Annotated in this window: 50 protein-coding genes (2 of these 50 running past the window's edge); 22 read left to right on the top strand and 28 right to left on the bottom strand. The window is 62.5% G+C overall.

Annotated features, from left to right (window positions below; all coding sequences use genetic code 11):
• Positions 1–818: the 3' portion of a hypothetical protein gene (locus J4G38_RS01505; protein WP_210514499.1), read on the top strand. Its footprint begins 640 nt before the window's first position; only the last 818 of its 1,458 coding nucleotides appear in the window; its start codon lies off the left edge, out of view; it ends in the stop codon at positions 816–818.
• A gap of 31 nt (positions 819–849) precedes the next feature.
• Here the strand turns inward: J4G38_RS01505 and J4G38_RS01500 are convergent, their stop codons facing one another.
• Positions 850–1,827, bottom strand: a complete 978-nt coding sequence (locus J4G38_RS01500; protein ID WP_210514497.1) for a YpdA family putative bacillithiol disulfide reductase — start codon at positions 1,825–1,827, stop codon at positions 850–852.
• Positions 1,828–1,974: 147 nt separating this feature from the next.
• Here J4G38_RS01500 and J4G38_RS01495 point away from each other — a divergent pair, with 147 nt between their 5' ends.
• On the top strand, positions 1,975–2,889 hold the full coding sequence (locus tag J4G38_RS01495) for a class I SAM-dependent methyltransferase (protein WP_210514495.1): 915 nt from the start codon (positions 1,975–1,977) through the stop codon (positions 2,887–2,889).
• Between the two features lie 146 nt (positions 2,890–3,035).
• On the opposite strand, the gene J4G38_RS28845 is transcribed toward J4G38_RS01495, so the two are convergent.
• Positions 3,036–5,153, bottom strand: a complete 2,118-nt coding sequence (locus tag J4G38_RS28845) for an alkaline phosphatase (RefSeq protein WP_210514493.1) — start codon at positions 5,151–5,153, stop codon at positions 3,036–3,038.
• 194 nt (positions 5,154–5,347) lie between these two features.
• Here J4G38_RS28845 and J4G38_RS01480 point away from each other — a divergent pair, with 194 nt between their 5' ends.
• Positions 5,348–6,415 (top strand): hypothetical protein, encoded by a 1,068-nt coding sequence (locus J4G38_RS01480; protein WP_210514491.1) that lies wholly within the window; start codon positions 5,348–5,350, stop codon positions 6,413–6,415.
• A gap of 53 nt (positions 6,416–6,468) precedes the next feature.
• Here the strand turns inward: J4G38_RS01480 and J4G38_RS01475 are convergent, their stop codons facing one another.
• The 3 genes from J4G38_RS01475 to J4G38_RS01465 form a co-directional block, all read right to left on the bottom strand.
• The gene (locus J4G38_RS01475; protein ID WP_210514489.1) at positions 6,469–8,103 is read right to left on the bottom strand and encodes a carboxylesterase/lipase family protein; all 1,635 of its coding nucleotides are present in this window, start codon (positions 8,101–8,103) and stop codon (positions 6,469–6,471) included.
• Positions 8,104–8,172: 69 nt separating this feature from the next.
• Positions 8,173–9,990: a molecular chaperone HtpG gene (gene htpG, locus J4G38_RS01470; RefSeq protein WP_210514487.1), complete on the bottom strand. Its 1,818-nt coding sequence runs from the start codon at positions 9,988–9,990 to the stop codon at positions 8,173–8,175.
• A gap of 141 nt (positions 9,991–10,131) precedes the next feature.
• Positions 10,132–10,641 carry a hypothetical protein gene (locus tag J4G38_RS01465; protein ID WP_210514485.1) on the bottom strand — a complete coding sequence of 170 codons (510 nt, stop codon included), beginning with the start codon at positions 10,639–10,641 and terminating at the stop codon, positions 10,132–10,134.
• Positions 10,642–10,779: 138 nt separating this feature from the next.
• Here J4G38_RS01465 and J4G38_RS01460 point away from each other — a divergent pair, with 138 nt between their 5' ends.
• The 12 genes from J4G38_RS01460 (at position 10,780) to J4G38_RS01405 (ending at position 21,409) form a co-directional block, all read left to right on the top strand.
• Positions 10,780–11,130, top strand: a complete 351-nt coding sequence (locus tag J4G38_RS01460) for a hypothetical protein (protein ID WP_210514484.1) — start codon at positions 10,780–10,782, stop codon at positions 11,128–11,130.
• Between the two features lie 97 nt (positions 11,131–11,227).
• Positions 11,228–13,687 (top strand): TonB-dependent receptor, encoded by a 2,460-nt coding sequence (locus J4G38_RS01455; RefSeq protein WP_226163055.1) that lies wholly within the window; start codon positions 11,228–11,230, stop codon positions 13,685–13,687.
• A gap of 122 nt (positions 13,688–13,809) precedes the next feature.
• The gene (locus J4G38_RS01450) at positions 13,810–14,388 is read left to right on the top strand and encodes an RNA polymerase sigma factor (RefSeq protein WP_210514482.1); all 579 of its coding nucleotides are present in this window, start codon (positions 13,810–13,812) and stop codon (positions 14,386–14,388) included.
• A gap of 3 nt (positions 14,389–14,391) precedes the next feature.
• Complete coding sequence (locus J4G38_RS01445) at positions 14,392–14,646, top strand: hypothetical protein (protein ID WP_210514480.1); 255 nt, start codon at positions 14,392–14,394, stop codon at positions 14,644–14,646.
• A gap of 102 nt (positions 14,647–14,748) precedes the next feature.
• Complete coding sequence (locus J4G38_RS01440) at positions 14,749–15,447, top strand: ClpP family protease (protein ID WP_210514478.1); 699 nt, start codon at positions 14,749–14,751, stop codon at positions 15,445–15,447.
• 74 nt (positions 15,448–15,521) lie between these two features.
• Positions 15,522–16,979: a T9SS type A sorting domain-containing protein gene (locus J4G38_RS01435; RefSeq protein ID WP_210514476.1), complete on the top strand. Its 1,458-nt coding sequence runs from the start codon at positions 15,522–15,524 to the stop codon at positions 16,977–16,979.
• A 39-nt stretch (positions 16,980–17,018) separates the two neighbouring features.
• Positions 17,019–17,990, top strand: coding sequence for a cation diffusion facilitator family transporter (locus J4G38_RS01430; RefSeq protein ID WP_210514474.1), 972 nt, complete (start codon positions 17,019–17,021; stop codon positions 17,988–17,990).
• 46 nt (positions 17,991–18,036) lie between these two features.
• Positions 18,037–19,278, top strand: coding sequence for an MFS transporter (locus J4G38_RS01425; protein WP_210514472.1), 1,242 nt, complete (start codon positions 18,037–18,039; stop codon positions 19,276–19,278).
• A gap of 105 nt (positions 19,279–19,383) precedes the next feature.
• Positions 19,384–19,782 (top strand): hypothetical protein, encoded by a 399-nt coding sequence (locus J4G38_RS01420; RefSeq protein ID WP_210514470.1) that lies wholly within the window; start codon positions 19,384–19,386, stop codon positions 19,780–19,782.
• Between the two features lie 108 nt (positions 19,783–19,890).
• The gene (locus tag J4G38_RS01415) at positions 19,891–20,337 is read left to right on the top strand and encodes a DUF6526 family protein (protein WP_210514467.1); all 447 of its coding nucleotides are present in this window, start codon (positions 19,891–19,893) and stop codon (positions 20,335–20,337) included.
• Positions 20,338–20,445: 108 nt separating this feature from the next.
• Positions 20,446–20,748: a DUF4286 family protein gene (locus J4G38_RS01410; RefSeq protein ID WP_210514466.1), complete on the top strand. Its 303-nt coding sequence runs from the start codon at positions 20,446–20,448 to the stop codon at positions 20,746–20,748.
• A 52-nt stretch (positions 20,749–20,800) separates the two neighbouring features.
• Positions 20,801–21,409 carry an arylesterase gene (locus J4G38_RS01405; protein WP_210514464.1) on the top strand — a complete coding sequence of 203 codons (609 nt, stop codon included), beginning with the start codon at positions 20,801–20,803 and terminating at the stop codon, positions 21,407–21,409.
• On the opposite strand, the gene J4G38_RS01400 is transcribed toward J4G38_RS01405, so the two are convergent.
• Together J4G38_RS01400 and J4G38_RS01395 are read right to left on the bottom strand one after the other, a co-directional pair.
• Positions 21,372–22,295 (bottom strand): DUF72 domain-containing protein, encoded by a 924-nt coding sequence (locus tag J4G38_RS01400; RefSeq protein WP_210514463.1) that lies wholly within the window; start codon positions 22,293–22,295, stop codon positions 21,372–21,374. The two genes, J4G38_RS01405 and J4G38_RS01400, sit on opposite strands and share 38 nt — an antisense overlap.
• A gap of 32 nt (positions 22,296–22,327) precedes the next feature.
• Positions 22,328–22,915: a phospholipid scramblase-related protein gene (locus J4G38_RS01395; RefSeq protein WP_210514461.1), complete on the bottom strand. Its 588-nt coding sequence runs from the start codon at positions 22,913–22,915 to the stop codon at positions 22,328–22,330.
• Positions 22,916–23,440: 525 nt separating this feature from the next.
• Here J4G38_RS01395 and J4G38_RS01390 point away from each other — a divergent pair.
• The gene (locus J4G38_RS01390) at positions 23,441–24,271 is read left to right on the top strand and encodes a septal ring lytic transglycosylase RlpA family protein (protein ID WP_210514460.1); all 831 of its coding nucleotides are present in this window, start codon (positions 23,441–23,443) and stop codon (positions 24,269–24,271) included.
• Positions 24,272–24,436: 165 nt separating this feature from the next.
• Here J4G38_RS01390 and J4G38_RS01385 read toward each other — a convergent pair whose 3' ends face one another.
• On the bottom strand, positions 24,437–25,651 hold the full coding sequence (locus J4G38_RS01385) for a hypothetical protein (RefSeq protein WP_210514458.1): 1,215 nt from the start codon (positions 25,649–25,651) through the stop codon (positions 24,437–24,439).
• 438 nt (positions 25,652–26,089) lie between these two features.
• The gene (locus J4G38_RS01380; protein ID WP_210514457.1) at positions 26,090–28,408 is read right to left on the bottom strand and encodes a bacterial transcriptional activator domain-containing protein; all 2,319 of its coding nucleotides are present in this window, start codon (positions 28,406–28,408) and stop codon (positions 26,090–26,092) included.
• Between the two features lie 307 nt (positions 28,409–28,715).
• Between J4G38_RS01380 and J4G38_RS01375 the strand changes: the two genes are divergently transcribed.
• The 3 genes from J4G38_RS01375 to J4G38_RS01365 all read left to right on the top strand — a co-directional run bounded on the left by J4G38_RS01375 (position 28,716) and on the right by J4G38_RS01365 (position 32,954).
• Positions 28,716–31,178: a penicillin acylase family protein gene (locus tag J4G38_RS01375; RefSeq protein ID WP_210514455.1), complete on the top strand. Its 2,463-nt coding sequence runs from the start codon at positions 28,716–28,718 to the stop codon at positions 31,176–31,178.
• A gap of 157 nt (positions 31,179–31,335) precedes the next feature.
• Entirely contained in the window at positions 31,336–31,761 is a 426-nt protein-coding gene (locus tag J4G38_RS01370; RefSeq protein ID WP_210514454.1) for an energy transducer TonB, read from the top strand.
• A 146-nt stretch (positions 31,762–31,907) separates the two neighbouring features.
• Positions 31,908–32,954, top strand: coding sequence for an energy transducer TonB (locus tag J4G38_RS01365; protein ID WP_210514452.1), 1,047 nt, complete (start codon positions 31,908–31,910; stop codon positions 32,952–32,954).
• Positions 32,955–33,104: 150 nt separating this feature from the next.
• On the opposite strand, the gene J4G38_RS01360 is transcribed toward J4G38_RS01365, so the two are convergent.
• The 4 genes from J4G38_RS01360 to J4G38_RS01345 form a co-directional block, all read right to left on the bottom strand.
• Positions 33,105–33,419, bottom strand: a complete 315-nt coding sequence (locus J4G38_RS01360; protein ID WP_210514451.1) for a hypothetical protein — start codon at positions 33,417–33,419, stop codon at positions 33,105–33,107.
• Positions 33,420–33,614: 195 nt separating this feature from the next.
• Entirely contained in the window at positions 33,615–35,192 is a 1,578-nt protein-coding gene (locus tag J4G38_RS01355; protein WP_210514450.1) for a DUF1501 domain-containing protein, read from the bottom strand.
• A gap of 19 nt (positions 35,193–35,211) precedes the next feature.
• Positions 35,212–36,957 carry a DUF1800 domain-containing protein gene (locus tag J4G38_RS01350; RefSeq protein ID WP_210514448.1) on the bottom strand — a complete coding sequence of 582 codons (1,746 nt, stop codon included), beginning with the start codon at positions 36,955–36,957 and terminating at the stop codon, positions 35,212–35,214.
• A gap of 259 nt (positions 36,958–37,216) precedes the next feature.
• A complete protein-coding gene (locus J4G38_RS01345) occupies positions 37,217–37,927 on the bottom strand; it encodes a C40 family peptidase (RefSeq protein ID WP_210514447.1) in 711 nt (236 codons plus the stop codon).
• Between the two features lie 333 nt (positions 37,928–38,260).
• Between J4G38_RS01345 and J4G38_RS01340 the strand changes: the two genes are divergently transcribed.
• Positions 38,261–38,608, top strand: coding sequence for a hypothetical protein (locus J4G38_RS01340; RefSeq protein WP_210514445.1), 348 nt, complete (start codon positions 38,261–38,263; stop codon positions 38,606–38,608).
• Positions 38,609–38,798: 190 nt separating this feature from the next.
• Positions 38,799–39,605, top strand: coding sequence for a hypothetical protein (locus J4G38_RS01335; RefSeq protein ID WP_210514444.1), 807 nt, complete (start codon positions 38,799–38,801; stop codon positions 39,603–39,605).
• 105 nt (positions 39,606–39,710) lie between these two features.
• Here the strand turns inward: J4G38_RS01335 and J4G38_RS01330 are convergent, their stop codons facing one another.
• Both J4G38_RS01330 and J4G38_RS01325 read right to left on the bottom strand, forming a co-directional pair.
• Positions 39,711–40,637: a helix-turn-helix domain-containing protein gene (locus tag J4G38_RS01330; protein ID WP_210514443.1), complete on the bottom strand. Its 927-nt coding sequence runs from the start codon at positions 40,635–40,637 to the stop codon at positions 39,711–39,713.
• Positions 40,638–40,796: 159 nt separating this feature from the next.
• Complete coding sequence (locus J4G38_RS01325) at positions 40,797–41,957, bottom strand: acyl-CoA dehydrogenase (protein ID WP_210514441.1); 1,161 nt, start codon at positions 41,955–41,957, stop codon at positions 40,797–40,799.
• Positions 41,958–42,146: 189 nt separating this feature from the next.
• Here J4G38_RS01325 and J4G38_RS01320 point away from each other — a divergent pair, with 189 nt between their 5' ends.
• Entirely contained in the window at positions 42,147–42,530 is a 384-nt protein-coding gene (locus J4G38_RS01320) for a DoxX family protein (protein WP_210514440.1), read from the top strand.
• Here the strand turns inward: J4G38_RS01320 and J4G38_RS01315 are convergent.
• The 13 genes from J4G38_RS01315 to pdhA all read right to left on the bottom strand — a co-directional run.
• Positions 42,527–43,078 (bottom strand): helix-turn-helix domain-containing protein, encoded by a 552-nt coding sequence (locus J4G38_RS01315; protein ID WP_210514439.1) that lies wholly within the window; start codon positions 43,076–43,078, stop codon positions 42,527–42,529. The genes J4G38_RS01320 and J4G38_RS01315 overlap by 4 nt on opposite strands.
• A 199-nt stretch (positions 43,079–43,277) precedes the next feature.
• A complete protein-coding gene (recJ, locus tag J4G38_RS01310) occupies positions 43,278–45,020 on the bottom strand; it encodes a single-stranded-DNA-specific exonuclease RecJ (RefSeq protein WP_210514437.1) in 1,743 nt (580 codons plus the stop codon).
• 345 nt (positions 45,021–45,365) lie between these two features.
• Entirely contained in the window at positions 45,366–47,195 is a 1,830-nt protein-coding gene (locus J4G38_RS01305) for a tetratricopeptide repeat protein (protein ID WP_210514435.1), read from the bottom strand.
• Between the two features lie 170 nt (positions 47,196–47,365).
• Positions 47,366–49,489 carry a peptidylprolyl isomerase gene (locus J4G38_RS28530; protein WP_210514433.1) on the bottom strand — a complete coding sequence of 708 codons (2,124 nt, stop codon included), beginning with the start codon at positions 49,487–49,489 and terminating at the stop codon, positions 47,366–47,368.
• Between the two features lie 242 nt (positions 49,490–49,731).
• The gene (locus J4G38_RS01295) at positions 49,732–49,995 is read right to left on the bottom strand and encodes a hypothetical protein (protein ID WP_210514431.1); all 264 of its coding nucleotides are present in this window, start codon (positions 49,993–49,995) and stop codon (positions 49,732–49,734) included.
• Positions 49,996–50,057: 62 nt separating this feature from the next.
• Entirely contained in the window at positions 50,058–50,636 is a 579-nt protein-coding gene (lptC, locus tag J4G38_RS01290; RefSeq protein ID WP_210514429.1) for an LPS export ABC transporter periplasmic protein LptC, read from the bottom strand.
• Positions 50,637–50,665: 29 nt separating this feature from the next.
• Positions 50,666–51,997 carry a hypothetical protein gene (locus J4G38_RS01285; RefSeq protein WP_210514427.1) on the bottom strand — a complete coding sequence of 444 codons (1,332 nt, stop codon included), beginning with the start codon at positions 51,995–51,997 and terminating at the stop codon, positions 50,666–50,668.
• The gene (locus J4G38_RS01280; protein ID WP_210514425.1) at positions 51,984–52,730 is read right to left on the bottom strand and encodes a type III pantothenate kinase; all 747 of its coding nucleotides are present in this window, start codon (positions 52,728–52,730) and stop codon (positions 51,984–51,986) included. The genes J4G38_RS01285 and J4G38_RS01280 overlap by 14 nt, the downstream gene beginning before the upstream one ends.
• Positions 52,731–52,820: 90 nt before the next feature.
• Positions 52,821–54,833, bottom strand: a complete 2,013-nt coding sequence (locus J4G38_RS01275) for a pseudouridine synthase (RefSeq protein ID WP_210514423.1) — start codon at positions 54,831–54,833, stop codon at positions 52,821–52,823.
• Between the two features lie 159 nt (positions 54,834–54,992).
• Positions 54,993–55,376: a TraR/DksA family transcriptional regulator gene (locus J4G38_RS01270; protein ID WP_198069582.1), complete on the bottom strand. Its 384-nt coding sequence runs from the start codon at positions 55,374–55,376 to the stop codon at positions 54,993–54,995.
• Positions 55,377–55,563: 187 nt separating this feature from the next.
• A complete protein-coding gene (ribH, locus tag J4G38_RS01265; protein WP_210514421.1) occupies positions 55,564–56,040 on the bottom strand; it encodes a 6,7-dimethyl-8-ribityllumazine synthase in 477 nt (158 codons plus the stop codon).
• Positions 56,041–56,227: 187 nt separating this feature from the next.
• A complete protein-coding gene (locus tag J4G38_RS01260; protein WP_210514419.1) occupies positions 56,228–56,998 on the bottom strand; it encodes a tetratricopeptide repeat protein in 771 nt (256 codons plus the stop codon).
• A gap of 63 nt (positions 56,999–57,061) precedes the next feature.
• Positions 57,062–57,336 carry the final stretch of a pyruvate dehydrogenase (acetyl-transferring) E1 component subunit alpha gene (gene pdhA / locus J4G38_RS01255; protein WP_226163095.1) on the bottom strand. Its footprint extends 730 nt past the window's final position, so the window shows 275 of its 1,005 coding nt (coding positions 731–1,005); the start codon falls outside the window, past its right edge — the gene reads right to left on this strand; its stop codon occupies positions 57,062–57,064.

Here is a 57,336-nt window from a genome sequence, read left to right as displayed (position 1 = left end):
TTGCCATGGCCGGCGGGGCTTCTGCCACCGCTCCACTGACGCGCACGGACACATTTACGCTCAAAACCACCCGCCTGCTGGATGCGCTGATGGCTGGCGGCGCCAAAGGGCTTATCAGCACCATTCCCGAGGTCACCAGCCTCCCGTACTTCACCGCCGTGGGCCCCAGCTTTAAGGCCATCCTCACGGCCCGCAGCATATCGAGCCTGGTGGTGATGACCGGGGCCGTAGCGGGCGGCGCCACCTCGGGCAACCGCAAGGTGATTACGACCGCCGACATCCGCGACGCCAGCGGCGGCCGGCAACTGCTCACCCTGCCGTCGGCAGCCTTTCTGGGGTATCTCAACCAGGCCACCGACGCGCCCTGGCGGTACGTGTACGCGCAAAGCGGGCAGCCCGCCGCCGGCTTCGCCGCTTTCCTGACGGCCAATGGCGTTGATACCACGCGGCCGTTCGGCACCGACGCCCTCAACCCCATTCCCAGCGCCTTTGTGCTCGACGACGTGGAGCAGGCGCAGGTAGCGGCCGCCACCACGGCATTCAACCTGGTTCTGGTGAACGCGGCCACGGCCCGCAAGCTGGCCTTGTTCGATGCCAATGCCTTCTTCCGCACCGTGGCCAGCGGCGGCTTTGCCACCAGCGCCGCTACTAGCACGGGCACCTACCTGGCCGGCAACATCTTCAGTCTCGATGGCGTGTACCTCACCCCGCGCGGCTACGCCACCCTCGCCAACGAAATTTTTACGGCCGTTAGCACCAAATACGGTGGAAATTTCCGGACCGTCGACGTCAGCACTTACCGCGGCAGCCCACGCTAAGCGCAGTAGTTAGCCTTTCGCCACCAGCACGTCAGGCGAGCTGTGGCGCGAGCTGGCCGGCAATATGCGCGGCAATGAGCTGCGCGTGGTGCCGGCCGTTCTCAATAAACCAGCGGCTGGTGGCCCGGCCGCCGCACACGGTGCCGGCCACGAACACGCCGGGCTGGGTGGTTTCGTGCGTGGCGGGGTCGAAGAGCGGAGCGCGGGCTTCGTCGGCCGGGTCGGGCTCCACGCCGAGGCGGCCGAGCAGGGCCTCGTCGGGGTGGTAGCCGGTGAGGGCATACACGAAATCGGTGGCGATGCGGAGCGGCCCCTCGGGCGTGAGGACTTCCACCGCCTCGGGCGTAATGGCCGTGATGGTGGTGTTGAAATGCGCCGTGATGCGGCCCTCGGCAATGCGATTGACGAGGTCGGGGCGAATCCAGTATTTCACGGAGTTGCTGACCTCAGGGCCGCGCACGATGAGCGTGACCCTGGCCCCGGCGCGGGTCATTTGCAGCGCGGCTTTGGCCGAGGAATTCTTCGCGCCGATGACGACGACGTGTTGCAGGACGTGCTGGTACGGCTCTTTGTAGTAGTGGCTGACGTGGGGCAAGTCCTCGCCGGGCACGTTGAGCGGGTTGGGCAGGTCGTAGAAGCCGGTGGCCACGATGACGTTGCGGGTCCGGATTTTGCCCTGGCTGGTTTCGACCAGAAAATCGCCCTGCTCACCGCTCATGCTCAGCACTTTCTCGTGCAGGCGGATGGTCAGCTTTTCGTCGCGGGCCACGCGCTGGTAGTAGTCGAGGGCATCTTCGCGCAGGGGCTTGTAGTGCGCGGTGGGAAACGGGTAACCGCCGATTTCGAGCAGCTCGGGCGTGGAGAAAAACTCCATGTTGGTGGGGTAGCCCACCAGGGAATTGACCAGCGCGCCCTTTTCCACGATGGCTGCTTTGAGGCCTTTGCGCTGGGTTTCGAGGGCGCAGGCGAGGCCCACGGGGCCGGCGCCGATGATGAGAACGTCGAGCATACGATTAATTGATTGACTGTCGGCACACGCCACGGCGCGTTCGGCCATTGAACAGCCGTGGTTTGAAATTTTACTGCCGCTGGCACGCACTTGTGTTCCGGCAGTGCAACGAGTGAACGCACCGTGGTGCGTTCCTACCTTTGCACCATGCGTACCTGCGACCTGTGCGGCAGCACCGATTTTAAGAAGCTGCCCTTTTACTACGAATTTGAAGGCCAACGGCTGCAAGGTACCCAGTGCCGCAGTTGCGACCTGATGTTTCTCGACCCCCAGCCCACACCCGCGCAGCTGGAGCGGCTCTACGGCAAGGACTATTTCACCGAGCGCCCCAACTACGACCGGACCCAGCAGGACGTCGTTTTCATCGAAGAAGGCCAGAAGCAGAGTGCTTTAAACCACGTCCGGCCCGACAAGTTCACGAACTATATTCTGGCGAAGTACCCCGGCCGCAAGTTCCGCTACCTCGACGTGGGCTGCGGCCCCGGCTACACCCTCAAAAGCCTCGAAGCCCTGGGCTGGGAGGCCCACGGCCTGGAAATATCCGAGCACGCGGCCGATTTTGCCCGCCGCGAGCTGCACCTGCCGGTGGTGACGGGCAACATCGAAACCACCGAGGACTTCCGCGAAAACCAGTTCGACCTCGCCTACATGGGCGACGTGCTGGAGCACCTGCTCTCGCCCAGCGCCACGCTGGCCAAGTTCCACCGCATTCTGGAGCCGGGTGGGCTGCTGGTGCTGGCCCTGCCCGCCACCCTCAACCTGCCCACCGTGCGCCTGGGCTTTGCGGCATATGGGGCGCTGGGCAAGGAGCGCAAGATGGATATTCCGCCCTATCACCTCTTCGAATTCACGCCCGCTACCATCACCAAAATGCTCAAAAAGCAGGGTTTTGAAGTGGCAGAATTGCTGAACCCGGTGAAGCCGCCAAAGAATATCCGCCTGGGCGGCAGCGTGGTGGAGAAGGTGAGCAAGCTGGCTGGCCAATACCCCACGTATTACCTGAACAAGCTGACGGGCCGGTTTGGCGACCGGATGTTTGTGGTGGCGCGGAACGTGAAGTAGAACGATAAAAAAGAACGTCATGCTGAGCGAAGCCGAAGCATCTCTACCACATTAGTAAGTTAATTACTATTGCGGTAGAGATGCTTCGGCTTCGCTCAGCATGACGTTCTTGGTAGCTGGCGGTTCATTCGCGGACTGAAAGTCCGCTACAGCTTAATCGTGCGCTTGCTCACAATCTGCCCGTTCACCGTGACAGCGGCGATGTAGAGACCGGCGCTCAGGCGGGTACCATCGACGGCGACGGAGTGGGCGCCGGTGCTGAAGGTCTGGTTGGTGACCACGCTTTGCACGCGGCGGCCCATTTCGTCGAACAGCTCGACCGTGACGGCACCGGGCGCGGGCAGCGTGAAGGCCACGTCGAACCGGGTGCTGAACGGCACGGGGCTGAGCTGCAAGCCCGTAGCGTTATCGGGCTTGCCGGGCAGGGTGCGCAGGGTGATGGTGGTGAAGAAGTTCGTCAGGCCCAGGAAGCGGGCCATGATGGGCGTGATGGACGTGTTGTCGAGCAGGCCCTGACCGGTGATGGCCGCCGCGTCGGTGGGCAGGTTGGTGTTGTCTTCGGCCCCGACCCAGATGTCCTGGGGCGTGTGGTTGCCGGGCGTGGCGCCCTGGTTGGTGCCCACGCCGGTGCTGGCGCGGGTGCCGTTGCCGTTGGTGAGCGGGTTCGAGCCATAAGCCACCACGATGCGCTTGCCCGTGGCCGAAGCCGGCTGCGGGTAGTCCTTACCCTGGAAGGTATTCATCACGTAATCAGGGAACCAGCCGCCCGCGCCGCCATCGCCGCGCACGAGGTTGGTGGGGGTGGCATAGCCCGCCTCGGCCGCTACCGACTTGCCAATCTGGCCCGAATACGTCCGGATTTTGGTGCCGTTCTGCTGGGCGTCGGCCTCGTCGTGCAGGCCCGTCACGGCGAAGCCGCCGCACTCGTGGTCGGAAGTGCTAAAAATCAGGGTTTTGCCGGTGGTAGTGGGCGTGGCGAGCAGCGCACGGCCCTCGGCCACGGCGTAGTCGAAGGCCATCACCTCCTTAATCATGTAGTCCGAAGCGTACACGTTGGCGGTGCGCACCGTGGTGGGCGTGGCGATGTAGTTGGCCTCGCCGCCGCCGGGGGCATAGGTCGGCTTGTCGGCATCGACGGTGTACTGGTTGCCGCCGGCGGGGTTGGCCACCACCGAGATGCCGCCGGTATTGGCGTGCTCCAGGTGGTCGATGCGGCCGGCTTCCACCATCAGGAAGAAGCCCTTGCCGTTGCTCTTGGCTTTAAGGACTTCGATGGCCATGTGGGTCATCTCGGCCAGCGAGGGCTCCCAGGCGGCGCTGGTCTGGCGGTCCTGCTCGTAGTTGACGTGCGAGGCGTTGAACAGGCCCAGCAGCTTCTTGCCGCCGGGGCCGTACTGGCTGAGGTTGATGTTGTTGAGGGCGTCGCGGCTGTTCACGTAGCCGTAGTTGCGCTGGGTCACGGCGTAGCTCACCAGGTCCACGTCATCGGCGCGGTTACCCTTGAGGGTGGCGGCCACGCCGGTAGCGGGGTCGATGATAGCCGCACCGTTGCGGTCCACAATGGTTTCGTAGGTGCTGGCCGCCGTGCGGGTGCGGGGCATGAAATGCCGGGCCCCGCCGCCGAGCAATACGTCCAGTTCTACGCCTACTTTGGGGGCGGGCAGCACCCAGTCGCGGGCCGCTGTGTAGCGGTACGAGGCCGTGGGGCTGCTGTTGAAAATGGCTTCGTACTGCGTCTCCGTCGAGGCAATGTACTGGGCCGAAATGTAATCCTCCAGGTCGCGGAACCAGATGTGGCTGGCGAAAGCGGCCGGCGTGGCGTGCGTGATGCGGGCCGTGCTCACCAGGCCCACGGCATAGCCCTGCTTCTTGGCGGCTTCGAGAATGGTTTCGATGGCCGCGCCCGTGCCGGGGTTCAGGGCGATGACTTCGTTGTCCTGCTTGCCGGGCTTGCCGCAGGCATACACCGACGCGCCGGGGGCCGAATCCGTAATCCAGGAGTTCAGCGAGTGGGTGGTGACGGTGGCGTTGTATTTCAGCTTATCCAGGTTCAGCACCTGAAAGCCGGCATCGGAGGGGAAGCGCTTGCCCGTGGTGCCCTGGCCCATGGCCATGCGCGCGGCCGTTTTGGGAGCCAGCCCGAAACCGTCGCCGATGTAGATGATGACGTTGTTATTAGCCCCCGAAGCCTGGGCCCGGGCTTCCTGCCGGGCCGCCAGGGCGGACAGTAGCAGCCCGCCGGCGAGTAAAATTTTCGCTTTCATAAAACCCTGTAAAAAACGTGAGGTGATTAGTATGCGGCCGCAAAATTGGGCAAATGATATGAGGCGGCGATTACGCTCTCATCAATCCTTCATTATTAATTAAACCCTATTTACCATATTTGATAACGATTACATAAACAGTAGTTTATGAGCATTTTATACCTTTGCAGCGCCCATTACAGTGCCGCAATCCCATGCATTATTCTCGTAAAATACCGCTATTCAATCGTCTCCGCCCGGCGCTGCTGAGCCTATTGCTGCTGGTAAGCTTCGGTGGCGCGGCGCTGGCCACGCCCCGGCCCCACTACGCGGTGGCCGGCCACGAAAAACCGGTAGCCCTGCTGCACGCCGGCAAGACGACCTACCTCGTCACGGAGCACAGCGTGTTCCGGCTCGAAGGCGGGGAATTTGTGCGCAAAACGCAGTCTGTCAGCGCAATTCAGTGCGCCACCCTGGCCGATACCGCCCTCTGGCTGGGCACCCACGCGGGCGTGCTGCGGCTGAACACGGCCACCTTCCGGCCGCGCCCTGTGGCCTTGCCCGGCACCGACGCGGCGGCCAATATCACGGCGCTGTTCCGCGATGCGCGGGGCGCGGTGTGGGTGGGCGCCAACGGCTCCGGCGTGTTTCGCTGGACCAACGATGCTTTCACCCAGGAATTGAAAACGCCCGCCATCAACGGCGGGGTGGCCACGGCCGATAGCTCTGTCTGGATTGCCACCAGCATTGGCCTGAACCACAAGCAGCACGGCGACTGGACGCGCTACAACGAGGAAGGCGTGGCCAACCACGAAATCCCCGACAACATCGTGGAAAAGCTGCTCCCCGACAACGCCGGCAACCTCTGGGTGGTGATGTCGGACGCCATCTGCGTGTTTGAAGGCGGCGGCCGGCGTGCCGAAGCCGAGGCGGAACTGCCCACCGTGAAATTCCTGGGCCGTCCCGGCAACGAGCTATCCAGCGTGGCCTACCTACCCGGCGCGGGCCGCCTCTTCGCCACTACCAACGGCCTCCTGCTATTGCCCAACGAGCCGGCCAGCTTTGCCAGTTTCACCCCCGCTACCGACAAGATTGAGCCAAAACGCCTGTTATTACCGCTGCCCAAACTACCTAGCGCAGGCATCCCCGTTTTACTGGAAGTCGACCAGCAGCAACGTCTGTGGATGGTGGGCACCGAGGGCGTTACGGTGCTGACGGCGAAGGAATTTCAGCGGTTTGTGCAGGCGCAAGCGGCGAATAAGAACGAATTCGCACGCAAATAGCCAACTACAAAACCCCTCATGCCTCGGCTGCGCTCGGCATGAGGGGCTGTTTGCTACTTCTGCTCCAGAAAGAGGTAACGGGCGCGGGTCTGGTCCGGCTCTACGCGGGTTTTCACGTCGAGGTGCAGCACCTGGCCCGCGGTACCGACGCTGGCGGCCGGCCAGGTAGGCAGGCCCGCGCCGTTGGGGTTGCCGGTTTTGATGAAGTTGGCGAAGTAGCTCTGCATGGTTTTCGACACTTGATAATCATCAGGTGTCCAGGCGAATACTTTATTGCTGGCCAGGTTACCCAGCGCGTATTCTATCTCGGCCGAATGCACGGCGCCGCGCGCGGGCGGGGCGGGCGGAGCGGTGGCATTACCCTTTACCACGCCGCCGGCCAGGCCGCTGGTGGCATTGCCCATTGCGGGCGTCATGGCCGGGCGGGGGCGGGCGTAGAGGTAGCGGTACACGGGCTGGCCGCCGGTCTGGGCCTGCACATCGGCCCATTTCCAGGTGCTGTAGGCGATGAACCGGTCGCTGGCCAGGTCCGTGGCCGACTGCTCGGCTTCGGCCTCATTCGTGGCGGGATAAAGCCGCAGCATCTCAGTCGTGCGGTCGCCGTAGAGCTTTTGCACGGCGGCGCGGAAGTTCTCAGCCGTGGGCGGGGCCGGGCCCAGCAGGAACGGCGCACTCATTTCCTGCGAGTTCCAGCCCACCAGCAGCGGCACTTTCGCCTGCTGGCCCGCCGCGTAAATCTCACTGGGCTGGCGGGGCAGAAAGTAGCCATCCACCACCGCGGAAAAGCGCGGCGTGCCGGGCTTGCCCGTGGCCTCCAGCAGCAGCTGGGCCGGCAGCGCCCGCAAAGCCGCCAGCGAGTTGGCCCCCATAGCCGTAGCGAAAGCCGCCCCGGTCTGCTCCGCCTCGGCCAGTGTGGGCAGCGGCTGCAGGCCCAGCAAGGAACCGCTTTCGCCAATGGCCGCCACTACCAGATTCTTAGCCAGCGGCGAAGCCATTTGGGCACTCACCGAAAACGACCCGGCCGACTCGCCGCCAATCGTGACGTGTTTGGGGTCGCCCCCAAAAGCGGCGATATTTTGCTGCACCCAGCGCAGCGCCGCCGCCTGGTCGAGCAACCCGTAGTTGCCCGACGCGTGGTTCGGCGATTCCTTGGTCAGCTCGGGGTGCGCCAGGAAGCCGAATACGCCCAGCCGGTAATTGACCGTGACGGCCACAATGCCTTGGCGGGCCATGCTTTCGCCATCGTAGCGCGGCTCCGAGCCGTCGCCGGCCACGAAGCCGCCGCCGTAGAAATACACCAGCACCGGCCGCCGCTCCTGGGCCGTTTTCGCGGGCGTCCACACGTTGAGGTACAGGCAGTCCTCACTCACGCCGTTGGACCGGAAATTCATGTCGCCAAACAAGGGCAGCTGCATGGCGCGGGGGCCAAACTGCGTGGCCGGCCGCACGTCTTTCCACGGCTGCACCGGCTGCGGGGCCTGCCAGCGGCGCTCGCCCACCGGCGGCGCCGCAAACGCAACGCCTTTGAACACGCGAATGCCGCCGGCTAATGCCGTTCCAGCCAGCCGGCCATTAGCAGTTTGCACCTCGGCGGTGGGCGCAGTGGAAGCAGCTTTTTTCATCAATTGGGCCGCGGCCGGCACCGCCAGCAGGCAGGCGAAGAGCAGAATAGCCAGGAATACTTTCATGCCGGCAAGCTACAAAAAAGCCCCGTCACCAGGCAGGCGACGGGACTTTTGCATCACTTCAGTGATGCCTTACAGCAGTTCAGTGCTGCGCTTCACGAAGGCCGTGAGGGCCTCGCCTTTCAGCATGCCCTGGGCCAGCAGCGCGAGGTCGAAGGCCTGCTTGGCCAGCTTGTCGCCGCCGTCGGCCAACACCTTCTGGATGAGCGGGTGGTTGGCATTCACGGTCACGTCGTAGGAATCGGGGAAGGCGCCGAACATCTGCATGCCGCCCCCGCCACCGGTGCGCTGCATGTCCTTCATGCGGCGCATAAACTCGTTTTGGGTGATGACCACCGGCGCGTCCTGCGGGCTCAGCGCGGCCACTTTTACGTGCATGGTGTCGTTGGCAATGGCCGTTTTGAACACGTCGGCCAGCTTGGTCTGGTCGTCCTCGGTGAGCACGCTTTCGGTGGTAGTGTCCTTCTCAATGAGCTTGCTCACGGTATCCGCATCCACGCGCTTGAAGCTGGTTTTCTCCAGCTTCTGCTCCAGCTGGCCCACGAAGTGCGGGTCGAGCACCTGGTCGAAGTTGAGCACGTCGTAGCCCCGCTCCTGGGCGGCGGCCACGAAGCTGTGCTGATGCTCGGCATCATTGGTGTAGAGCACCACGGTATTGCCGTCCTTATCCTGCTGGCTGGCCTGAATATGCTCGGTGTACTCGTTGATGGTAAACAATTTACCGTCCACATTCTTCAGCAGTACGAAGTCCTTGGCGCGCTCGTAAAACTTCTCGTCCGAGAGCATGCCGTACTTCACAAACATGCCAATGTCTCCCCATTTCTCCTCATAGCCGGCCCGGTCTTTTTTGAACAGGTCGTTGAGCTTATCGGCGACTTTGCGAGTGATGTAGGTGTTGATTTTGCGCACCGCCGCGTCGGCCTGCAGGAAGCTGCGCGACACGTTCAGCGGGATATCGGGCGAGTCAATTACGCCGTGCAGCAGCATCAGGAATTCGGGCACCACGTCCTTCACCTCGTCGGTGATGAACACCTGGCGCGAATAGAGCTGAATCTTGTTGCGCGAGAATTGCAGCTCGTCCTTCACTTTCGGGAAGTACAGAATGCCAGTGAGATTAAACGGATAATCCACGTTCAGGTGAATCCAGAACAGGGGCTCATCCATGCTCATCGGATACAGCTCCTGGTAGAATTTCTTGTAGTCCTCGTCGGTCAGCTCGCTCGGCTGCTTGGTCCAAATCGGGGTCGTGTCGTTGATGAGCTGGCCTTCGAACTCAATCGGAATGGGCAGGAACTTGCAGTACTTGGTGAGGATGCCGCGCAGCCGGGCCTCCTCCAGAAACTCGTCCGAATCCTCGGCTACGTGCAGCACCACGTCGGTGCCGCGCTCGGCCTTCTCGGTGCTTTCGAGGGTGAAGGACGTGCTGCCGTCGCAAATCCAATGGGCGGCTTCGGTGTCTTCCTTGAAGCTTTGCGAGAAAATTTCGACGTTATCCGACACCATGAAGGCCGAGTAGAAACCCAGGCCGAACTGCCCGATAATCTGGTCCTTGGTGGCCGAATCTTTCTCCTTGTACTTCTCCACAAACTCGGTGGCGCCGGAGAAGGCAATCTGGTTGATGTACTTCTTGATTTCCTCGCCGGTCATGCCCAGGCCGTGGTCGGAAATCGTGATTTTGCGGGCCTCTTTGTCCACGGTCACGCGCACTTTCAGCTCGCCCAGCTCGCCCTTGAACTCGCCCAGCTGGGCCAGGCTCTTCAGCTTCTGGGTGGCATCGACGGCATTACTGACCAGTTCCCGCAGGAAAATCTCGTGGTCGGAATACAAGAACTTCTTGATAATCGGGAAGATGTTCTCGGTGTGGATGGAAATGGAGCCGGTTTCTTGCATGATAATGAGGTATCGGGAAAGGTTGAAAGTCAGACGGAATGGCCGGGCACAGGGCCGCAGGCCACGGGTCGCGTAGCTTTCAAAGGACGTTCCAAGGGCTAATTCGCTGTCAGATTGACAGCCACGGGGGTGAGCCGGGGGCTACGAGTCGTGCGGCCGGTAGAGCGGGCGGGGTGTGGCCGGGGCCGATGCGGGCGGAATGGCGGGGCCGTGCAGGGCGGCCCACTCGGCCAGTAGCGCGGGCAGACGGTCCGAATAGTCGCTGAGCCAGTGCAGGCCCGGGCCTGGCTGCGGAAAATACTGAATATCAAACCGAATGCTACGCCGAGCCTGGGCAATGAGCGACTCAATGGCCAGCTGGTTGTGCACCCGGCGGCGGTGGTTGACGAGCACTACTCGCTCCAGCGGCGAGTTTACCACGGCCGCCATCCAATCGGTGCTCAGCCACACCTGGTCGTACACCGAAATATCGGGCAAGGTGTTCATGTTGAGCAGCAGGTGGCGCACCCCCAGCTGCTGGCTCAGCTGTAGCAGCTCCGTAGCACTCGTGCGGAAGGTGCGCATGTCATCCCCGGAAGCCCACTCCACGCGCAATAGGCCCAGCGGCTCATCATACTGTAAGGAAAAATCGGAAATGCTGGTAATTATCACAACAAATAGCGGAATGGGCCGCACGGGACGAAGGTACTGGACTCGGTACGAAAACCGTCTGCCCTTAGGTTGTTGAACGCGCGAAAAGTAAAATTTATTCTCCGCGCAGCTTTAATTCTTTCCCGCCATCTTTGTATTGTGCAAGCTCTTCGCGCCCATTTAGCCCTGCTCCTGCTGCTCTGCCTCGTGCGGACGCTGCTGCCCGAGGCGTGGATTCTGGCCTTGCACCCCCACGCCCACACCACCGTGGAGCCGGCCCACACGCCGGCCTTCCAGCGCACGGGCAAGGCCTTGCTCAGCGCCAGGCACCAGCACTGCGAGGTAGAACAATTCTACAACGCGGCCTACCAGGCCGCCCTGCCGGTGGTGTTGCCCCTGCCCCGTGTGGCGCCGCACTACGCCGCCGCAGTGCCGCTGCCGCCCGTACGGACGGTGGCCGGCGAGCTGCTTTTTGCGCGCCGCCTGCGCGGCCCACCGCGCCGCGCCTAACCCCGGCGCATTCTCCTTTTTCATAATAATTCTCCGCCTCACCCGCGGCTGTGCTTGTACGCCGGCCGGCGGGCCGGGCTGTTTTGGCTTCTTTTTTATGCTGTCAACTTTCTCGCGCATTCACTTACTCGTGGCCTTGGCGACAATGCCGGTCACGCTTTTTGCCCAATCGGCTCCGCCGGCAGCCCCGCGCGCGCGGACTACTGCCCCGCCCCTCACCGGCCGCGTGACCGATGCCGCCACTGGCGAGGCCCTGCCCGGCTCCACCGTTCTGTTCGACGACCTGAAACAGGGCACGGCCACCGGGCCCGACGGCAGCTTTAGCTTCGGCAACCTGCCACGCGGGCGCTTCACGGTGCAGGTGCGCTCGCTGGGCTACAACACCATGACGCAGACCGTGGACACCGGCAACGGCCAGCCGCTGGACATCAAGCTGACCGTGGCCGCCACCGAAATCGGGCAGGTGGTGGTCACGGGCGTGTCGCAGGCCACGCAGCTACGCCGCTCGCCCATCCCCACCTCGGTTATCGACCACACGCGGCTCAACCAGACCTCGGCCTCCAACATCGTGGACGCTATTGCGCACACGCCCGGCGTGGCCCAGATTACGACCGGCGCGGCCATCAGCAAGCCCGTGGTGCGCGGGCTGGGCTACAACCGCGTCATCACCCTGAATAACGGCGCCAAGCAGGAAGGCCAGCAGTGGGGCGACGAGCATGGCATTGAAATTGACGAGTTTAGCGTGGACCGGGCCGAGATTATCAAGGGCCCGGGCTCGCTGCTGTACGGCTCCGATGCCATGGCCGGCGTCATCAATTTCCTGGCCCCCGACCCCATTGCCGAAGGCCACATCACGGGCCTGGCCACGGCCAGCTACCAGACCAACAACCACCAGCAGGGCTATTCCTTCCAGAACGCGGGCAACCTCAACGGCTTCAACTGGCTGGCCCGGGGCACCCGCAAGGTGGCCGGCGACTACCAGAACCGCTACGACGGCCGGGTGTACAACTCGGGCTTTAATGAATGGGACGCCAACGGCTACGTGGGCCTGAACAAAAGCTGGGGCTATTCGCACCTCACGTTCAGCACGTTCAACCAGCGCCTGGGGCTGACGGAGGGCACCCGCGACCCCAAAACCGGCCGCTTCGTGAAGGACGTGCCCAGCGGCGACTCCACCCTATCCGTGCCCGTGACCGACGGCGACCTGCGCGGCTACGGCCTGGCCGTGCCCCAGCAGCAAATCAACCACCTGCGCATCGGCACCGATAACAGTTTTATTCTGGGCTCGGACGGGGCCCGCATCGGCTTGCAGGTGAGCTACCAGCAGAACCTGCGGCGCGAGTACGGCAACGTGGCCGACCCCGCCGAAACCTCGCTCTACTTCCAGCTGCGCACCGTGGACTATTCGCTGCGCTACTTTCTGGCCGAGAAAAACGGCTGGAACCTGACCGTGGGCACCAGCGGCCTGCACCAGCAAAACCGCAACCTGGGCCAGGAATTCCTGATTCCGGCCTACCGCGTGAGCGAAGGCGGCGTGTTTGCGGTGGGCAAAAAGACGATTGGCGCGCTTGACATCAGCGGCGGGCTGCGTTATGATATTCGCCGGATTTCGGCCGACCAGCTGCTGCTCGACGGCAACGAGCGGCCCAGCGCCGACCCCACGGCCGAAACCAAGTTTCCGGGCTTCGTGAGCACCTTCCGCAACTACAGCGGCAGCCTGGGGGCGGCGTATAATCTGAACGAGAAGCTGACCGTGAAGGGCAACCTCTCGCGGGGATTCCGGGCCCCCAACATCGCCGAGCTGGGCTCGAATGGCAAGCACGAGGGCACCATCCGCTACGAAATCGGCAACGAAAACCTGGCGGCCGAAACCAGCCTGCAGGTCGACGCCGGCGTGAGCTACGTCACGGACCACGTCCGTTTCAGCGCCGATGCCTTTGAGAACAGCATTGATAACTACATCTTTACGCGCCGCCTGCTCACGGCCAGCGGGGCCGACTCCTTGCGCGACGGCACGGGGGCCTATAAGTATGAGCAGGGCAAAGCCCGCCTGGTGGGCGGCGAGGTCAGCCTCGACCTGCACCCCCACCCGCTCGACTGGCTGCACTTCGAAAACTCGTTTTCGATGGTGCGCGCCGAGCAGCTGAACGTGGACCAGGCCCAGCGCTACCTGCCCTTCATCCCCGGCGACCGGCTGCAGTCGGAGCTGCGGGCCAACTTCCGCCGCCAGGGCAAGCGCATCGCCAATCCCTACGCCCGCGTGCAGCTGGAGCACACCTTCGCCCAAAACCGCTACTTCTCGGCCTTCGATACGGAGACGGCCACGCCGGGCTACACGCTGATTAACGCCGGCATCGGCACTGATTTGGCCAATGCCCAGGGCAAAACCCTCTTTTCGCTGTATTTGACCGCGAATAACCTGTTCGACGTGGGCTACCAGAGCCACCTGAGCCGCCTGAAATACGCCGATTACAACGTGGCGAACGGCCGCACGGGCGTGTTCAACCAAGGGCGCAACGTGAGCGTGCGGCTGGTGGTGCCGCTCGATTTTAAGTAATCTGCGCCATAAACCGCGACACGTAGCCGCCCATGCTTCTTGTGAGGCATGGGCGGCTTTTTTTCACTCGGTGAAGGTGATACTTCCGCCGAAAATGGATTAATTGGTACATGCCTGCTCCGATGACTCCTTCGCACCCAGCCGCGTCCGTTCTTCCTTCGGACGCCCTCCGCCAAGCCCTGCTCGCCGACCGCGAGCAGGCGCTCACCCGGCTGTATCGCCGCGCGTTTCCGGCGGTGCGGCGGCACATTTGCCGCCACGGCGGCACGGCCCCGGATGCGCAGGACGTGTTCCACGATGCCCTCGTCGTTTTCTATGAGCAGGCCGTGGGTGAGAAGCTGGTGCTCACTTCTTCGGCCAGCACCTACCTGGTGGGCATCGCCCGCAACCTGTGGCACCACGAGCAACGCCGCCGCGCCCGCCTGCCGCACGAGGCTTTGCCCGATGACCTGAACGAGCTGGCCGAAGACTCGGCTGCTGCGGAACCAGCTTTCGCGGTGCTGGACTACGTGGCCCGGCTGGGCGAGAAATGCCGGAGCATTCTGCTGGCCTTCTACTACTTCCAGCAGCCACTGACGCAGATTGCCGAAGCCCACGGCTACCGCTCCGTGCGCTCGGCCACGGTGCAGAAATTCAAGTGCCTGGAGCGCCTGCGGGAGTCGGTACGGGCCGTGTTCTCATCCGAAACCGTTGACTACTAAGCCATGCGCCCCGAACTAGAACGCCTGCACCTGATTGAGCAACAGCTGCTCCAGGGCCCCGCCGCCCTCCCGTCCAGCAGCTGGCGCCTGCGCCAGCTGCTGGACGGCGAGCTGGCTGCTGATACCCTGGCGCAGCAGCGGCTCTACCACGGCCTGCGCCTGGCCGGCCGCCAGCAGCTGCGGCACGAGCTGCGGCTGATTCACGCGCGGCTGTACGAGGGACGGTTTGCCTGGCTACGCCGCCTCTGGCCGGGGTAGCGACGCCCTAACGACTTTTTTCACCCCGCATCACGGGCTTTCCGCTCCATGCTTTTCGAGCACGGCCGGCCCGTCATGCCCTTTTCCACCCCTATTTTCCCCATGCTCAACCAAACCGAATTCCGAAAATTCGCCGTGCACGGCCGGGGCCTCAACGGCCTGGGCGTCGACCAGTATATAAGCCATGTCGAAGGCCAGGCCCGGCCGTACATCAATAACATGACCCGCTCCGTCATTGAAGAAAGGCCACAGAATTTCCGGGAAATCGACGTGTTTTCGCGGCTCATTATGGACCGCATCATCTTCCTGGGCCAGGCCGTCGACGACAACATTGCCAACATCATCAACGCCCAGCTGCTGTTTCTGGAGTCGGCCGATGCCCGCAAAGACATCCTGCTCTACATCAACTCGCCGGGCGGCTCGGTGTATGCCGGCTTTGGGATGTACGACACCATGCAATACGTGCAGCCCGACGTGGCCACTATCTGCACCGGGCTGGCGGCCAGCATGGGAGCCTTTCTGCTGTGCGGCGGCGCCCTGGGCAAACGCTCGGCCCTGCCCCACGCCCGCGTCATGATTCACCAACCCAGCGGCGGGGTGCAGGGCCCGTCGGCCGACATCGAAATCACGGCCCGCGAGGTGGTGAAGCTGCGCCAGGAGCTCTACGGCATCTACGCCGAGCGCACCGGCAAAACCTACCAGCAAATCCACGACGACTCGGACCGCGACTACTGGATGCGGGCTGACGAAGCACAAGCCTACGGCCTGATTGACGAGGTGCTGGAGCGGAAGCCGGTGTAGGCTCCCAACGTTGCCGGATGGCACTAAGACGATGGCTTATCTTTAGGCCTCCTTCCAGTCTTTGCCCCACTGCCATGCCGTTTTCTACTTTTTTTCAGTCCCGTACGCTGCTGTTTTGGGGGGTTCTGCTGGCCGGGCTCAAGCCGCTGCACGCGCAGACGCTGGACCCGGCCTTTCAGCCCACCGTGGCGTACACGGCCACCCTGCAGCCGGGCACGGTGCGGGCGTTATATCAGCAGCCTGATGGGCGCATTCTGGTGGCCGGCGACTTTGCAGTGTTGAATAACTGGCCCACCACCAACATTGCCCGCCTCTGGCCCGATGGGCGCGTAGATACCACGTTCACCGCCCCGGCATTCACGGGCGGCCCGGTGCTGGCTTTGGTCGGCGATGCCCAGGGGCGCGTGGTGGTGGTAGGCAATTTCGGTGCTGTGAACGGGCTGCCGCGCGCCGGCGCCGCCCGGCTACTACCCAGCGGCGCGCTCGACCCAAGCTTCATTCCCAACCTGCGCGCCGCCAGTAGTTCCCTGGTACCCAGCGTGCGAGCCGTGGTGGTGCAGCCCGACGGCAATATCATCCTGGGTGGCTATTTCGGGGCGGCGGGGGCCAATGGCGCTATCGTTCCGCACGTAATCCGGGTGCTGCCCAACGGCCTGCCCGACGCGAGCTTCGTGCCCGCCATGCCGTATTCGGGCCAGGTGAATGCGCTGCTGCTGCAAGCTTCGGGGGCGCTGCTGGTGGCCGGCAATACGTACTCCAGCCCTTTTGGCCTGGAGCTGGTGCGCCGTCTGCTACCCAACGGCAGCCTCGACCCCACCTTCAACCTCGTGCCGGCCAACCAGACGGTAGCTGGCGCGGGCCTCTCAATGGCCAGTACACCCACTGGCTTTGTACTGGCCGGGGCCTTCATCAGCGTCGGCAGCCAGACCCGGGCCAGCGTGGCGCGGTTCCTCGCCGATGGCACCCTGGATGCCACATTCACCTCCCCCTTGCCCAACGTGATGCCCGCTACGCAACTCAACGCCGTGGCCGTGGAGCCAACCGGCAACGTGGTGATTGGGGGCGCGGTTTCGACGGGCGGGCTGCGGCGGCTCCTACCCACCGGCGCTTTCGACAACACCTATTTCAACCCCGCCGTTATTGCGGGCACTGATGGCGACGTGTTTGCCATTGTGCCGCAGCCGAATGGCAACGTGCTGGTGGGTGGCTCATTTGTGCGCATTGCCGGGCAGCGCCGCTACGGCCTGGCCCGGGTGCTGGCACCGGGTGCGTTGGCCGTGGCCACGCCGCGAGCAGCGGCTGAGCTCACCATTTACCCCACCCCCGCCCACGACCAGCTCCACGTCCAGCTCGATGCGGCGGCCACCCCCCAAACCCTGGCGTTACTCGACATGCTCGGCCGCCCCGTGTTCATGCGGCAGGCTCCAGCCGCCGAAACCACCTTGCCAACGGCTCACCTGAGTCCCGGCATTTACCTCCTGCGCGTAGCATACGCCACGGGCTCGGTGAGCCGGCGCATAGTGATACAGTAGCCATTCGAACTCTGTATTCCTTTAAGCGTTTAGGACAGTATGCCCCACGACCACCACGACCACTCCCACGCCGGCCACGTTCACGCCGCCCCGCCGCCCGGCGGCGCGTTCAGCATGGCCTTTGCCGTTGGCATCGGCCTCAACCTGGCCTTCGTCATCGCCGAAACCATTGGGGGACTGGCCGCGCACTCCGCCGCGCTACTTGCCGATGCCGGCCACAACCTGAGCGACGTGCTCAGCCTGGGCCTGGCCTGGGGCGCGGCCTGGCTGGCCGGGCGGCGCTCCACGGCGCGCTATACCTATGGCTACAAGGGCGCTACCATTCAGGCGGCGCTGCTGAACGCGGCCTTGCTCTACGCCGCGCTGGGCTTTATTCTCTGGGAAACCATCGACCATCTGCGCCACCCGGCCCCGGTCAACGGCTGGTCGGTGATGATACTGGCCGGCATCGGCATTGCCGTCAATGGCATCACCGCCTACCTGTTTCGCGCCGGGCAGAAGTCCGACGTGAATGTGCGCGGGGCCTACCTCCACATGCTCACCGATGCGCTGGTGAGCGTGGGTGTGGTGCTGGGCGGCGGCCTGGTGATGTGGACCGGCTGGACCTGGCTCGACCCCATCATCAGCTTGGGCATCCTGGTCATGATTGCCGTGAGCTCCTGGGCGCTGCTGCGCGACACCGTGCGCCTGGGCCTGCAGGCCGTGCCCAACGGCATTGACCTGGCCGCCGTGCAGGCCTTTTTATTGAAGCAGCCGGACGTGACCAGCGTGCACGACCTGCACATCTGGAGCCTGAGCAGCGGCGACCACGACACCGCCCTCACCGCCCACCTCGTGCGGCCCGGCGGCGCCGATGCCGCCTGGCTCTCCGCGCTCGTCAAGGGCCTGGAAACGGAGTTTCACATCCACCACAGCACCGTGCAGGTGGAGGACGGGCACATGCCCGGCGGCTGCCACAGCGGCTGCCACGACAGCGTGCCAGCCCCCGAGCTGGCCACCGCCAGCCACTAGCCGGGGCGAGGTATGGCACTGACGAAAGTTGGTGCTACATTTCGCCATGCAACTCTCCCACCCTGCCAAAAGCACCGTTTTCACCGCCGCCGTCATCGTGGCCGCGCTGGGCTATTTCGTCGACATCTACGACCTGATTCTGTTCAGCATCGTGCGCGTCGACAGCCTCAAAAGCCTGGGCGTCACGGCCGCCCAGGAAATCACCAACCAGGGCCTGTTCCTCATCAACATGCAGATGGGCGGCATGCTGCTTGGCGGTATTCTGTGGGGCATATTGGGCGATAAGCGGGGCCGGCTGTCGGTACTGTTTGGCTCCATTCTGCTGTATTCGCTGGCCAATATTGCCAACGGCTTCGTCACCAGCATCGACCAATACGCGTGGCTGCGGCTCATTGCGGGCATCGGGCTGGCCGGCGAGCTGGGCGCGGGCATCACCCTCGTGAGCGAGGGCCTGCCCAAGGAAAAGCGCGGCTACGGCACCATGATAGTGGCCACCGTGGGCGTGAGCGGCGCGCTGCTGGGCTACTGGGTGGGCCACCGCTTTGGCTGGCGCAACGCCTATTTCGTGGGCGGCGGGCTGGGACTGGCGCTGCTGGTGCTGCGGGTGAGCGTGTTCGAGTCGGGCATGTTCCGCCAGGTGCAGGCCCGGGCCGAGGTTGCGCGCGGCAACTTCTTCAGCCTGTTCACCAACCCGGTGCGGCTGGGCAAGTACCTGCGCATTTTGCTGATTGGGGTGCCGCTGTGGTTCGTGGTGGGCATTCTGGTGACGCTGGCGCCCGAGTTTGGGCGGGCACTGGGCCTCACGGGCGAGGTTACGGGCGGGCTGGCGGTGTTCTGGTGCTACTTCGGGTTGGTGTTCGGCGACTTTTTCAGCGGGGCACTCAGCCAGCTCTGGCACTCGCGCAACAAGGCGTTACAAGTATTTCTGGTGTTCTGCACCGCATTGGTGGCCGTGTATTTATTTGCCATCAAGGGGGCTTCGCCGGACACGTTCTACGCCGTGTGCTTCGTGCTGGGCGTGTCGGTGGGGTTCTGGGCGCTGTTTGTGACGGTGGCGGCCGAGCAGTTCGGCACCAACCTGCGGGCTACCGTGGCCACTACGGCCCCCAACTTTGCGCGGGGCGCGGTGGTGGGCCTGGTGCCCGCCTTCAAGTACCTCAGCGGGGCGTTGGGCGGCATCATTCCGGGCGCGGCGGTGCTGGGTGGGGTGTCGCTGCTGGTGGCCTTCTGGGCGGTGAGCACCCTGCCCGAGAGCTACGGCAAAGACCTTGATTACGTGGAAGAATAAGCTGGACGGCGCAGTTTGTTTCGCAGCAAAAGCATTGGTTCTGAAAACCCTGCCCCAGGCCCAACGTAAACAGCCCAAACCCAACGGGCTTTTCAACCCACTCCCATGAAAAAATTCTTCGGCTTACTCGCCATTATCGTGGCTTCAGCCCTATCCGCCCAAGCCCAAACCACGCCTCCCGCTACCGACCCGGCTACGGCCACACCGCTCACGCCGGAGCAGCAGCAGCAGCGTGCCGCCGACGCCAAAGCCGCTTACGAGTCGCAGAAGCAGCAAACCAACGCCAGCGACCAGGCTGTGCGCGACAGCAAAAACCAGCTCAAGGAAACCGCTAATCAGAAAAGCGACCTAAAAAAGCAGATGCGCGAGCAGCGCGACCAGGAAAAGGTGCAAAAAAGCCAGCTCAAACAGCAGCGCGACCAGGCCAATGAAGCCAAAAAGCAGGAAAAGATGGCCCGCGACCAGGCCAAAGCCGAAAAGAAGCGCGCCAAGGAAATGAAGTAGCCGGCCCTGCCGCTACGTTTTCAAAAACTCCGGCTTTGGTCGGAGTTTTTTATTGTCCGCTTTCCAGCCTCCGGCCCTACTTTCACGCTTCCAACCGTCCCTTGCCCCATGGCTACGCCCACCAAAAACACCACTCAGTATTATCCGTGGCACCATTTTGTGCTGCTGCCGCTGGCCCTGCTCATGGCCGGCTACGCCATACTGCGCTACACCAAAGTAGCCGGCGACGACGACCAAATCGCCCGGCTCTGGTTTAGCTTGGCGGCCCTGGCTGTTATCGGCCTGGGCGTGCTCATGATGCTGCGCCAGCACTACGCCCTGCAATTGCAGGACCGCATCTGCCGGCTCGAAGTGCGCCAGCGGTATTTTGAGGTCAGCGGCCAACGCTTTGCGGCCCTTGAGCAGCAGCTGACTCTCAGCCAAATATTAAGCCTGCGCCTGGCCGGCGACACCGAGCTGCCCGCCCTGGCCCAGGCCGCCGCGCAGGAAAAACTTTCACCCAAAGACATTCAGGCCCGTATCACCAATTTCCAGTTCGACACGATGCGCGTCTGAGGCAGGGGTAGTTGTCGGTTGTTCATTGTCAGTTGTTAGGCGTTTCTTAAAACTGATTTGTTCGACCAGCAGCCAACCACGAATAACCAACAACCGACAACCAACTCCATGATTCTCTACAACGTCACCAGCAGCATCGAGCCCACCGCGGCCGACGAGTGGCTCGATTACATGCGCTCCACTCACATGCCCGAGGTTATGGAAACCGGCTTTTTCATCAAAAGCCAGCTTTGCCGCCTCCTCAACGAAGAAGACGACGGCATCACGTACGCCGCGCAATACTATTGCCTCAGCCTGGAGCAGCTGGAGGAATATCAAACCCTGTGCGCCCCCGCATTGCGCGCCGATATGGAAAGCCATTTTGCGGGCAAGTACGTGTCGTTCCGCACCGTGCTCGAAGTAGTGGAGTAGGAAGGCGCCGGCCGGCACAAAACCGTGCTCCGTGCTGTTAATCCGGCACTGTATGAAAAACATCCTCTTCTTCGGCGACAGCCTCACGGCGGGCCACGGCCTGCGGGCCAGCGAAAGCTTTCCGGCGCTCCTGCAGCAGCGCCTCGACCAGCAAAACCTTCCTTATAAAGCGTTTAACTACGGGGTGAGCGGCGAAACCAGCGCCGGCGGCCGGCAACGCCTGGCCTCAGTGCTGGCCCGGCACCCGGTCGACGTCTTCGTCCTGGCCCTGGGGGCCAACGACGGCATCCGGGGCATTCCGGTGCGCGAAACCACTCAGAACCTGCAGTTCATTATCGACGCCGTGCGGCGGCAGTACCCGGAAGCGCGGCTGGTGCTGGCCGGCCTGGAATTCTCTTTCGACCTGGGCCCGCTGGGCGGCCACCGCCTGGCCCACTATGCGGCCGAGTTCAAGGCGCTGTTCCGTACCCTGGCCGATAAGAACAGCCTGCCCTTTGTGCCCTTCCTATTACAAGGCGTGCTGGGCCGCCGCGAGTTGAACCTGGCCGACGGCGTGCACCCCAACGCTACAGGCCAGCAAGTCCTGGCCGAAAACGTGTGGCAGATATTAGGCCCGCTGCTGGTTACCCAAACAAATTCCCCTGCACCGGCTGCGGGATGATGCGCGGCGGCGGCACGGCGATGCCGGTCAGCATTTTCATCTTCTCCAATAAGTATTGCGTGAGCACCGGCGCGTGGCGCACGTCTTTTTGGTGGATGAAAAAGTAGATGTCGTGCACGCCCTGCGCCACCCAGGCGGCCAGGCGCTCGGCCCAGGCATCGGCGCGCTGGTAGTCGGTGCTGTGCAGGCCGTGGCCATTGAAGCGGATGAAGGCCACGGGCGTGGTCAGGCGCATGGGCAGCACGTCGCGCCGGCCGGCCACGTCGGCTATCACCAGCGTTTTATTAAGGGCTTCGAACGTGGCAAACACCGCATCGGCCAGCCCCTTATCGGCAAACCAGCGCGGGTGGCGCAGCTCCACGGCCAGCGGCACGGCTTCGGGGAAGTCGAGCAGGAAGCGCTCCAGGCGGGGCAAATGCTCGGGGCCGAAGTGCGGCGGCAGCTGCAAAAACGCCCAGCCCAGGTTGTCGCCCAGGCTTTCGAAGGCCCGCGCCGTGGTCGCCACCAGGTCATCGGCCTGAAACAGCTCCCGCTCGTGGCTGATGCTGCGCGGCAGCTTCGGACAGAACTTAAAGCCGGAATCCGGCCCCACGGCCTCGCGCCAGCGCCGCACCGTTGCCGCATCGGGAATGCGGTAGTGCGTCGTATTCAGCTCAATGCTATTGAACTGCTGCGCGTAGTAGTGCAGGTAATCGGGCTCCCTGATGCCGGCCGGGAAGTACGTGCCCAGCCATTCCTTATTGGTCCAGATGGGGCAGCCGACGTGCAGCCGCGCCGGCACCGGCTGCGTGAGCCGGGCGCGGGCCAGCACGCGGGCCGTTTCGGGGTGGTCGGGCGGCAACCCAAAATCAACGTAGCGCAGGTCGGGCAGACGGCCAAAATCCATGGCACAAAGGTAACCTCCGCGCCTTTCGCCCGCTATTCGGCAAACACCATGTCGATGCACAGCGCCGCCGCCACTATCATGGGCCGGATGCCGTCCTGGGCCGCCACCGTGGGCTCGATGCTGATGACGTAGTTGTCGGCCGAGGTAAACAGCTCGCGGCCCAGGCCCATCCACTTCTTGGTCACCAGCGCAATCTGCTCGCCGCTGCGCAGAAACTTGTAGTCGAAGCTGGTCAGCTTGCCCTGCACCGTGCAAATCACCTGGTCGTTCACGTCGAGCACGTCCAGCTTGCCGCCCAGGCTGAACACCTTCTGCCGAAATTTCCCCACCAGCATTTCATTGCCGTCGAACACCTTCACCGTGGACCGGAAGAACGACACCCCCCGCGTGAGGCGCAGCACGAGCTGCCCTGCCTGGTCTTTCACCTCAATGTCGAACGGCGTCTGGGTCTTGTATTTCGTGAACCGGAATATTTTGGTGAAGAACCCTAGATTAGGTTCCCGGCATTCCAGCAGCAGCCCTTGCGACTGCAAATCCAGGATATCATAGCTGTTGGCAGCTTTGAAAATTCCGACGTGCTCTTTGACAAAGAATTGGTTGTTAGTAAGGATGGGATTCATGCAAATATTTGAGGTGAAAAGTAGCCTGCAAGTATAGCTCTCTTTCCGGTCTTGGGGTGCCCGTGCCACTCCTGGCACACTATTGCTTTCTCCCTCCGTTACGACCGCCCCGAGCCAGGGGCCTGACGCCGAAAGCAAAGTCGCCTCCCTGTAGGTGCTTACGAAAAATCCGGGACTTTTGCAACCGGGCTTCGAAGGTAGCCGGCCGGCCAATGCCCAAATTTTATACCCGTCGCATAATCTAATTTCGGTGCCTGTGCAATGGCTCGGGCCTTATTCAGCAAAATATACTTTGAGGTAATCTCACGGCTACTTTTCAGGCCAACATAAAGATTAATTAAATGCAAGTTTTCTTGACAATAGACAATTTTTAGCCTAACTCGGTTAGCAGAAGGGGGTCCTTTTTTAGCATTGCCGGGTTTGAGCGGCCTATGTTTGTTCCGTTCACCATCGGCTAGCCGCATGATTTTATTTCGTCGCCTTACAGTACCCGCCCTCTCCAGTTGTTTCTTTTTTCTGCTGACTTTGCTGAGCGCTCCGGCGCACGCCACTTCCCACGGCACCACCAGGTCAGTTCCCGCCTCTAGCTCTTCGGCCACCACGGTGATGCGGGGCCGGGCCTCCTGGTATGGCAGTTACTTCCAAGGCCGACGCACGACCAGCGGCGAGCGCTACAACCGCTTCAAGTACACCTGCGCGCACAAAACCCTGCCTTTTGGCACCCGGCTGCGGGTTACGAACGTGAAAAACGGCAAATCCGTCGTCGTGCGCGTTTCCGACCGTGGCCCGTTCCGCCACGAGCGTATTCTCGACTTATCCGAAGCCGCCGCCCGGCCGCTGGGCGTGGTAGATTGCGGCGCCGCCACGGTAGTGGCCGAAGTGGTGGCCGCCGACACGCCCCTGGGCCCGGCCACCACGCCCGATAACCTGGCCGCCCTTTTCGCCGCCGACCCCACCCCCGAAGCCGCCTTTGCTACCTATTCGGTCGTTCCGGAGCCCATTATCAGCGCTGCTGACTCAGTGGCCCGTGTAGCCAATACGGCCACGCTGATTGCGGCTTCCACTAGCTCGAAAGCGGAGGTAATCACCGCCACTGAATCGGTAAACTGCCCCGCCGGGTTCCTCATTCAGGCCGGCTCCTTTGTTGATGCCGGCAATGCCCGCACGGTACAGGCCCGCATCAAGTCGCTCCTGCCCGACCTCAACGTCGACATTTCCCAGGACTTGCTCGACGGCCGCCAGCGCAGCCGCGTGCTCGTGGGCAACTTCGGCGAGCGCCCCGAGGCCGAAGCCGTGCGCCAGCAATTGCTGGTATGGGGCATTGGCGGGCTGGTGCGCGAAGTGGCCCTGCGATAAGGCAAGGAATCTAGCTCTACACTCCCGCCAAAGGCGTTAATAGCGAAAGCCTAACACCCGAAAACGACAGGGCCGCTTCTGAACCAACTGGTTCGGTGGCGGCCTTGTCGTTTCCGGGCGTTAGGCTTTCTTACTCCTTGCCAATACGGCGTTGCCCGGCGGGGCTTACTCGGCGGCCAATACCACCAGCTTGTGCCGGGCCACCAGCTGCCCGGCCGCGAAGCGCTGTACCCCGTAGAGGCCGGGGCGCAGCGCCGCGGGCAGCACCACGGTGCCCTGCGCTGACACGGCCAGCCGGGCCACCTCCCGGCCCAGGGCATCTACCAGCCGCAGCGTGTGCAGCCCCGGCGTACCGGCGGGCCCAATGTGCAGCTGCGCCCCGGCGCGGGCCGGCTGGGGGTAGAGCGCCAAACCGGCAAAATCCGCTGGGGTCATCGCGGCCGTGGGCGTAGCCTGCACCACGTAGCGGCGGCAGGGCTGGCCCAGACGGGCCAGCCACGCCGGCTGGGCCAGCAGCCGCCCGGTGGCGGCGTTGCGCTGCTGCCCCCAGCCGCTGACCACCACTGACGAGTCGGGCAGGTACTGCCAGGCCGAGGGCGTGACCTGGGTGCAGGTTTGCGAGCAGTACGTGTCCCAGCCCAGCACCCGGCCCTGCGGGCTCAGGCGCACGAGGTCAAACTCGTTTTGCCGCACGCGGGGGTGGCCGTTGGTGGCGTACTCGGTGACCATCACGCTCAGGCCCCCGTCTGCGCGCTCGCGCACCTGGCCGGGCTGGATGTCGGCCGTCGGGTCGGCCGGGCCGGCGGCCGTTGGGGCGGGCAAGAGTGTGCGCCACACCACGCGCAGGGACGTGTCGATTTTGGCCACGAAGCCCCGTACCCGCTGCCGGTTGAGCGAGTCGAGGCGGCAATACCCGGTTATCACGTAGCCGCTGCCATCGCGCAGGCGCACCATGTTGTTTAGGTCGCCCGTTACGACATCAGCGCGGCGGCCGAAGGGCTCGACCCAGCGGGTACGACGGGGCCGGCCCGCCGAGTCGGTTTCGATGGCATAGAACTGAAAATCGATGGAGTCGCGCTGGGTGTCGCCAAAAAGCAGTAAGCCCCGGCGCGGCGCTTCCAGCACCTGCCACAAGTAGGCATAGCCGCCCACGTAGGCGGGGTTGGCCGGGTCGAGGCGAATGGCGGGGTTGAGGTATTGCCGCTGCCAACGCAACGTGCCGGCCGTGTCGAGGCACACCAGAGAATAGTGCAGGGCCAGCGGCCGCTGCCCCGTTCCGCTCCCATCGCCGCCGCCGGCTACATAATACCGGCCGTCCTGGTACAACGTCTTGGTGGGCTGATGGGCGACGTTGATAGCGGGACGCCCTAATACCTTCACGGTGTCCCCGTTGGCATTCAGCCAATGGTATATGCCCGTGAGGCCAATGGCATTGTTGGCGTCCTGGGTCCCTGCCGCGAATACCCCGTTTCGCCAGGGCGCATCTATTAGCCCCCCAGATGCGGCCCGGCCCCGCTGCTGCCAGCGTCTCGTACCGGAGAGGTCATACTTCGTCCAATAGCCAAATATGCTGGAAGCACTTGCCCCCACGGTAATAACGCCATTTTGCACCAAAAACCGCGCGTAGATATTTGGATTGTTCAAGGAGTTTGGATTGCCGAATAGGTCTGTGCGTTCCCAAGTCCCAACACCCTGCGCTACAACAGGCGAGACAGCTATTGCCACCAGCAACAGCAACCCCAGTAATTTTTTCCTCAACATAAGTGGATGGAAAAGCCGTTGCGTCCAGCTATTTCGTTAGCCGCAACGGTCTTTCTGTTAACGGTTGATAAGAACCTTTTGCGTGGTCACGGGCACACCATCCACCAAAAAGGTGGCCGCGTATTGCCCGGCGGGTATAGCCCGGACGTTTACATCGGCTTGCCGCATTCCTTTGTCGCCGGCTATCAGCTCGGCTTGCAGCACTACTTTTCCACTCAGCAAATCCGCGAGGCGCAGCACCGCCTGGCCCACGGGAGCCGTCACCTCAACATGCAGCTGGTCCGTTGCCGGATTTGGGAAAAGGGTATAGCTAGTGGTTAACCGTGCCGCAGAGGCAGCGCTACCGCTTCCAGCCAGCCGGGGCACAGCCGCCCGAATACCGACGTTAGGATACAGATAATTAAACCACAGAGCGGCCATTTCGGCCGTGCCACCGGGGGTACGCGCCAGGCGGTGCAGGGTGGTGCTGTCGGCGGCCGAAACCAGCCGCTGGCCAGGCAAAGGAGCCGCGCTCTTTTGCCCCATGTGGCTCAGCACGTCGGAGAGCGCCAGGCGGTCATTGGCAGCCGGGTAGGCTGCTATCCGCGCCGCCAGCACGGGCCGCAGGGCGGCGGCCAGCACGGACCGGCCTGTCCGGCGGTACTGTTCCAGCAGGTCCAGCCCCAGCCCGTAGAAGGCGTTCGCATTGGCGAGGGGTAAGGTCCGCACGTAGGCATCCAGGGCCGCCGTATCTGGCTGCTCCTGCAGCAGCCACTCCCGAATGGCCGCCTGGTACCGCCCCAGTCGTGGGGCGGAAGATGCCTGACGGCGCAGGGTGTCCATCAGGGCCTGCATCAGGGCAACACGTGAAGTACCCCGCGCCTGTACGCCGGTACTGACCCCACGGAAGTTCTGGCAATAATTATTGAGGCTATAGGACGGATTTGTCGTGCTGGTTACGCTACCTCGCTGCTGTGGAGGATTTGCGCTATTATTGATGCTAGTAATTTCTTCGTCAGTAGAATTAGAATAGCGGTAATATTTTAGGACTCCATTGGTCCCGTTATTCACGATGGAACGCGTTCCGGTAAGAAGGCCACTGCCATAGTTCGCAAACTTATTCCCCACCGGGTAGGTAAGCGAACCCTGGTTATTTAGCGTAGCATTTGGCTCAATGTAAATGCCGGAGGCTGTCGCGAAGCCTGATGCGGTGAAGGAGTTACACGAGATGTCAAAATTAGCGCTGTACGGCCCGGTATTGGGGCGGATGCGTAAGCCGTGCAGGCAACCACTGAACGTATTGTTATCAATCAGGCCACTGCCCGCCCGCAGGCTAACACCATAGGTCAACTGCCTCAAGGCCAGCTTTTCCATCGGCGAATGCAACTCATCCAGCAATACGCCGGTTTGGGAACGCGACACGGTGGTATCGGGCACGACGCCGTCAACTGCCAGGTTATAGTCGGTAACGGACCCGGTGTTATTCGAGGCCACGAAGCCGTATTGCTGCTCGGCGGGCGCGGTCCACAGTGTTTGGTAGGTGCGGCCCGCCGTGATGTTGTTCATGCCAATGGTTACCTGACTGGGAAAGTGACGCACGTCCTCTTTCATCACGTCCAGCCAGATGCCTACCCGCACCGCACGGTCGACCCGTAGCGTGCCCCCGTCCTGAAAAATCTGACCCTGGCCAGGGGTGTGGGCCACCAGCCCGTAGATGGCCCCTTCGATGTGGTTGCTGCCTTGCAGGAAGATTTTAGGCTGGCCATCGTTGTTGCCGGTCGGCGACAGATGGAGGGCCTCGTAGGTCCAGCTGTCCAGTGTAGCTGATTTGTACGGCGGCAACAGGTTGGGCTGGGAATAGAAATCGCAGTCTTTGATGGTACAGACCGGAACACTCGCATTCCCGGGATTGGTAAAATGGTAGCCGTAATCCAGTACGTGGTACAAATTCTGCTCAAAATGGCAGTTGTCCAGGTTGTAGTAGGCGCCATTGCAGTCAGGCGATACATAAACGCCATACAACGCGTTGGCAACGCCGCAGTTGGTGAGGCTCAGTAGCTGGTCGGACTGCCCAGGGTCGAACGCAAAACCCATCCACATATTAGTGGTGCAGCTGGCATTGAACACCGCCCCAGTCGCCGTAACCGTTGAGCCAGCACCCAAGGTCAGGGCGTAGCCTTTCACTCTTAGCGGCTTGTTAGCCCCCCCCCGAACACTGTAGCCATCAATGTGAAACACGGCCCCCGGCTGAATATCTACCGTGCCGTCCTTAAAATACAAATCCCCGATGACGTGATAATCGCCGGCAACAAAGGTCTGATTACCGCTGTACACCGTGACTTGGTCAGGGTCGCCGATGACGTAATTATACTGCTGCGCCTGGTTACAGTCGGGCACCTGATAAAATATCTGCGCCGTGACTCGGGACCTTATGCTGCCCATTAATACCAGCACGAGTAGCGCCAGCCGTAACAGGCTATAAGAAAGTGGGGGGGGAGTAAGTTTGTTACTCATAATCAGAAGAGTGAAAAAAAGATGGAGGAGTGAGCATGTGCGCTCCGCAACAATATTGCCATGAGTTGCCGGGCCAGGGTCGCTACGCAAAAACCGTGCTGTTTGGCAGCACCCGCCGCAACCGAAGGAGCGTCAAATGTCTGCGCTCTACATTTAGGGCCTGCGAGCAGTATTCACCCGCAATGCGCTTATGAAATCCTGGATAAAAGCTCTGCTGGCGCTGGCCGCGTGCCTCACCCTCGTCTGGACGCTGAACACGAAGCACGGCGACATCCCGCCGTTTGGTAAGCTGCTGAGTCCGTATCGCGGCTTCTGGCAGAACGGCGAGCGGCCCGGCGACTTCCCCGCCCAGCAGACGCTGGCCCTCCCCGGCCTACTCGCTCCCGTGACGGTGCGCTACGACGACCGCCGCGTGCCCCACGTTTTCGCCCAAAACGACCACGACCTGTACTTCGCCCAGGGCTACCTCACGGCCCGCGACCGGCTCTGGCAGATGGAGTTTCAGACCCACGTAGCCGCCGGGCGGCTGGCCGAAATCGTAGGCCCGGCGCGGCTGGAAACGGACCGGTTTTTCCGGCGTATGGGCCTGCCCTTCGGCGCAGCCAACTCGCTGAAGGTGATGATGGCCAACCCCACCACGCGCACCGTGCTCACTTCGTATTCGGCCGGCGTGAATGCCTACATCGACCAGCTTACGCCCGCCACGCTGCCGTTTGAGTACAAGCTGCTCGATTATAAGCCCGAGCCCTGGCAGCCGCTGAAATGCGCCCTGCTGCTCAAGTTCATGGCCTGGGACCTGAGCGGGCGCACCGACGATTTGCGCATGAGCAACATCCTAGGCAAGTACGGCGCGGCCGTCACCAAGGACCTGTTTCCGGATTATCCAACCCGCGAAGACCCTATCGTGCCGGTGGGTACGCCGCTGGATTTCAAGCCGGTGCCGGCACCGGCTGCGCCGAAGTCGTTTGAAGCCGCCTACGCGGCCAACGAGCTGCGCACCGAGCCCGATGCCGAGCTGGGCTCCAACAATTTCGCGGTGAGCGGCAGCAAATCGGCCTCCGGCTTTCCGCTGCTGGCGAACGACCCGCATTTGCAGCTCAACCTGCCCAGCATCTGGTACCAGATTCAGCTGAGCGCGCCGGGCGTGAACGTGTACGGCGTGACCATTCCAGGTGCGCCGGCCGTCATCATCGGCTTTAATGAGAACGTGGCCTGGGGCGTGACCAACGTGGCCGCCGACGTGCTGGACTTTTACCAGCTGAAATTCAAGGACCAGACCCGCCGCGAATACTGGCACGACGGCCGCTGGAAGCCCGTGCGCCGCGTGGTGGAGCACATAAAAATCCGGGGCCACGCCGACCGGCTCGACACCGTGCTCTACACCCACCACGGCCCGGTGGTGTACGACAAGAACGAGAAGCCCTTCCTGAACCAGACGCCCATTGCCCACGCCATGCGCTGGACCGCCCACGACGGCGACAACGAAATCCTGACCTTTTACCGGCTGAACCGGGCCCGCTCCTACCCCGACTACACGGCCGCGCTCACCACCTACGGCTCGCCGGCCCAGAACTTTATCTTCGCTGATAACGAGAAGGATATCGCCATCTGGCCCAACGGCCATTTCCCGCTGAAGTGGCGCGACCAGGGCAAATTCATCCTCGACGGCACCGACCCGGCCTACGACTGGCAGGGCTGGATTCCGCAGGCCCAGAACCCGCACATCAAGAACCCGGCGCGGGGCTTCGTGAGCTCGGCCAACCAGTTTTCGGCCGGTCCCGACTACCCGTATTACCTCAACTGGAGCTTCGGCAGCTACGAGCGCGGCCACCGCATCAACGAGCGCCTAACCGCCATGCGCCAGATTACGCCCGACAGCCTGCGCCAGCTGCAAAACGACGTGCTCGACCTCAACGCCCGGCTCATGTTGCCCCGCATGCTGGCCCTGGTGAGCGCCCCGACGCCCGGCGTGGCACCGCCCGCACCCGCCTCGCCCGAGGGCCAGGTGCTGGCCGAAATGCGCCACTGGCGCTACCAGTACACGGCTGATGCCATTGCCGCCAGCGTGTTCAACCTGTGGTACGGCAACCTGGTGAAGCGCCTCTGGGAAGACGATTTCCCCACCGACCCCACCGGGCCGGCCTACCGCTACCCGGCCCGCGACCGCACCAATACCCTGATTCTGAGCGAGCCCGACTCGCCCTGGATTGACGACCACCGCACGCCCGCCAAGGAAACCCTGGCGCAGCTGGCCCGGCAAAGCCTGCAGTTCGCCACCGACTCGCTCACCCGCAAGTTTGGGCCGCTGTCCTACAAATGGCGCTGGGCTAACCAGAAAAGCACCGACATCCTGCACCTGCTCCAGCTCCCCGGCTTCGGGCAGATGGACGTGGACTGCGGCGGCGGCGCGGGCATCGTGAACGCCACTTCCGAGCGCAACGGCCCCTCCTGGCGCATGGTGGTGGCGCTGGGTCCGCAGGTGCGTGCCTACGGCGTGTACCCCGGCGGCCAGAGCGGCAACCCAGGCTCGCCGTTTTACAATAACCTGCTGGAAACCTGGCGCGTGGGCCAGCTCGATGAGCTGGTATTCCTGCGCAGTGCAACCGAACAGAATGCGCGGGTAGCTACGGCGTGGGAGTTGCGGGGCAAATGAGTCCTGCTGCTGAACAGCCAGCTAAGCGCGAACAAACAAGGCACTATTTCCCCGGCGAGTAACTACATTCCGCTACAAATTCGTTTGCCTATTTTTTTGTCGCCCCATGAAAGCCCGCTTGTCCCTTACAGTATCTGATTTTCTTTGCGCTGCTGTCTTGCTTTTTGCCTTTGCCGCGGTTCAGCCGAGCCATGCTCAGACCACGCCCCCACCTGCGCCCGAGAAAGTAGTTGGCAACAAAGTGTATACCTACGTGGAGCAAATGCCCCAAGTGCCCGGTGGAGGAGGCAACAGGGCCATTGTCGCGGCCATCCAAAGCCGGGTAATTTACCCGCCAGAAGCACTCAAACGGGCACTGCAAGGCCAGGTATTTGTCTCGTTCACAGTGGGGGAAGACGGCGCGGTGCGCGATGCCAAGATTGTCAAAGGCCTCGGCGGGGGCTGCGATGAAACCGTGCTGGATGCCGTGCGGCAGCTCCCCGCCTTCACGCCGGGCCGGCAAGCGGGCAAGCCGGTGGCCGTAAACTTCACGGTCCCGGTAACCTTTACCATCACCGGGGTGTCGTCCAAGCAACGAAATTAAGCCGGGAGCACGCACCAACTATTCAGTCCTCCGGAAGAGTCTGATAAATTTGCGGCATGACTATCTGCCTCCGTACTTCATTTTTTGCCAGGAGCAGGCGGTGTCCTTTTAAGCAGTTTTGGCTACCATTGCTGCTCTTCGTTGCCTTGGCTAGCCAGCCCGCCACGGCGCAGTCCTACAGCCAGTACGCCACCGATACCAGCCAGGTGTTCAGCCTGGTTGAGCAGATGCCGACGCTGCCAGTTGGTGGCGGCAACCTGGCCCTCGTCAAAGCCGTGCAAAAGCAGGTGCAGCTGCCCGTTGAAGTGCGCGAAGGCCGGGTAGAAGGCCGCGTGTATGTGCGCGTCGTCATCGGGGTGAGCGGCGTGGGCCGGCAGGCGGCCGTGGCCCAATCCCTCAGCCCCGCCTGCGATGCCGCCGCCCTGGCCGCCGTGAAACGAATGCCGCGCCTGCTGCCCGGCCGCTACAACGGCCAGCCCGTGGCCACGCTGCTCACCGTGCCGGTCATGTTTCTGTCGCCTCACCACGTGTTTGCGGTGGGCGAAGTGGCCCGGCCGGCGCAGTTTCCCGGCGGCGATGCCGCGCTGGAACAGTACCTGCAAAAGAACAAAGCCACGCCCGCCGAGGTGAAGCTGCGCGACCTGAAAGGCCGCGTTTCCGTGCGCTTCGTGCTGAAACCCGATGGCCGGGTGGGCGCCTGCGAAATTCTCAATTCGCTCTGTGCCAGCTGCGACGACGAAGCCCTGCGCCTCGTGCGCGGCTTCCCGCGCTGGCAGCCCGCACTGGGCTACGACGACCAGCCCGTGGCCATGTACCACGTTCTGAATGTGTGGTTTAGCCCGCCCCCGCCGCCGGCCGGCACCGCCCCGCCGGTAGCTGAAAATCAAGTGTATGCGCAAGTCGAGCAAATGCCGGTGCTGCCTGGCCGCAGTGGGCCCACCGCCGTGCAGTCGGCCGTGCAGGAACTGATTCAATACCCCGAGCACACCGCCAGCGGGGAGGGCCAGCTCAGCTTCGTAGTGGAGCCCGACGGCCGCGTGACGCGCCCCAATATGCGCAAAAGCATCAGCGGCGCGATGGACGAGGCCGTGATGGCAGCGGCCCTGCGCCTGCCCCGTTTCGAGCCCGGCCGCCACAATGGGCAGCCCGTGGCCGTGCTGCTGCTGGTGCCGGTAGTCATCGATATTCGCTAATTACCGCACAAAAAAGTGGCTTCCTTGGGGAAGCCACTTTTTTGTGCGGTAATTAGCAGTTGCTCGTTGTTAGTTGTTAATTATTAGCGTACTGACAACTAACATCTGACAACCCAATTACTTTTATCCGTCTTGTAGCCGCCGGCAAGCTTACTTGTCGTCTTTGCCACCAAGCTGACGCTTGCTGTCTTTTTTGCTCACGTCGTGGGCTTCACCTTCGTGGTCGTCGTCGCTGCTGGCGCGATTGATGAGCACCACGGCCACGGCTGCCAGCGCGGCGATGCCAATTACCATTTGGGTGGGCGAGAACCGCTGCGATGCCTTGCGCAGGAGCACACCGCCGTTCTTCAGCAGGTCGTCGATGTGCTCGTGGTTGCCTTGGAATACGTGGTAGGCACTTTCGAAAGTGCGGGCGAGGTCTTCGGGCAGGATTTTTTCGAGTTGTTGTTCGATTTGCGCTTCCATAAAGCTGGGAAAGTAAAAAGGGAAGTAAGGGACCAGGGCACGAAGGCGGCCAGGACCCGCGTAATCGCCTTACGCAAAAGTGTGGTGCCGGGCTGCCTTTTTTTGTGAAAAACAGCATAACCGGCAATGGCCCCGGTCCGACGCATTGCTGGTCGGCCGGGGCCATTGCCGGTTATTTCCTGATACTTACCTCCCCTACTCAATCACCACGATGCGCGAGCCGCTGCGCTGCGCCTCGCGCACCTGGCAGTAGTACGCCCCCGCCGCCAAGCCACTCAAATCGACGGGCAGGAACTGCGGGCCGCGGGCCAGCATCTGGTCCACGGCGCGGCGCACTTCGCGGCCCAGCGTGTCGAGCACCACAATCTGGACGTGGCCGCCGGCACTCTCGTAGGCCACGGTGGTGCGGCCGTCGCGCGCCACCGGGTTGGGGTACACCGTGAACTCGGCCACGTCTGCGGCATTGGCGGCAGCCAGCAGCGCGCCGGGCCGCAGCACGGGCACGTAGGGGAAGCTCCGCCCAAAGAGCTGCGTGAGCGTGGCCGGCGTCACCTGGAACCAGTCTTTCAGAATGCTGGTGTAGATGCTGCGGAAGTCGAACTGCATGGCGATGTTGTCGTTCACGCCGGCGTTGGCGGGCAGCACGGGGTTGGGGCCGTGCACGATGGGGTTCACCTTCGAGCCAAACACCAGCAGCGGGGCCGCCGAGCCGTGGTCGGTGCCGAAGCCGGAATTGGCCCGGATGCGCCGCCCGAATTCCGAGAACGTCATGCCCACCACCCGGTCCTGGATGGCGTGCCGCTGCAAGTCGTCCTGGAACGCGTTCACGGCCTCCGCAATCTTGCCCAGCAGGGTGGCGTGGGTGCCGATGCTGGTGCTACCCGTGCTGGGCACCTGCAGCGTGTGGGTGTCGAAGCCGCCGAGGGTGCACACGTAAATGCGCGTTTGCAAGCCGCCGGCCACCAGCTGGGCCACGATTTTGAGCTGGTCAGCCAGCGAGTTCTGGCCGGCCGCGGGGTACAGGGGCGAGAGGTTTTGGGCGCGGGCCGCCGCCGCCTGAATGGCCGTGGTGTACACCTGCGTCTGGCTCACCACCTGCCGGATAAACGTGAGCTCGTGGCCGGCCGGGGTGTTGGGGGCCGCGTCCACGCCGCCGCTAAGTAATTGATAGAACGACGACGTGCTGGCAATGGCCATGCCCATGTTGATGGTGGGCCCCTGCACGCAATTGCTCACCACCGAGCCGATGCTGATGGCCAGCGGGTCGGGGTTCTGGGTGCTGGGGTAGCCCGTGGGGAAGCCCGCGTATTCGCCGTCGAGGTAGCGGCCGGCCCAGCCCGTGGTCAGCGTCACGTTCGAATCCGAACCCGAAGTCCAGATGTCGGTGGCCCGGAAGTGCGAGAAGTTGGGGTTGGGGTAGCCCACGCTTTGCACCACGCCCACCTTGCCGTTCTGGTACAGGTTCCGGAGCGCCGCCATGGCCGGGTGGATGCCGGTGGCCGTGGTGAGCGGCAGCACGGCGCTCTGGGCCAGGGCAATGTTGGGCCGCGCCGCCATCAGCGCCGGGTACTGGTCCAGCGGAATAATCATGTTCAGGCCATCATTGCCGCCCTGCAGCTGAATGATGACCAGCACTTTATCCGATTGGGTGGTGGCGTTGGTGAGGGCCACCAGCGCCGGCGAGTACCCGTAGGCGCCAATGGGCAGGCCGCTCAGCAGCGCGGTGCCAACGGAGGCCGCAGCCGTGGTCTGTAGAAATTCGCGACGTTTCATAGGATGAAGGCTGTGGGCGTTAAGACAAATGATACTCAGCCAGTCCCATCAGGGCGCGCAGCATGGCTTGCAGCTTGGTGGTGACGGCCGCCTTCTTGGCGGCGTTGGTGGGGGCGGCCAGGAATTGCTGCCACTCCACGGTCCACTCGAAGTCGGGCAGGCCCGGCAGCAGGGCCGATTTTAAAAAAGCCACTTGGTTGGCCGTGAGCGTAATAGGCACCATCAGCTGCACAAACTCGGCGATGAGCAGGTTGCAATCCGCCGCCGTAGTGGCCGGAAATGACTGCACCAGCGCCACCGCGTCAATCACGATTTTAACGCCGCTGCGCGTGTAGCCCGTGCCGATGAACAGGTCCGTGACCTGGTTGCGGCGCGGCAGCGTCACGGCGTTTATCCACAGCTCGTGGTACTGCGGCGTTTGGTAGTAGGCCGCCCAGCCGGCCACGTTGGGCGGGTCGCCCAGGGTTTGCTGCTGCACGGCAGCCACGCTGTTCAGGTAGTCCCACATGCCGTACTGCACCACCACGTTGCTGGCCGGCGGAAACGTCACCTGCATTTGCCGACACAGGCCCACCGTGAAGGCGAGCGGGTTCTTGATGAGACAGCCCCGGTTGAGGACATCAAAGAAATGCTCGGAGCCGAGCAGCGCCCGCAGCACCGGTGCTATTTCGAAGCTGTTCTGAATCAGCAGCGTAGCCAGGGGCTGAACGATATCCGTTTCAACCTGCGCATCAATCAGGTAATACACAAACCAGCGGTAGAGCTTGCGCACGATGAAGCGCGCCGTCTCGGCCTGCTGGAAAATCAGGTTGATGAGGTTTTGGTACTCCGTGTTGCCGCTGGAAGTGATGCTGGCGTTGCCAAAGGCTGCCGAAAAAACCTTGGTTGTGGTGTCGTGCCGGCTGGCCGTGAAGTAGCTGCCCATCGGCGAGCTCAGGTCGCGCCAGCCCGTGAGCACGCGGGCCGCCGCCTGCACGTCGGCCTCGGTATAGTTGGTGTAGTTGCCGGGCCCGATGAGCGGCCCCTTGCCCACCGTGAACAGTTCCAGCAGCTCGCGGCCGTAGTTCTCGTTGGGGGCGCCCGCCGTGCTCTGGTTGCCATTGAGGTAGCGCAGCATGGCCGGCGTCACGGTCACGTCTTTAGCCAGCTGCCTGAAGTTGCCGAGGGCGTACTGGCGCAGCAACCGGCAATACTCGTAGCCCATGCGGGCGTCGTTGATGTCGCCAAACTCCACCACAAAGTGGTTGTGCCAGAACAAGGTCATCTGCTCGACCAGCGACGTGCCCTGGCCCAGCAGCTGGCCCATCCACCAGTCGCGCAGCGACGCCCGCCGCACTCCCTCAAAGTTCTGGTCAAAAATCTGCGTAGTCCAGGTCTGGCCGATGGCCACGCTGGTATCGGTGGCCGACACGCTCACGGGCGGGTCGGGCGGGGTGGCGGGCACCGCCAGCAGGCCGTTGAGCACCGCCGTGAGGTTGGAGCCGGCCGCCGCCGCAATCTCGGCCCGGGTGGGTCCCAGTAAACTGCGGCGCAGCAGGTGCGCGGCCTGGTCGGGGCCCCAGGCACCGGTGTAGGGCGCCAGCGTGGTAGTAGTACGCGCCACCACTGGCAGCGCCTTATTGGCGTAGCGGCTGACGGTTTCGGGCGGGTCGGTTTGGGCCGCGGCGGCAGCGGGCGCCGCCAGCGGGGAGGGCCGTTTGGCCACGGCGGCAGCCGGAGCGCTGAGTACGCCCGCGTTTCGTTGGAGAAAAAGTCTACGGTTCATAGTTAGGCGCGTAAAAAACCCAGAAGTGACTTTAAATATACCGAAAATCAGCCCATGATTTCAGCCAGCGCTTGCTTCATAAGTTTGCTGTTTATCAATGACTACCTAGTGGCCGGCGGGTTTAATCAAGGCACCGGCTTTTTCTGTTAATCGTCTACTTCGGCTGGCACCAAAAAAAGCGCCCGGCCGCTGGGGCCGGGCGCTTCGCCTCGTTTAGTAGGATGTGGTGCCTCATGCCGGGTTGGCGGAATGCACGGGCTTACTCTGCCGTGGCAGTAGCGGCCGCAAGGGTTTCGTTGGCTTCTTCAGCGGCGCGCACGCGGCCGGCGGCGTAGAAGTTGCGGTGGTAATACGGCTGACTCAGCGAGCTTACCATTACGCCGCCGTTGCAGGCCGAATGGGCAAACTTGCCGTCTTTCAGGTAGATGCCAACGTGGTAAATCGGGCCGTGGCCCCGGCGAAAGAACACCAGGTCGCCGGTCTGCATCTCGCTTTTGGCTACGTGCTGGGTGGTCGTAAACATCGAGCGCGACGAGCGTTTCAGCGTGATGCCGTACACTTCGTGGAACACCCGCGTCACGAAGCCCGAGCAGTCGGTGCCGTGGCGCGAGTTGCTGCCGTAGCTGTAAGGCGTTCCAATCCAATCGGTTACGGTACGCAGCAAGTCCTTATTCTCATCGAAGGCCAGGTGCAGGCCCAGCGTCTGGGCGTAGTAGTGGTAGGTGAGCGAGTCGCGGGAGGCGGCCAGCTCGGCGGCCGTGGGGGCACCAGGCTTGGCTGATGGCGCGGCGGGCTTGGTGTGTGCCGGCGCGGGCTCAGCATTCGTCGTCAGGGCTGGAAACAGCGATGCTTCGGCCACGGCCGGTGCCGCGGAGGCACGAACCGTAGCCGAAGCATCGGCGGGGCGTTCGAAGAAGAAAGAGAGAGCCAGCGAGGCAGCGGCGAGGCAATACAGGATGCTGTGTTTCATTGTCCGTCGTTAGGGTGGGGGCAAAAATCCGGGTTCCTGAGATGGTGAAGGAAGAGCCGGGCGAGTAGTTTCTTAGGCGATAGGCAAGGCTAAAAACAGCCGAGTGAAGAAGTGAGGAAATTGGGTTGTATCGGGTAATTTATATTGTCTATGAAAACCGACGATGGGTAAAGCTAAGTTAAACTTTTTGGAAGTTCCGCATTTTTACCCGTAAAAAGTAAAATATTCTTTATTTAAGGCAATAAATTCGGCCAAAAATTATCAATCAGCTTGCAACCGTATTCGCCTGGGCTTCGTATTTGCGCGTCCCGAATATTTCTATATCTTTCCTTCATGCAAAACCTTCGAACCTGGACTCGTTCTCCCTTGGCCTTCATTGCCCGCCGGGTACTGAAGGCGCAGCGCGTGGCAATGGTCATTGGCCAAACCGTGCACCTGAGCGGTGCTACCCGCGAGCAGTTCCTGGCCGACGCCGAATGGGTGGCCCACGAACAAGTGCATTTGCGTCAGTACAAGGAGTTTGGCCTCCTGCCCTTCCTCTGGAAATACCTGGTTGAATCGGCGCGGGTCGGCTACTATCAAAATAAGTACGAGGTAGAAGCCCGCGAGGAAGCCCGCCGCGTGGTTCTCGCCGACCCCAACCATGTGCTGCGGCCTTTGCCCCGGCACGCACAATCCTAAGCCCGGCGCCTGGAGGCCGGGGTTCAGGTCAACACCTGGCGTGGATGGAAGCCGGGTAATATGTCTGGGTGGAAAAATAAACTGGGCTTCGCGCAACTTCGCACGCTCCGATTACGAATAAAACCCACGCTCTGCTGCTACGGCGGCGGGCCTCATCCTTTTCTTTCCATCCTCCTTCCCGCTCATACTCATGGACAACCAGCAAGACCAGTTAGGCGCATCCACTCCGAATACCGCCGGCCGCAATCCGCAAAACCCGTCGGCTACGCCCGGCACGGCCAGCGGCGCTTCGGCTGCCTCCCGCAAGTCGGCTCCCATGCCCCCGACCCAGAGCACTACTCCTACCGCCGACGCCACTACCCAGAACACTGCCAACGCCAACGCCAACGCCGGCGCCGAGCGCCAGGGCGAAGGCCAGCAAACCAACAGCCAGGAGGGCACCCTGCTCGATACGGCCCTGAACAGCGGCAAAAAATGGATTGAGGACTCGGGCGTGCTCAACAGCGTGAACCAACTTCCCCAGAGCCTGAAAGACCTCGGCAACCGGGCGCTTGACCGGGTCAATGGCCTCAGCACCACCCAAAAAGTAGTGGGTGGCGCCATTCTGGCCGCCGGCATTGGTTGGCTGGCCACCCGCAAGGGAAAATCATCGGATAGCAGCGACAGCAGCCCCTATAATTATGGCCGCCAGCGCGACGCCGGCAGCTACGGCCGCCGCAGCTACGGCTACCAGGCCCCCGATGCTTCCACGAGCCGTCCCACGGCTTCCGGCGTATCGAACCGCACGGATAGCGGCTCGCCCTACGGCAACAGCGGCAGCCGCTACGCCAGCAGCCCCAAAGCGCCGACCAGCCCGAGCGGTAACACCGGCATTCAGGCGGGCAGCGGCCGGTCCGACAGTGGTGCCAGCAACGGCGGCGCCTCGGCCAACACCGACCATGGCTCCCGCACCGCCAGCAGCCAATCGAAAGAAGACGGCTTCCGTAGCATAGAATAACAGCTTGCTATAAACGTTTGACCAACGAAAAGGCCCCGCTTCGGAATCGAAGCGGGGCCTTTTCGTTGGTCAGCCAATGGAACGGAAACTTCCTGACTTATTAAATTAGATATTCATCGCCGACTCGCGGCGGCGCATCTTGCCGGCCGGAATGCCGAACATCATCTTGAAGCGGCGGCAGAAATAGGCGGTGTCTTTGTAGCCCACCTCCTTGCCGATGTCGCGGATGCTCTTTTTGGTGGTGCGCAGCAGGAACACGGCGCGCTCCATGCGCTGGTATTCGATGTAGTCCTGCGGGTTGATGTTGGTCAGCATCTTGAAATACTGGCCCACGTAGTCTTCGCTCACGTTGGCCACGCCGCTCAGCACTTTGTTGGAAAGGTCGCCGCCCAGGTTCTCCTTGATGTAGTTGAACAGGTCAATCAGGCGCGGGTCCTTGAAGTAAGTGCTGTTGGTGGCCAGCTGCTCCACAAACATGTTGTTGCGCAGCACGTAGCGCACCACTTCCACCACGATGTTCTCGGTGTAGATGTTGATGAGGCGCTCGCGGCCGGGCAGGTCCTGAATGCTTTCTTCCACCACCTTAATCACCAGGTTGGCCAGTTTCGACTGCCCGCTGATGAGGAAAGCCGGCACGTCGAGCGAGGCGAAGAAGTTCACCGAGTCGAACACCTTGGCCTCGAAGCTCACGAAGCTGTGGCTTTCGTTAGCCTCGCCAATCAGGTCCAGGTTATCGTTGGAAGTAAAGAACTTATCCTTGTTCGATATCAGGTCATCGTTGGTGATGACGCGGTTTTTCTGGTCTTCGCCGTAGCTCACGCGGGTCGGGCGGCCGCCAGGAATGAAGAGCATTTCGCCTTCTTCAACCACCATTTCATCTTCGCCGAAAGTGAGGTGGCCTTTGTGCAATAAGATAAGGTTATTGCCAACGTCGTAGGAGTTGCGCACCGTGAACGGCTGGTGCAGCACCAGGTTTTTGGCCTTGATGTAGCGGACGCCCAGCGATTCGATGACTTTATTGTAATCTTCCATAATTTGGCTTGCCAATACGGGCTGTTTAGAGGGGTGCGGTGGGTGAGTGGGTGGCTACCGCAGTGCAATATAACAGCTTGAAATTCACAAAAACTAAAAACCCAGCCAAAAAGTGGCTGGGTTTTGTGCAATGAATCTGAATTTTAGGCTATTCCTCCTTTACTTGAGGATTTCCCGTGAAATCACAATTTTCTGAATCTCCGAAGTGCCTTCGTAAATCTGGGTGATTTTGGCGTCGCGCATGAACCGCTCGACGTGGTATTCCTTCACAAAACCATAGCCGCCATGAATCTGTACAGCTTCTACGGCCGAGTCCATGGCTACCTTGGAAGCAAACAGCTTGGCCATGGCACCCGACTTGGCGTAGTCGACGTGGTTGTCCTTATCGGCGGCAGCTTGCAGGCAGAGCAAGCGGGCGGCGTCGATGTTGGTGGCCATATCGGCCAGCTTAAATTGAATGGCCTGGTGCTTGGCAATTTCAACCCCGAACGCCTTGCGCTGCTTGGCGTACTTGATGCTCAGCTCGAGCGAGCCCGAGGCAATGCCCAGCGCCTGCGCCGCAATGCCAATGCGGCCCCCAGCCAGCACCTGCATGGCGAATTTGAAGCCGAAGCCGTCCTCGCCGATGCGGTTTTCCTTGGGCACCACCACGTCGGTGAACATGAGGGAACAGGTATCAGAGCCGCGAATGCCGAGCTTGTTCTCCTTGGGGCCCTGAATGAAACCGGGCGTGTCCTTGTCCACAATCAGCACGTTGATGCCGCGCGACTTCAACTCGGGGTGGGTTTGGGCGATAACGAGGTACACCGAGGCGGTGGTGCCGTTGGTAATCCAGTTTTTGGTGCCGTTGAGGAGGTAATGGTCGCCTTTGTCCTCGGCGGTGGTGCGCTGGCTGGTGGCGTCGGAGCCGGCTTCGGGCTCGCTCAGGGCAAAGGCGCCGATGATTTCGCCCGAGCACAGGCGGGGCAGGTACTTCTGCTTTTGCTCTTCGGTGCCGTATTTCTCCAGGCCCCAGCACACCAGCGAGTTATTCACCGACATGATGACCGAGCACGAGGCATCAACTTTGGAAATTTCTTCCATGGCCAGCACGTAGCTCACGGTGTCGAGGCCGCTGCCGCCGTACTCGGGGCTCACCATCATGCCCATAAAGCCGAGCTCGCCCATCTTTTTGACCTGGGCGGCAGGAAACTTTTGGTGCTCATCGCGCTCAATTACGCCAGCCCACAGCTCGCTCTGAGCGAAGTCGCGGGCGGCATCGCGAACGGCCAGCTGCTCTTCGCTGAGCTGGTAAATATTAGAAGAGGCGACGGTTTGCATGAGTTCAGGTGGGAAAATTGATTTGTACCGTAAAAGTACGGCTTTGGTGGGCGGCGGGCAAGGTCAATACTATGGCACTGGCCGCTGGCCCGCGCAACCGGCAGGCGACAAAACCGTTGGGGCCAACGCACTAATAAATAAAAACTACCGTCGGTTTCCCAATGTTTTAAGGCCGAATTTTACGGCCCTATGACCCTACGCCTTTTGAGTCGCTACGCGCTGGCTTTGCTTTTTGTGTTGGCCGGCAGCTGGCACTTCGTGCACCCGGCCACCTACCTGGCCATCATGCCGCCGCAGCTGCCGCAGCCATTGGCCCTGGTGTACGCGAGTGGGGTATTCGAAATCCTGGGCGGGCTGGGCCTGCTGCCGGTCCGCGCCCGGCGGCTGGCGGGCGGGGGCCTGCTGGCGCTGCTGGTCGCCGTGTTTCCAGCCAACCTCTACATGGCGCTGATTCATGAGCAGCTGCACATTCCGGGCTGGGTGGCCTGGGGGCGGCTGCCGCTGCAATTGCCCCTGCTGTGGTGGGTGTGGCAGGTGATGAAGGCGGAGAAACCAATGCCGGGCCGGGGCTAAACCACGGGCGGCAGCGTGGCCAGCAGCTCCTCCAGCAGCTCGGCTTCGCGCTCCAGGCCGGCCTGGCGGGCGGCCAGCAGGCGCTGGGGGCCGGGGCCGCAGTCGTCGCGCAGGCCGTCCACGGCTTCGCCCTCGAACAGGGCCAGCCAGCCGGCTTCACGGGCGGGGTTTTTCGCGGGGCCGGCGTAGGCGCGCAGGGCCGGCAAGGCCGCCAGGCGGTTGGTGAGGGCGGTGGCGCGGGCCTGCATGGCGGTCAGCTCACGGCCCAGGCGCCCGGCCTGGTAGCGGCACTCGACGGCGCGGCGGGCCAAGGGCTTGGCAATGGGCGCGGGCGATGGCAAAGGAGGCGGGGCGGGCTGGGCCGTGCCATCGGGGTTGAGCACCTTGCCCAGCGCGGCCAGCGTGAGGCGAGGCTCTTGCAGGCCATTCGCTATGGGCAGGCTTCGCTGCCCGCCCTCCGCCTGCGCCAGCACCACCCGATTCACCCCCAGCCACGACGCCAGACGCTCCTGCGTCAGCCCAAAATGTTCCCGGATAAAGCTTGCCATCTCAGCGCCGCACCGGCCGTGAGTGGCTGAAACGGCTTGCTACAAACTTACGCCTATTTGACATTGATGTAGCAAGTGCTTTTGCTACGTTACCTAATATTTATATCGATAGTGTAGCAAAAGCACTTGCTACACTATCGATACCAAGGCCCAATTTTGTAGCAACTGCTTTTTGAGGCTGCTATTGGAGCAGCCCAGCCTACTCCCAGCGCACGTCCAGCAGGCGCAGCTGCACGCTGCGCTGGCCGCGGTACTCGTTCAACTCCACCGTGTAGCAGGCGCTGAAAGGCTGTCCCAGCTCGATTTCGGGCAGGTAATCGGCCAGGCCGAAGCCAATGGCGTCCACGGCCGGGCCCTGGGCATCGGCCGAAGCCAGGCGGAGCTTGAGGTGGCCCTGCCCCACCACGCGGCTGCTGTGCGGCACCGCCACCAGCCGCCGCGACGCGAACACCGGGTTGGGGTTGCCGGGCCCGAACGGCTCCATGCGCCGCAGCTCGGCAAAAAACTCCTCGGTAATGCGGCCCAGGGGCAGCACGGCCGCCACTTCCACCGGCCGCACGAGGTGCTCGGTGGTGAGGGTGCGGGCCACTACTTCCTCGAAACGCTGCTGGAAAGCGGGCACGTTTTCGACTTTCAGGGTGAGGCCGGCAGCGGCACGGTGCCCGCCAAACTGGTCGAGCAGCGCGGAGCAGGCCTCCAGGGCCTCGTGCACGTCGAACCCCGCCACGGAGCGGGCCGAGCCGGTGGCCTTGCCGTCGCGCTGCGTCAGGATGACGGTGGGGCGGTAGTACTGGTCGAGGCAGCGCGAGGCCACGATGCCCAGCACGCCCTGGTGCCAGTCGGCCTTGTAGAGCACGGTGGCGTGGGCGTTTTGCAGCGTGGGGCTGCCCGCAATCATGTCCAGCGCCTCCTGGGTGGTGTGCTGGTCCGAGCCGCGGCGCTGCTGGTTCATCTGGTCCACCACTTCGGCGGTGTAGCGGGCCTCCTGCTGGTCGGGGGCGAGGAGCATGGCCACGGCGCGGCGGGCATCGCCCATGCGCCCGGCGGCATTGATGCGCGGCGCGAAGCCAAATATCAGGCTGCTGATGCCCAGGGGGCCTTCGCGCAGGGTAGCCAGCTCGCGCAGGGCGGCCAGGCCGGGCCGCAGCAGGTGGGCATCCTCATTGAAACGGCGCAGGCCGTGGGCGGCCAGAATCCGGTTTTCGCCGGTGATGGGCACGATGTCGGCGGCAATGCTCACCGTCACCAGGTCCAGCAAGTCGTGCAGCGGCGCTTCGTTGCGGCCGAGGTGCTCGCCCAGCGCCTGCATCAGCTTGAAACCCACGCCGCAGCCCGACAGCTCCTTGTAGGGGTATTCGCAGTCGGCCCGCTTGGGGTCGAGCACGGCCACGGCGGCCGGCAGCTCATCGCCGGGCAGGTGGTGGTCGCAGATGATGAAATCGACGCCCCGACTGCTGGCGTACTTCACCTGCTCGGTGGCCTTGATGCCGCAGTCGAGGGCCACGATGAGGCCGAAGCCGTTGTCGGCCGCGAAGTCAATGGCTTTGCCCGAAATGCCGTAGCCCTCGGTGTAGCGGTCGGGAATGTAGTCGCGCAGCCGCTCGGCCCCAAACAGCGGGGTGAGGTAGCTCATCACCGTGGCCACCGACGTGATGCCGTCCACGTCGTAATCGCCCAGCACCAGCACCTTTTCGCCGCCATTCAGGGCCTGGGTAAGCCGGGCCACCGCACGGGCCATGTCGCGCATCAGCAGCGGATTGTGCAACTGGCGCAGGTCGGGGTGGAAGAAGGCGGCGGCAGCCTCGGGCGTGTCAATGCCGCGCTGCACCAGCAGGGCCGCGATTTCGGGGGCAATAAACAGGGCCTGGGTGAGGCTGTGTACCCGTTGGGAATTCGCTTCGGGGATATAATTCCAGCGCTTAGTAGCGGATATGGGCGTCATACAGGGGTAGAAATGGCCGTAAAAGTACGACCAAACCCTCCCCGCGCCGGCCGGCTTACCTTTGGGGTCCGTTTCCGTCCCCAGCCCCGACCATGAGTAAGTTCCAGGAATTTTTCCGCAAATACCGTCAGTACATCGGAACCGACGTGCTGATGTACGGGACGTTCATCCTGGTGCTGGCGCTGATGTTCGTGTTTTTTCGGTAGCGGGTATCGGTGAGAAAGGAAGGTCATGCTGAACGCAGTGAAGCATCTCTACCGCGTAACTAATCCTTGCGATTGGGATTACTACCACGGTAGAGATGCTTCACTGCGTTCAGCATGACGTTCTGGTTTCGTTCCTTCCCTACTGCACGCCATCGCCCCGCAGCTTGCGGAAGCGCTTGCGGGCTTCGGCCACGTAAATGCTGCCGGGGTATCTGGTAATCACCTGGTTGTAGAGCTCCTGCGCTTTCACCTTATCCTTCACGTCTTCTTCCTGAATACGAGCCAGCAGGAACAGCGCGTCGTCACTCAGCACATCGTACTTCGGGTTGGTGGTGATGCGCTCCAGCGTGGCAATGGCGCCGGGAAAGTCGCCCGTGCGGCGTTGCAGCTGGGCTTTGAGGTAGTAAGTGTCGTCGGCGAGCGAGTGACCAGGGAACTTCTCCAGCAGCCCATCCAGGCCCGTGATGGCCTCCTTAATCTTGTTCTGGAACACCAGCTGCTCCACAGCGGCGTAGGCCTTCAGGCCCAGGCCCAGCGTGTCCTCCACGGTGTTGTCCTGAATCAGCAGCGAGAGCTGCATGGCATCGTTGGCGATTTCGCGGGTGGTGGCTTCTTTCAGGATGTCGAGGTGGCTTTGGGCCAGCTTGAAATCGCCGGCGTAATAGCTCAGGCGGGCGTTGCGCAGTTTGGCCTCGTAGCCCAGCGGCGAGTCTTTGTGCGACTTTTCCACCTGTGAGTACAGCAGCGTGGCTTCCCAGGGCTCACCTTTCAGCAAGTACAAGTCGGCCTGGGTCACTTTGGCCTCGCCCACCACCTCGTCGCTGACGCGGGGCATGTCGATGACTTCCTGCAACAGCGTCATGGCCTTGACGCGGTCATTCAACTGGAAGGCGTAGAGGTTGGCTAGGTTGCGGAGCACGGGCGCCGTTTCGGGCGTGCGGCCCAGCTCGGTCAGCAGCAGCTCGTAATCGGCCACCAGGGCCCGCACTTTGGTCACGTCCACGGGGTAGGTTTCGCGCACCTGGGCCTCGCGGGCCTGCAGCAGGCGCTGGCGGGCCGCGTTGCCATACGAGCCGCGGCGGTACTCCTTTGCCACGTAGGCGAAGCCGTCGATGGCAGCTTCGTAATCCTTGTTTTGCTGGGCGATGGCGGCCAGCTCCATCACGCGGGCCCCGTCGCTGCGGCTGCGGCGGTCCAGCGCCCGCGCCTGCACCAGGGCCCCGGCAAAGTCGTGCCGCTGCACCTGCAGCCACAGCAGCAGCTCGCTGTAGGCCGCCTGGTCGGGGTGTTCCTGGGTGGCCGTCAGCAGGAGCTTTTCCAGCGCGTCGAAGTCTTTTTCTTCGTGCAGGGCATTTTGCAGCATGTTGCGCACGAAGGGCAGCTGCTGCTCGTCCTGGGCCACGAGGCGCAGGGTTTCGGCCAGTACCTGGGGCTGGTTCTGGGTTTGGGTGTAGAGCTGAATGAGCTGCGGCGCGTATTCGGTGTCGTTTTTGGCCAGGGCCCGGCCACGCAGGTAGGCGCGCTCGGTCCACTGCGGCAGCTCGCGCCGGCTAAATTCGGTGGCGACCGGCGGCACCTGCGCGGGCGTAAGCTGGGCCAGCACCTTCTGCCACTGTTTATCGGCGGCGGGCTGCTCGCCGGCCGCCGCGTACACGCCCCCCAGCGCCACGCCGATGGTGGCATCTTCGGGGTGCAGCTTGGCAGCTTTTTTCGCAATTTTTTCGGCTTCCTTGTACCGTTTCAGCGCTTGCAGCGAATTCAGGTACACCGGGAACACGGCCAGACCGGCCTGCTCCTCCGCCGGCAGCTTCTCGAAGAGAAACACCACCTTTTCGTGCTCGCCGCGGCGGGCATAGTCCTGGGCCAGGGCGGTGCCGCTCACCGGCGCCCATGTTTTGGGAGGCTGCTGGGCCAGGGCCGGCACGGCGAGCAGCAGGGAGGCAGCTAGTACGAGGGAAGGCGGACGCATAAATTCGGGAGTCGATTATCCAACTGCAAACGCCGGGCTTTGGCGGGTTCGTTCAACGCGCCCGCTGGTGGCGCAACGGGCTCATTCTTCTGGGTTTTGCACTGACGGCCCAAAACAAAAAAGGGCCGCCCCCGAAGGTACGGCCCTTTTCAAACTCGTGGATTGGCGACCTAGAAAAACTTCGTGCGGTTGTCTTTCACGTTTGCGTGGGCCTTGATGGCCTCGTAAATCTTCCCGTCCTGCTGCTGGGCGCGCTGCTGGGCCAGTTGCTGGCGCACGGCCTTCAGGTCGCCCGTGGCGGGGGCCGGCACGGTGCTCACCGGCTCCACCACCAGCACGCCCTGCTCGCCCTGAACCGGGGCCGACTTCTGGCCGGGCTTCAGCGCGTAAGCTTTGCCCACGGCCAGGGGTTCGAAGCCCACGTTGGGGATGCTGCCCTGGCCGAGCACCACGCCCTCGGCAGTGTTCACCTGGGCGGTGGGGCCGTATTTGGCGGCCATTTCTTCCAGCGTGCCGGTTTTGGGCAGCTTGTCGATGATTTGCTTGGCCTTCTCCTCGTTGCGCACCAAGGCCGTCAGTTCGGGCTTCAGGTTGGCCACGGTAGCAGTGCCTTTGGCGCGCTCGTCGGTGAGGGCGGCGATGACGTACTGGTCGCCCATCTCATACACTTCCGAAATGTCGCCCACCTTGGTTTCGGCGCCGTTCGGGCTGAAGCCGAAGGCCCAGCGCACCAGCTCGCGGGCGTTTTGCAGGTTGTTCACGGCGCGGGCGCCGCGGTCCAGGTTCTTAGCTTCCTGCTTTTGCAGGGTCTTGTCTTTGGTCACCAGCGCCCGGAAGCTGGCCAGGTCGGTGGCCTGGCCTTTCAGCTCCTGCGCCTTGGCGTAGGCGGCTTCGCGGGTAGCGTCGCTGGGCGCGATGGTCTTCTTCACCTCGGCTACCTGGTAGGTTTGCTTGGTGGGCACGGCCGTGATTTTGATGACGTGGTAGCCGAACGAGGTTTCCACCACATTCGGCAGCAAACCGGTGCTGGTAGCCGCAAAAATGGCCTTCTCGAACTCAGGCACCATGCGGCCCTGGCCGAACCAGCCGAGGTCGCCGCCCTGCTCCTTGGTGCCATCGGTACCAAACTGACGGGCCAGGGCCGCGAAATCAGCCCCGCCTTTGATTTTGTTCAGGATGTCCTGGGCCTTGGCTTTCGCGGCGGCTTTGGCTTCGGGCGTGGTGCCTTCGGCCTTGATGAGAATGTGGCTGGCGCGGGCGGCGGCCTGCTTGCCGGTGCCCATGCCCGTCACCTTATACAGCGAGTACGTGCCGTTTTCAGCGTAGGGACCGTAGATTTTGCCCTGGGCCAGCGGCAGCTGCTTCCGGAGCTGCTCGGGCAGGTCGGCGGGGCTGCGGAAGGCTTTGTTGTAGGGCTGTTCCGAGTTCGACTGCACAAACAACGAATCGACCGGGGCCGAGGCAAACTGCGTAGCCAGCTCGGCCATGGAGGTTTTCACGGCGGCGCTGTCCTCTTTCGAAGCCACCACTGGAATGCTGATATACTCCACCGAGCGGCCGTCTTCCACCTTGTACTTGCCTTTGTTCTTGTCGAGGTAAGCCTGCAGCTGGGCATCGGTCACCTTCACGGCCGAGTCGGAAATGCTGCCGTAGGGCACAAACAGGTACTTCAGCGTCTCCTTGGTGTTCTGAAACGTGTCGAAGCGCTTGGCTTCGGCGGTGGTCACGTACACCGAGTTTTTCAGCAGGGCGTTGTACTTGTTGGCCAGGCGTTCGGCGGGCAGGTTGTCCTCAAAGTTGTGCCAGGCGGCCTGGTTTTCGGGAGGCAGCTTATCGAGGTTTTTCAGGTATTCAATCAGCCGGGCCTTGTCGAACTGGCCCGTGGCCTTGTCGGTAAAGGCCTGCTTGATGCCGGGGCTGATGTTGTCGCCCTGCACCATGTCCACCAGCTCGTCGTCGCTCACGGTCAGGCCCAACTTTTCCCACTCCGGCTTGAAGGCCATGCGGTAGATGGTTTGGTTCCAGGCCTGGTCGCGCAGGTAGCCGAGGGCCTGCTCGTCGGGCTGGCGCTGCTGCTGGGCCACGAAGGCCTGCTTGGCTTGCTCGAGGGCGCCGTTGTAGTCGTTGAGCTCCACCTTCTGGCCGGCCACTTCCCCCACCACGTTGTCGTTGCGGTTGAAGAGCCGGTTTTTGCCCCCCACCAGGTCGCCGCCCACAATAAAGAGCAGCATGCCGACGGCCACAAGGCCCACCGCTACGCCTGATTTTTCCCGAATCGTGTTAATTAAAGCCATTTACTAGGTTAGTTGTCGGTTGTTAGTTGTCTGCTGCCAGTCTTCCGTTGCAGCCGTTCAGAACGACCCGGCAACTGACAACCAACAACTGACACCTATTTCGTAGAGGTCAAAAGAGGCGCAAAATAACCAGAATTTGACCGGTAATCAAAGTTTTACCTGATTTAAAGTCCCGAAGCCGGCGATTGGAATCACCCTATCTGCCGGCCCGGCCGGCCGCTTAAACGGCGCTGCAATACGGCCTAACGGCGTTTTTTGGTTGATTTGGCCGGAGTTTTGGCTTGTTTCTGCTGCGCCAGCTTGGTTTCCTGCTCGGCAATTTTTGCGGCCACCCGCTCCTTCTGCCGCCAGTACAGCAGCGGCATCCAGCAGAGCATCGACACCATGAAAATCCAGTAGTTGGCCGCCAGGTCGTTGAAGAGCAGCGTCTGGTAGATGCCAATAACCAGCGCCACCACGCCCACGGCGAAGAGGACGGTGCGCAGCAGGGATTTATCGAAAGTCATGGGATTGAATATTGTTGGCGAAGGCGCCGGCCGAACCGCAGCTGGTGCGGGCGCAGCAGCGGCTACTTCGTGGGCTTGGGCGCCGGAGCAGCGGTGGGTGCCGCGAAAATGCCCTCCGGCCTGGTAATGCGGTACCGCGAAAAGTTCTGATTGGCCGTCAGCCCGTACCCGGTCAGGTACTCCGTGGGCGTGGTCACCTTCACAAACATGGCCGAATCGGTGTAAATCCGCTGCTTGTTGGTGTCAAAAAATAACTCCTCGGTGTTCATCCGCTGCTCCTGCGGGATGTTTATCACCTGCACGTCGCCGCGCATGGTGTAAAGGCTTTTGGCCTTGTCCGACTTGCCGTACTTGGCCGTCATCGTGTTGACCACCGTCTTCTTCCCATCAGCGGAATAAAACGTCAGCTTCACGCCTTTGGGGTAGATGATGTCGCCGTTTTCGAACTGCTGCTGCAGCGGGCCGGTGAGTTGGAACTTGAGTTTGGCCGAGTCGCTGTATAGCGTCAGCACATTGGTGGATTCCATCAGCGGCCCCTTATAGACCAGCATTGGCCCCGTGACCTTTTGCTTGTCGCAGCCGGCCAGCGCCAGCAGGGCCAGAACTGTTCCGCTTCCCGCAACGTGCCGTAGTCCGTACACTTGGTTGATGCCGTTTATAAACCCGTGAGTTACTGCAAGCGCCGCTTGATAAACCAGCGGTTATTCAGCGTAATGCCCAGCTGGCCCCGGATGTAGTTTTCCTGCACGTTGCTGCTGCCCGGCACACTCAACAAATCGGTGTTGCCGCGCACGCCATACGTAAAGGCCAGGCTGAACGTGGTGGCTTCCAGCGGCGAAGAGGTAGGCAGCGGGAAGGCAAAGCCCCAGCTTACCGACCGGTCATACAGCATTTTGCCGCCCGGCTGGTACGGCAGCTGCGCCATCGAGATGCCGGCGCGGTACGTCACGCGCTGGAAATAATGCTCGACCGAACCCGGGTCCGGGGCAAATTCGCCGCCGAGGCCCACGCGCACGGTGTTGTTCAGGGCCGGGCCCACGGTGCTGAAGCTGTTGAACTTCGACCACTGCTGCTGGGCCGCATCGAGGCTGACGCTCCAGTTCTTGTCGTTGTCCAGCGTGATGCCGGCCTGGGCCAGGGTGGGCACGTAGGTGCTGCCGCGCCCGTCGCTCACCGTGGTGGCCGTGCCGATGAGCGTACCATCTGCGTTTTGCCGCTCCTGGGTGTTGGTCTGTTGCCCGTTCAGCTTGTGGCCGAAGCTGTACACGCCGCCCAGGTTCAGGTTCAGGCTTTTGCCCAGTTTGTGCCGGTAATGCGTGCCGGCCCGGAACGCAAAGTCCGAGTAGCGGGTGTGCTGCCGTTCTATGGACTGCTCCTGCGCGGCCGTGCTGTTGGCAATTACCAGGGTGGTACCCGTGGTTTCGTCCACCACCCCGAACACGTAGGATGCCGTGAGGCCCACCGTTAAGTTTTTCGCGATGCGCACGCCCTGGCCCAGGTAGGCTTCCGAAACGCCGCCCGTGCCCTTGTACTGCTTCAGCGATTGCGCGTTGGGGTCGCCTACCACCGCTTGCAGGGTATTGGCCTCGTAGTCCACGGCGCTAAGGGGCTTTAGGCCCACGGCCGCGCCCCACCGCGTACTCAGCGGCACCGACATGGCGAAGTAGCCCAAGGTGCCGTTGCCGGTGCGGGTCGAGGCGCTGGCATTTTTCACGGTTTTGTACTGGCCGCTGTACCCGGCTTCGAACGTCGTGCGCGAGGTGTAGTACAGCATCGCCGGGTTCAACTCATTTACGTTGACGGCATTGGGCGCCGCCAGACCCACGCCGCCCATGCCCATTTGGCGCACGCCGCCGGTATTGCCGTTGAATTCGCCCAAGCCAATGCGCGAGTAAGGCGAGTTGCCCAGGCCCTGCGCCTGCACCCCTCCGGCCAGCAGCACCGCCGCGCTTGCCAGCACCAAGCCCAAACCCTTGCACGCCATCTCTTTATTTGTCAACATGATAAGCTAAAATCCAATTAAGACCGAGCAGCACCAGCTCAGGCACGACAAAGATACGATTCGGGAGCCGGGCCGCCAGAAAAGCGGCGTCGCCCCCCGTGAGCAGCACCTCCAGCCCCGGGTAGCGCTGCTGATACTGAGCAATAAAGCCCGTGATTTCGGCCACGGCCCCGTTCACCACGCCGCTCAGCAGGCTCCCCGTAGTGGAGTCGCCCACGAGCGGAATCGTTGCATCGGCCGCCGGCAGCTCCAGCAGCGGCAGCCGCCCCGTGAAGGCGTGCAAGGCCCGCAGCCGCATGCCCAGGCCCGGCCCAATGCTGCCGCCGTGGTAAGTCCCATCGGCGGTTACCAGGTCAAACTTCAGGGCCGTGCCCGCATCCACCACGAGCGTGGGCTGGCCCGGCCGCAGGCCCGCCGCGCCCACCGCGGCTGCCAGTCGGTCGGCGCCCAGCGTGTGGGGCGTGGCGTAGGCATTGCGCAACGGAATAGCCGTGGCTGCGGGTTTAAACGTCAGGATTTCGCCCGGCACCAACTCCCGCAGCTCCTCGGCTTGCAAGGCGGCGTCTTCCGCCACCGAGGCCACAATGACGTGCTGCGGCAACCACCGCCGCACCACATTCCGTACCTCGGCCGCCGTGAGGCCCGCGGCCATTTCGCGCAGCGCCGGCCCTTCAAAACACCCGGCTTTCACGGCAGTATTGCCAATATCAAGGGCGAGAGTACGCGCTTTCATCAATGAAGAATGAGGAATGAAGAATGAGAAATTGAGGCCATCACCCAACCGGGCGATTCTTTATTTCTCATTCTTCATTCCTCATTTTTTTTATAGGAAGTATTTCAGGCGAATAACCTCCTGCTCGCTCAGGAAGCGCCACTTGCCGCGGGGCAGGTCTTTTTTGGTGAGGCCGGCGTACTGCACACGGTCCAGCGCCACCACTTCGTAGCCGAGGTGCTCGAAGATGCGGCGCACAATGCGGTTGCGACCGATGTGGATTTCGATGCCCACGAAGTGCGCGTTGCCGGCCACCACGGCCACATCGTCCACGACGGCTTTGCCGTCTTCCAGCTCCAGGCCTTCCGAAATCTTGCGCAAGTCCTCTTCGGCCAGCGGCTGGCTGAGTTCGACCTGGTAGATTTTTTTATTCTTATGCGAAGGGTGCGAGAGCTTCTGGGCCACCTCGCCGTCGTTGGTGAAGAGCAGCAGGCCCGTCGTGTTCCGGTCGAGCCGGCCCACCGGAAAAATCCGCTCCTTCGAGGCGCCGGCCACCAGGTCCATCACCGTGCGGCGGCCTTCGGGGTCCTCCGTGGTGGTGATAAAGTCCTTGGGCTTATTCAGCAGCACGTACACCGATTTCTCGCGGTTGAGGTTGGTTTTGCCGTACTGCACGGTATCCTCGGGCAGCACTTTGTAGCCCATTTCCGTCACCACTTCCCCGTTTACTTTGATTTCGCCGGCCGCAATCAGCGCATCTGCTTCGCGTCGCGAGCAAATGCCCGCGTTGGCGATGTAGCGGTTCAGGCGCAGCTCGTCGGTGCCAAAGTCTTCGTCTTCATCACGCCGGCGCTTGTTGCCGCGGTTCTTGTCGTTTTCGTAGTGCTTGAGGTTTTTGTAGTCCGGGGCCTCGCCGGGGCGCTCGCCGAAGCGCGGCTTATCGGCGCGGTTATCCTGGGTAGTGGCCCGCGCGGGCCGGGGCTTGTCTACGGCGCTGCCGTAGCCGGTGCCCGAGCGACGCACGCTGCGCTCCTGAGCTTTCAGGGCCTCGCGGCGCTCGGCAAAGCTGCCGGGGGCCGGCGTCCACCGTTCCGTGCTGCGCTTCTCGTAGCCGCCCGGCCGCTCGCCGGTGCTGCGGCCGGCCGCGCCATCGCGCTTGCCAAATGCACCCGGCGTGAACTTCCGGCCGAAAGCGGCTTCATCGCCGCGCCGTTCGCGGGCGGCGGTTTCGTCCCGCTCGCCTCGCTCCTCGCGGGGCTGCGGCGGGTTGGCCTCAAACGGCCGCGCCGACCGGATGGGACGATTCGGGCCACGCTCTTCGCTGCGCTGAAAATCCTCGGGCTCGCGGGGAGTGCTCCAGCCAAAGCTGCCGCTGCTGCGGGGCGCGCTGCTTTCGCTCGGCTCGTTCGGGTTTTGTTTCTGGAACTTGCGGTTCCGTTCGCCCGGTGTGCCGCGCGGCACGGCTTTTTCGCCCTCGCGGCGGTAGGGCTGGCCACTCCAGTTTTCTTTGGGCTGATACGGCCGAATGGGCCGGGCATCGGGCGCGGCCGGGCCACGCTGCTCGCCGCGGTCATTCCGGTCGCCGCCGAAGCTGCGCCGCTCCGGGCGTTCGGCACTGCGGCCGTAGCTGGTGCCGGTGCGCTGTTCTTTGCCTACGCTGGGCCGGTCGTCCCGGTCGCGGCGCTCGTACGGCCGGTTGGTCTTGGGGCGGTCAGCACTGGGGCGGAAGCCGCCCGGCTCGCGCTGGCTGTACTCCTTACCACCACCGAAGCTCTTCCCGCCAAATCCTTTGTTGCCAAAGCTGCTGCCGCCTTCGCGGTTGCCGGCACCGGCGCCATACGGCCGCTTCTCCCCTTCCCCAAATTTCTTTCCTCCGCCAAAGGCGCCATTGCTTGGGCGGCCAAAGGCGCCATTAGTTGCCGGACGCCCGAAAGCGCCATTAGTTGGTGGGCGGCCATTGCCAGGCCGGGCCGAGGAATAGCCGCCGCGGTCACGGTCGGCACCCCGGCTCGCGGGTCGGTCGGTTCCGGGCCGGTCGCTTTTGCCACCGAAGCCACCGGGGCCACCTGCACTGCGGCCGCCGCGACGGTCCGCTTTATCTTCTGAAAAATGTTTCTTGCCCATGGGGAGAAAAGTTGCGTGCCGTATCGCTACGGTACAGGTTAAAAAAAGGCAATCGGTAGGCGGCGGGCGGTTGTCAGAATGGCGAAAGGCTGGCTGATGCCAACGCAACAAATATTCTGACAACCGCCCGCTACCTACCGACTACCGCAAACGGTCGGCTTAGTCGCGCCGGGCCATTTTGGCTTCTATCGAATGCTGGGTGTGGGGCACGGCCCGCAGGCGCTCCTTCGGAATGAGCTTGCCGGTGCCGATGCACACGCCATAAGTACCGTTCTTGATGCGAACCTGGGCGTTTTCCAGCTGCTGAATGAACTTCATCTGGCGCGAGGCCAGCTGGTTCATGCTTTCTTTTTCGGCAGTCTCCGCGCCATCTTCCAGCACCTTGGCCGACGAAGCCGTGGTGTCAGTGCCCGAGTCGTTGCTGCGGTTCAGGGTTTCCTTGATGAAGGACAACTCCTTGCGGGCCGCCGTCAGTTTCTCCTGAATAATCTGGTCAAACTCGTTCAAGTCCTCCCGGGAATAGCGAATGTTGTCGTCGTTCATTGAATGGATAAAAAAGGACTGCGAAAGAATGTTAAGAAATTGCCAATTCGTGCTGAACTGCCAACGCCGGGGCCTGCTAAATGGTTTGGCAGGCCCCAGCTGCATTTGCAAGCTCTGGCTAAAGCCGTTGCATGCTTGATTTTGCGGGTGCAAAGTTACGGATTCCGGGCCGCTTTTCCTTCGGATGCTAAAATCCCAGCATTTGAATGGCCGCTACCGCTGCTTCTACTCCCTTATTGCCGTGCTTACCACCGGTTCGGTCCCAGGCCTGTTCCAGGGTATTGGTCGTCACCAATCCAAAGATAACCGGCTTGTTGAACTTCAGTCCTACCCGCGTGAGGCCTTGCGCCACCGCGTGGCAGATGTAGTCGTCGTGCTTGGTTTCGCCCTGAATGACGACGCCCAGGCAAATAACCGCGTCCATTTCATCATGCTGGGCCAGGAACTGGGCGCCCAACGTCAGCTCGAAGCTGCCCGGCACCGTATTGCGGTAAATATTCTCGGCGGTGGCGCCGTGCTTGAGTAGCGTCTCGTAAGCGCCCGCGCTCAGCACGTCGGTTAGCTCGCGGTTCCAATCGGCCACCACCAGGCCGAAGCGCTTTTCGCTGATGTCAATAAAAGCGGAAGCATCGTAGTTGCTCAGGTTTTGAAGGGATGTTGCCATAAATCGCTGGTTTTCGCTGATTAATCGTGATTACACTGATTTGTTCCCGCCGTTCAAAATTACGCCCTTCAACCGCTGTTTTTTGCTATACCCCGATTTAACACCCCTTCTTCGCGCAAAAAAATTGCGCTTCCCCAATGTGGAGAAGCGCAATGCACACTCAGCGAAATCACGAACTAACCGCGATTTATTTTTCCAGTTTGGCCTTGAACTGGCGGGCTTCCGATACCTCCTGAGCCGTGGGGTATTCGGTGATGATGCGGTCGTAAGCTTTCAGGGCACCTTCGGGGTCGTTGGCCAGCTCGCGGGCCGTAGCTTCCTTCATCAGGTAGCCGGGCGAGAAGTATTCGTTGGCGTTGTGGTCGGCTGCTTTGGCGTAAAGGTCGGCCGCTTCCTTGGGTTGGTTGAGTTCCAGCTGCGCGTCGCCCATCAGGGAGTAGGCGCGGCTCTGCACCAGGTAGTCGTCCGAGGTGAAATCTCCGAGATAATCGAGGGCTTCCTTGTATTTGCCCTGCTTCAGCGAGGCGACGCCGGCATAGAAATTGGCCAGATTGCCGGCTTTGGTGCTGCTGTACTCATTGGCTACCGTGACCAGGCCTGGGGCTTTGCCGTCGCCTTTCACGGCTTTGCTCAGCGAGTCCGCTTCCCAGTTGTTCACCGCCCGGAACATGCTGGCCTGCGCTTTGGAATCCTGCTGGCCGCGCCACGTGTAGAAGCCAAAGCCGCCCACTACCGCCAGCACCACCACGGCCAGAATGCCGAGCAGCAGGGTACGGTTGTTGCGCACGAAGTCCTCCGACTCTACCAGACGCGCCGCCAAGGCGTCCGGGTCTTCCAGCAACGGGTTTTCAGCCGGCAGGTTTTCGGCCGGCGCCAAGGGGTCGGCCGGAACGTTCTGCTGAGTAACTTGCCCCTGGCGGGCCTGCTGGCTCTTGCCAGTGTAGGGAATCTTCGACATTACAGTGGATATTTCAACAACATGGCCCGCAAGCAGACCGGAGGGCCAGATGGGCCCGTTTAATTAGTCGTGGATGTAGGGATAATCGGCCTGGACGTACACATCCTTGTACAACTCATCCGGCGTGGGGAAGGGCGAAGTTTCGGCAAACTCTACCGACTCGTTCACCCGGCCCTTGATTTTCTCGTCGATGGCTTCGAGGTCAGCCTCCGTCGCCATGTTGTTGGTCAAAATGGTGTGGCGCACGCCTTCGATGGCGTCGCGGTGCCGGTAGTCTTCCAGTTCCTCTTTGGTGCGGTACTTGGCGGGGTCGCTCATCGAGTGGCCCTTGTAGCGGT

The sequence above is a fragment of the Hymenobacter terricola genome (assembly GCF_017921975.2).
GTDB lineage: Bacteria > Bacteroidota > Bacteroidia > Cytophagales > Hymenobacteraceae > Hymenobacter > Hymenobacter terricola.
This window is presented reverse-complemented; position numbering and strand designations above follow the sequence as displayed.

What these genes read in the sequence shown, in the direction of transcription:
- J4G38_RS01500 (WP_210514497.1), bottom strand. Translation starts at nt 1,827, where the DNA reads ATGCTCGACGTTCTCATCATCGGCGCCGGCCCCGTGGGCCTCGCCTGC.
- J4G38_RS01495 (WP_210514495.1), top strand. Translation starts at nt 1,975, where the DNA reads ATGCGTACCTGCGACCTGTGCGGCAGCACCGATTTTAAGAAGCTGCCC.
- J4G38_RS28845 (WP_210514493.1), bottom strand. Translation starts at nt 5,153, where the DNA reads ATGAAAGCGAAAATTTTACTCGCCGGCGGGCTGCTACTGTCCGCCCTG.
- J4G38_RS01480 (WP_210514491.1), top strand. Translation starts at nt 5,348, where the DNA reads ATGCATTATTCTCGTAAAATACCGCTATTCAATCGTCTCCGCCCGGCG.
- J4G38_RS01475 (WP_210514489.1), bottom strand. Translation starts at nt 8,103, where the DNA reads ATGAAAGTATTCCTGGCTATTCTGCTCTTCGCCTGCCTGCTGGCGGTG.
- htpG (WP_210514487.1), bottom strand. Translation starts at nt 9,990, where the DNA reads ATGCAAGAAACCGGCTCCATTTCCATCCACACCGAGAACATCTTCCCG.
- J4G38_RS01455 (WP_226163055.1), top strand. Translation starts at nt 11,228, where the DNA reads ATGCTGTCAACTTTCTCGCGCATTCACTTACTCGTGGCCTTGGCGACA.
- J4G38_RS01450 (WP_210514482.1), top strand. Translation starts at nt 13,810, where the DNA reads ATGACTCCTTCGCACCCAGCCGCGTCCGTTCTTCCTTCGGACGCCCTC.
- J4G38_RS01445 (WP_210514480.1), top strand. Translation starts at nt 14,392, where the DNA reads ATGCGCCCCGAACTAGAACGCCTGCACCTGATTGAGCAACAGCTGCTC.
- J4G38_RS01440 (WP_210514478.1), top strand. Translation starts at nt 14,749, where the DNA reads ATGCTCAACCAAACCGAATTCCGAAAATTCGCCGTGCACGGCCGGGGC.
- J4G38_RS01435 (WP_210514476.1), top strand. Translation starts at nt 15,522, where the DNA reads ATGCCGTTTTCTACTTTTTTTCAGTCCCGTACGCTGCTGTTTTGGGGG.
- J4G38_RS01430 (WP_210514474.1), top strand. Translation starts at nt 17,019, where the DNA reads ATGCCCCACGACCACCACGACCACTCCCACGCCGGCCACGTTCACGCC.
- J4G38_RS01425 (WP_210514472.1), top strand. Translation starts at nt 18,037, where the DNA reads ATGCAACTCTCCCACCCTGCCAAAAGCACCGTTTTCACCGCCGCCGTC.
- J4G38_RS01420 (WP_210514470.1), top strand. Translation starts at nt 19,384, where the DNA reads ATGAAAAAATTCTTCGGCTTACTCGCCATTATCGTGGCTTCAGCCCTA.
- J4G38_RS01415 (WP_210514467.1), top strand. Translation starts at nt 19,891, where the DNA reads ATGGCTACGCCCACCAAAAACACCACTCAGTATTATCCGTGGCACCAT.
- J4G38_RS01410 (WP_210514466.1), top strand. Translation starts at nt 20,446, where the DNA reads ATGATTCTCTACAACGTCACCAGCAGCATCGAGCCCACCGCGGCCGAC.
- J4G38_RS01405 (WP_210514464.1), top strand. Translation starts at nt 20,801, where the DNA reads ATGAAAAACATCCTCTTCTTCGGCGACAGCCTCACGGCGGGCCACGGC.
- J4G38_RS01400 (WP_210514463.1), bottom strand. Translation starts at nt 22,295, where the DNA reads ATGGATTTTGGCCGTCTGCCCGACCTGCGCTACGTTGATTTTGGGTTG.
- J4G38_RS01395 (WP_210514461.1), bottom strand. Translation starts at nt 22,915, where the DNA reads ATGAATCCCATCCTTACTAACAACCAATTCTTTGTCAAAGAGCACGTC.
- J4G38_RS01375 (WP_210514455.1), top strand. Translation starts at nt 28,716, where the DNA reads ATGAAATCCTGGATAAAAGCTCTGCTGGCGCTGGCCGCGTGCCTCACC.
- J4G38_RS01360 (WP_210514451.1), bottom strand. Translation starts at nt 33,419, where the DNA reads ATGGAAGCGCAAATCGAACAACAACTCGAAAAAATCCTGCCCGAAGAC.
- J4G38_RS01355 (WP_210514450.1), bottom strand. Translation starts at nt 35,192, where the DNA reads ATGAAACGTCGCGAATTTCTACAGACCACGGCTGCGGCCTCCGTTGGC.
- J4G38_RS01350 (WP_210514448.1), bottom strand. Translation starts at nt 36,957, where the DNA reads ATGAACCGTAGACTTTTTCTCCAACGAAACGCGGGCGTACTCAGCGCT.
- J4G38_RS01345 (WP_210514447.1), bottom strand. Translation starts at nt 37,927, where the DNA reads ATGAAACACAGCATCCTGTATTGCCTCGCCGCTGCCTCGCTGGCTCTC.
- J4G38_RS01340 (WP_210514445.1), top strand. Translation starts at nt 38,261, where the DNA reads ATGCAAAACCTTCGAACCTGGACTCGTTCTCCCTTGGCCTTCATTGCC.
- J4G38_RS01335 (WP_210514444.1), top strand. Translation starts at nt 38,799, where the DNA reads ATGGACAACCAGCAAGACCAGTTAGGCGCATCCACTCCGAATACCGCC.
- J4G38_RS01330 (WP_210514443.1), bottom strand. Translation starts at nt 40,637, where the DNA reads ATGGAAGATTACAATAAAGTCATCGAATCGCTGGGCGTCCGCTACATC.
- J4G38_RS01325 (WP_210514441.1), bottom strand. Translation starts at nt 41,957, where the DNA reads ATGCAAACCGTCGCCTCTTCTAATATTTACCAGCTCAGCGAAGAGCAG.
- J4G38_RS01320 (WP_210514440.1), top strand. Translation starts at nt 42,147, where the DNA reads ATGACCCTACGCCTTTTGAGTCGCTACGCGCTGGCTTTGCTTTTTGTG.
- J4G38_RS01315 (WP_210514439.1), bottom strand. Translation starts at nt 43,078, where the DNA reads ATGGCAAGCTTTATCCGGGAACATTTTGGGCTGACGCAGGAGCGTCTG.
- recJ (WP_210514437.1), bottom strand. Translation starts at nt 45,020, where the DNA reads ATGACGCCCATATCCGCTACTAAGCGCTGGAATTATATCCCCGAAGCG.
- J4G38_RS01305 (WP_210514435.1), bottom strand. Translation starts at nt 47,195, where the DNA reads ATGCGTCCGCCTTCCCTCGTACTAGCTGCCTCCCTGCTGCTCGCCGTG.
- J4G38_RS28530 (WP_210514433.1), bottom strand. Translation starts at nt 49,489, where the DNA reads ATGGCTTTAATTAACACGATTCGGGAAAAATCAGGCGTAGCGGTGGGC.
- J4G38_RS01295 (WP_210514431.1), bottom strand. Translation starts at nt 49,995, where the DNA reads ATGACTTTCGATAAATCCCTGCTGCGCACCGTCCTCTTCGCCGTGGGC.
- J4G38_RS01285 (WP_210514427.1), bottom strand. Translation starts at nt 51,997, where the DNA reads ATGTTGACAAATAAAGAGATGGCGTGCAAGGGTTTGGGCTTGGTGCTG.
- J4G38_RS01280 (WP_210514425.1), bottom strand. Translation starts at nt 52,730, where the DNA reads ATGAAAGCGCGTACTCTCGCCCTTGATATTGGCAATACTGCCGTGAAA.
- J4G38_RS01275 (WP_210514423.1), bottom strand. Translation starts at nt 54,833, where the DNA reads ATGGGCAAGAAACATTTTTCAGAAGATAAAGCGGACCGTCGCGGCGGC.
- J4G38_RS01270 (WP_198069582.1), bottom strand. Translation starts at nt 55,376, where the DNA reads ATGAACGACGACAACATTCGCTATTCCCGGGAGGACTTGAACGAGTTT.
- ribH (WP_210514421.1), bottom strand. Translation starts at nt 56,040, where the DNA reads ATGGCAACATCCCTTCAAAACCTGAGCAACTACGATGCTTCCGCTTTT.
- J4G38_RS01260 (WP_210514419.1), bottom strand. Translation starts at nt 56,998, where the DNA reads ATGTCGAAGATTCCCTACACTGGCAAGAGCCAGCAGGCCCGCCAGGGG.